Source organism: Faecalispora jeddahensis (genome assembly GCF_000577335.1).
GTDB classification, from domain to species: Bacteria; Bacillota; Clostridia; order Oscillospirales; family Acutalibacteraceae; genus Faecalispora; species Faecalispora jeddahensis.
On record NZ_CBYL010000024.1, the window covers coordinates 1 to 55,947 of the forward strand.

Below are 55,947 nucleotides of genomic sequence, written 5' to 3' on the forward strand. Positions count from 1 at the left end.
TAGCTGTAGTCTCAACTGTAGTGTTTTTAGTTGCTCCGTATTAGCAGCAGTCGGGAGAGGTATTACCACTTCTACCATTGTTTATGCAGTAGGTACTATGGTCATAATGTCAACAGGCGCAGCATTATATTCATTTGGACAGGTTGCCATCCGGTCAGCACCAAAAACTTTTGCCAAAGCGAAGGTGGAATCAAAAGATAAAGTATCTGTCATAACTCAATCCAAGTCAGATGATAAATCTCCGGGAGCTAAAGTTTATGAAGACCAGCCCTTAACTCCAGAAATGGCTAAGGATAAACTTACACTTGGTGCTGATATTTGGGCGGCAGACTCTGAATCAGCTAAAGTGCTTTGCACTGCTGCTGGGGGAGGCTATTTTGGTCCGATAAGAGATGGTATCCGTTAAATGCTATGCACTATTACCCAATTTCGTATATAAAACGAGGACACGTTTTCTTTGGAAACGATCCCAATTTACAATTTGTCCGCATTTTTGATTAGGAGGTGAGATCATCTGATGAGTTTACGATTAGGCATGATTTTATCATGTGATTGTACCGAGAACGTATTAGAATTACTAAGAACTGAATTGCATCTAGAATTTATTCGCATTCAAAATATTATATTTTCAAAACAATTGTCTGATGATGAGATGTTAATTGAAGCAACGGGATTATATGATGATTCTAAAACGGGTATTGGTTCATTTGATCTTTATAATAAGGATATTTCAGAAATAAAAGAGCGGTATAAAAATGATCCTTACGCTTATCATGTGGTAGTTGACGAATACTTAGATAGGAGAGACGCTTACAGAAAGGATGCTCTAAAATGGCTAGATATTATAAAATCAATGAGATGGAAATACAGCATTTCAAAAGTAGGACTCTTATATTTCGATGGCTATGATATAACAGCGAGAATAAAATTCCCTATATACATTCGTAAATATTATATTTTGGATGAAACGAATGAATATGATTTAATGAAAATAGGAAATTGTGAAATTGCTTTTTTCGAATAAATATTTCTGCTCATTCATCGCTTATAGATAACTCATGGATAGCAAGTAACAGCGAATTTTCGGCTAAAGGATTTCAGTAGTTCTCAGATTTTTTCTTATTTTTAATAAAGTTTTAGGTCGTAATCCTTGCCCCGTTTCATTTGAAGCGGGGTTTTCTTCATTACAAAATCAGAATTGAAGGTAATAAAATGCCCAGAGCAAGGCTTATTTTAAATATTCGATACTTTCATATTGCCCATGCCGGTGAGTAGGCAGATAGAAAACACGTTATGATAAAAGTGAAGAAATAGAAGTAGAGTTTACCAACAATGATACCGCCATCACATAAAGAACGCGCAGGACGATGTGACCGATATCGTTGACAGGAGCGCCAACGCCGTTATAGAATACAGCTATGATGTCTGCGGGCAAGCTGCTTTATCGGCAAGCTGAATCCTTTTCTGTACCGTGGGCACTACTTTGATGCGGAGACAGGGTTATATTATCTCAACAGCAAATATTATGATGCACAGACAGATAGATTCTTGAATGCGGATGATACAGATATTCTGTCTGAAGATCAGGAAAATTTCCTGCAACACAACTTGTTCGCTCACTGCCTAAACAATCCTGTCAGTATGGCAGATGAAGATGGTTATATAGTGGCTGATATAATTGGTGGTATCATTGGGGAGTTGCTGTGCGGCTTGCTTTAGGTATATTGTCCAAAAAACAACTCGGGTTAACTAATTGGAAAAAGTGGATGCTTATTTCAATGGCAGGCTTTACAGTCCAGATATTATCGAATCAAGTTAACTCTTTATCACATAGCCGCCAATTAGGCGGCTATGTGATACTATTTTACTCAGACCTATGTTTATGCGAGAAACATATAATAGAACTTATAGAAACTGGGGGATAGAATGTGAAAAAAATAATTCTGCTTGTAATAGGAATCGCTTTGCTAATATGTGGATGCAGTCAAAATGTAATGGGTTCCAATAACAGCTCAAGCTCCTCTTCTGTTGAAAGCGATATAGCGGCTGAATCCACTTCTGAATGGTTTGATGTCTACCAGATTACAAATGATTCCCCCGAATTTACTATGGCCATAAAAGAAAATCCGATTGATAAAGATTATAATACTGAATTATTCCAAAAGGCTACAACTACAGCCGAAATTGCCACCGCACAATGTAAATATCTGAATCTTTGGAAGGCCGAGTTAGAGAATTCCATTAAAAGTTTCAGTGAGAATCTATCTGATGTTGATAAAGATCGATTTGCTTTAGTACAAAATGAATGGGAAAAAAGCATGAACGACAATCTTGATTTTGAACATACAATATTAACGGATGATTCCTATTCAGTTGAATTGGGTTCAGCTTTTAACTTTCTCGCATTATCAGAAAAAAGGGAAATGTATCGGCAGAGAACAATTCGCATTAAATATTTACACTATCTTTTAGAAACTGCAAGTTCGAACTCAAAATCAGTAAGTGAACTGGAATCGTTAAGATTCCTATATAAGTAATCTTTTTATTCAAAGGTTCCCTATGATTATAAAAGTGGGGGTTAGTAAGAGAGGTCAATGAAGTAATACATTGAGTGCTCCTCTTCATTCGAAATGAGACATCTCTAAGTAATTGATCAATTTTTTGAAAAAACTTTACTTGCTATGACACAACCTGTTACTACACGAAGACCACCTCCTAAGGTGATGCAATCGGAATATGACGGCATCGCCGACACTTGGTTTTAGAACACAGCAATGCCGTATGTGACAGGCTGATTGACAGGCACTGATACCCTACCGTATCACAGAAAGGATTATGAGGGGAGACGTTGAAAATTTGTTTGGATCATAAAATGATTTTCAAAAACATTAAGCCTATCATTGACAATTGGGATCCGATCGATTTATTGCCGTATTCCCCGAATGATGAATACGACGATGAAACGAGTTGGATTGCGAACCAAGTCGAAGGAAAAAACGCCGACGAAATAGCTTAAATCATCTTTGATGTGTTTTCTAGTTCGTTTAATCATGGTGTTTTTCAAAAATCCTTGGAGGAGTGTAAAACGATCGCATTAAATATTTTGAGCGCATTATCCATGATATAAGTGTTCAAAGTACGAATGAGGCCCTTATATTTGTAAACAAAAAAGGAGCGGTATCGAAAAGATACCGCTCCTTTTTTACTTACATCTTTACCGATTCTTTCTCTTCGCTTTTCTGCCGATCGTTCCATTCCGTCTCTTTTAGTGGCGCGTCAGGGTTAGGGGAACGGTTAAATCCTGATTGATTTGCATCATTTTGCTGCGATCAGCGGGTATAGCTTTACATCCTCATTTTTAATTCTCTCTTCAATCAGTTGAAAAATCTTTTGATTTTCCGTGATAAAGTAAATTCTATTTTGGATGATTTTTGAAGGCGTGTTATATTTCTGCGCAAAGGAGCGGAATGATTCCGCAAGATTCCCCATTTCATGGTTGAATGTTTGGGCCGTGTTGCGGATGGTCCGGTTGCCGCTCTGCATCAGTGAGGGATAAAGGAATTGATCCTCCGACATCAGGTGCATTTTTAATTTGCCGGACAAAGCATTGATATTGAATGCAATCTCCTTCGATTTTTCTTCAGGGCTATCGGCAATCATACCGCGGATGGTTTTAATGAGTGTAAGTACTTCTTCATGCTGCTTTTTTAACATATCCAGATTACCCATTTACTTTTCCTCCTTGATGCGTGGTCATAACGACTCTTGCCTATGGAAAACTCTGGAATCATCATACTCCATTTTGAATTCCATTTCCGTTGTATTTACAACATAAAAAACGAATTCCTGTTTTATGACTAAAGATTGTTCAGTAAGGAGAAATCAACCGATCAAAAGAAAAAACCAGCGGCGATCTGTTTGGACATGATCGCCGCTGGTTTGATTCTGTTACCGGTAATCGTAAAAATGAAAAGCATCTGCCGAAGAATGATCAGCTTCTCGGGTAAGGGAACACCACTGTCAGCAGCATCTTAAAGGGCCTTTCCGCGGCAACCGCATGCGGAATTCCCGCGGGCATCACGATGGTCTGTCCCTGCGTTACGGAATGCACCTGCCCGCCGATGGTGATCTGCGCGCCGCCCTCCAGAACAGTCACCATGGCGTCGCCGTCGGAAGAATGTGTGCTGATCTCTTCCCCCTGATCAAAGGAGAAAAGAGTGATGCTGACCGCCGGATTCTGGGCCAGGGTACGGCTTACGACCTGACCCTCCTGATATTGCACCAAAGAGGAAAGCTCCAGTTCTTTTTCAAATTCGATGTTTTTCAAATATTGTGCGCTCATACGAATTCCCTCCTAATTTGTTTGTGCGGCATCCTCAACGAGCCGCTTTTCTCCGGAAATCTCTTGTATGGGCCGGATGTTCTGAGTGACTTCCAACACACCCAGGTATTCGCCGGCCTCACTTCGAACTGCAAAGTACCGGATCAAGATATATTTGTCGCCCATCTTGATCCAAAAGTCCTCCTGATCCTTCCGGCCGTCCCGGAAATCCTCTACCAGTTTTTCCACGATGTGCACGCTGGCCGGGGGATGGCAGTTGGAAACCTTTCGGCCGATGATGGCCTTTGTCCGCGGGAAGACCCGTTCCGCACCCTGCGAAAAGTATTTTACCGTATCGTCCTTATCGACAAAGGTAATGTCGATCGGCAAGGTGTCGAGCATCCGGACAAGCTCTTCTGTTTTTAAGATGCCGGTCGGCAGGGTGATAACGCCGGGGCCGGCTTCTTCCCGCAGTTCGGTCTGCGGTTTGTTTTCCGCTGTGGGCTTCCATACAGGAGCGCTGTCAATCAGGCAGTACCCCAGGTCGGCAACTTCATCAGCGATGATTTTCCACTCATCCTGCGTCAGGTTTTGAATCAGCATGGGGAAGAGGATGTTTTCCTCTTTAAAGATCATCTCGGTAATCCGATTGAACAGCGTTTCCAGCCGCGGCGCAAGCTGTGCTGCGGATTCCGACGGAAGTTTTTTCACAATCTCTTTGAGCTCGTCCCGGATTTCATCGTCCACGCCCCACATCACCTTGGGCGGAGCGGTAATCCCGTACTGCTCCAGATAGGGGAAAAGCAGGTTCTCTTTTTTGCTGTAATGCCGGTCAATTTCCATCAGTCTGGTCAGGCCGTCCTTCAGCTCACTCCGTGCGTCGGCCCCGGACGACAGCTTTGACTGCATGTCCTGAATCAGCGTTTCCAGCGCCCGGTTTTCCCGCCACAGCGTGTTGATCGGGTGCCCGGGGATTTTGGCCGGGTCGGACGGCCGGTGGATTTCCTCTATCGAACCCTTAAAAACCGCGGCGTGAACGTCGCAAAGACGCTGCACCTCACCGACGGGCAGTCCGCCCAAGATCAATGCCTGCTCTGCCTGTGCAATCTCTTCTGCGGAAACATTGCCGAACACAGCGGCAAATTGATCCTTGACCTCGTCTACACTTTTGCCGTCGTGCAGCTGAGAAATCAGTTCCTTTAACACTTGCTGGCGGTATTCTCTGTTGTTGATTTCAGCGCTCATATGGATCCTCCTTTATCTGTTGATTGCGGCCTGTGAAAGCCTGTATTCCTTTTCAAAGAGCGGCGGTAAATTGCCTGCCAAATTCCCGACAGCTTTCCAGCTCGGCTTCATCGGGAACCCACAGGGCCCTGTGCCCGCTGCTGACGATTTGAAAACCTGCCTTTTCCAGCTCTTCGGTCAGCTGCTTGACTGCTTCGCCGCTCCAGCCGTAGCTGCCGAAAGCAGCGGCGCGCTTCTCTTTGAATTTTAGCCCCTTGATCATCTCCAGCATGCCGCCGATGGAAAACAGATAACCGTTGTTGATGGTGGAGGACCCGACCAAAATAGCCTTGGAGCGGAATACCTCGGAAAGGATATCGTTTTTATCCTCTTTTGCAGAGTTCATCAGCTTTACGGTGATGGAGGGGTCTGTATCGCGGATGCCCGCCGCGATGGCCTCCGCCATTTTGCGGGTGGAGTTCCACATGGTGTCGTATACCAGGGTGATCTGGTTTTCCTGGTAGTTGTCCGCCCATTTCAGGTACTGCTCCACAATCGCGGTCGGGTTTGACCGCCAGATCACGCCGTGGCTGGGGCAGATCATGCTGACCGGCAGGTTCAGATCCAACACCTCGTGAATCTTTTTGGTGACGAATTTGCTGAACGGAGTGAGAATATTGGCATAATATTTTAGAGCCTCGGCGAGGAGCTCCGCCTGATCCACCACATCGTCATACAACGATTCGGTCGCGTAGTGCTGCCCGAAGGCGTCGTTGCTGAAAAGGATATTTTCCCCCGTCATATAGGTGAACATGGTGTCGGGCCAGTGGAGCATCTGCGCCTCCACAAAAATCAGCTTGCTGTCCCCGATATCGAGGGTATCTCCGGTTTTTACGGTCACAAAGTTCCAGTCCTGGTGGTAGTGTCCTTTCAGGATCTTTGCGCCGTTGGCCGTGCAGTAAATCGGTGTATTCGGAATTTCTCGCATCAGCTCCGGCAAAGCGCCGCTGTGGTCGATCTCGTTGTGGTTCATCACAATGTAATCGATGCTTTTCAGGTCGACCTCCTGCTTCAGGTGGGCAACAAATTCCTTATCAAAGGGCTGCCACACCGTGTCCATCAGCACGGTTTTCTGGTCGTGTATCAAATAAGAATTGTATGATGACCCTCTGTGCGTAGAATACTCATCACCGTGAAACCTGGTAAGCTCCCAGTCTACCTTGCCGACCCAGCTGACTTTATCCGTTAATTTCTTCCCCATAGGAGTACCTCCGTTCTTTTTGTCTTTCGTTAGTTTACCGAAAATTTTACAGGGTATGACTGTCTTGATTCTTTTCATAGTATATCATAGATAATTTTGGAAGTTGGTTGCAAGTGCAACAGATGGAATCAATTTTTTCTGTTACTATTTAATAGGAAAGACAGAGGCAGGCTTTCTGAAAAAGGAGAGAGTTGTCCCCGATGCGCGGCTATGATAGAATAGTTACCAAATCACAAGGAGCGCGTCTTTTGTATTCTGAATCGCATAGCGCCGACGGCGTGGCGAGGAAGCGGGTGGAGTATGATTTCAAAAATGAAAAAGAGTCCGCTGTTTTTTGAAATGTCGGACAGCGACATCGAAAACTGTCTGAAATGCAGCCGGTCAGAGATTGTGAGCTACGAAAAGGACGAGCTCATTTTCCGCCAGCACGATGTTCCTCGAAAGCTGCTGGTGCTCCTGGAGGGGGCGGTCGTTGTCGGCAATGATTCCAGCTCCGGAAAGCGCAGCATTGTGGCAACGCTGGATCAGCCCGGGGAATTGTTCGGGGAAGTGTTTCTGTTTTTGAACAAGCAGGAATACGACCACTATGCGCAGGCAGTCGTTCCCGCGCAGATCCTGCAGATTCCAAAGGATTTTCTGTATCATCCTTGTGGGGAAAACTGCGGCTATCACACAAAGCTGATTTCCAATATGCTGTCGATTCTCGCGCAGAAGGCGTATTATTTGAACCGCAAGCTTCAAATCGTATCGTGCGCCACCCTCCGGCAGAAGATCGCAAAGGTTCTGCTGCAGAATTCATCGCCCGATGGTCGGGTGACACTCTCGATGAACCGGGAAGAACTGGCCGATTTTATGAACACCGCGCGGCCGTCCTTATCCAGAGAGCTGATGAAGATGCAGGAAGACGGAATCATCAAAATTGAAAAACGAAAAATTCAAATTGTCGATTTTGATGCACTTCAAAATAATTGATATCGTCGTTTTATTTTTTTACGGGCGGCTCGTATTTTCTCTCGCCTATGGCAGGGGAAGATATTGTTGTTTTCATGCAAAATCACTTTTTCAAAAATTTGATTATCATTTTCAGAATCCGTAACCGGCGTTACGGATTTTTTTATCTTCGGCTGGTATGATGAGGACAACAAAAGGCCGCGAGGCCACCGAGCGAAAATGAAGGAGGATACTTTCATGGAAAATAAAATGTTTTGCTATCAGTGTCAGGAGACCGCCGGCTGCACCGGGTGCACGCAGATGGGTGTCTGCGGAAAAAATCCGGAGGTTTCTGCCATGCAGGATCTGCTGGTATATGTGACAAAGGGCTTGTCGTCTGTCACCACGCAGCTGCGTGCTGAGGGCAAGGAGGTTTCCGCCGAGATCAATCACCTGATTACGCTGAATCTGTTTGCCACAATCACCAACGCAAATTTTGATGAAGACGCGATTGTTGACCGCATTTTTGAGACGCTGTTCCGCAAGCAGGAACTGCTGAAACAGGTTGATCACCCGGAGGTTCTGCCCGAAGCTGCGCGCTGGACCTCTTCGAGCCGTGCGGACTTTCAGGCAAAAGCGGCAGAAGTCGGCGTACTGTCCACAAAGGATGAGGACGTCCGCAGCCTGCGTGAGCTGATCACCTACGGCCTGAAGGGCCTTTCCGCTTACAGCAAGCACGCAAACGTGCTGTTGAAGGACGACGGAGAAGTCGATGCGTTCCTGCAGAGCGCTCTGGCAAAAACACTCGACGATTCCCTGACGGTGAACGATCTGATCGCCCTGACGCTCGAAACCGGTGAGTACGGCGTGAAAGGCATGGCGCTTTTGGATGAGGCCAACACCTCCGCCTATGGCAACCCGGAGATTACCAAGGTCAATATCGGCGTTGGCACCCGTCCCGGTATTCTGGTTTCCGGTCACGATCTGCGCGACCTGGAAATGCTGCTCAAGCAGACCGAGGGCACCGGCGTGGATGTATATACCCATTCCGAAATGCTGCCCGCCCACTACTACCCAGCATTCAAGAAATATTCCCACTTTGTCGGCAACTACGGCAACGCGTGGTGGAAGCAGAAGGAAGAATTCCAGAGCTTTAACGGTCCGATCCTGATGACTACCAACTGCATCGTGCCGCCGAAGGACAGCTACAAGGACCGCCTTTATACCACCGGCGCTGCAGGCTTCCCCGGCTGCAAGCATATCCCGGGCGGGATCGGCGAGGAGAAGGACTTCTCTGAGATCATCGAGCACGCAAAGCGCTGCGCCTCCCCCGCGGAAATCGAGCGCGGCGAGATCATCGGCGGCTTCGCGCACAATCAGGTGCTGGCTCTGGCCGACGCTGTGGTCGATGCAGTCAAATCCGGCGCGATCAAAAAGTTTGTGGTAATGGCCGGTTGTGACGGCCGCGCAAAATCGAGAAACTACTACACCGATTTTGCCAGAGAGCTGCCGAAGGACACGGTTATTTTGACTGCGGGCTGCGCAAAATATAAATACAATAAGCTCGCCCTCGGCGATATCGGCGGCATCCCCCGCGTACTCGACGCCGGACAGTGCAACGACTCCTATTCGCTGGCCGTGATCGCGCTCAAGCTGAAAGAAGTGTTCGGCCTGGACGATATCAACGACCTGCCGATCGTATACAACATTGCCTGGTACGAGCAGAAAGCCGTCATCGTTCTGCTGGCGCTGCTGCACCTCGGCGTAAAGGACATTCACCTTGGCCCGACGCTGCCTGCTTTCCTTTCTCCCAATGTGGTAAAAGTTCTGGTTGAGAACTTCGGCATTGCCGGAATCGGCAGCGTAGAGGACGACCTGGAGCTGTTTTTCGGCAAAGGTGCGGCGAGCAAGCCTTCCATTACCGAGGATATGCTGATCGGCGAAATCCTCCGGCAGTATCCGGACGCCGCTCCTGTTCTGATGGAATGCGGCATGCATTGCCTGGGCTGCCCTTCATCCCAGATGGAGTCCCTCTCGGACGCCTGCATGGTGCACGGCCTTGACCCGAAAGCGGTGCTGGGACAGCTCAATCAGCGGGTTGAAAGATAACTGAAAATAAAACAAAGCAGAGGGGGCTGTGAAAGATCACATGTGTGAGTCGTTCACGGCCCCTTTTTCAGGAAAGGATATCGATATGAGCGCTTTTTTAGGCCCGATTCATCATTGGCTGTACCATAAGATTCAGTTTCAGGAGGAATGGATTCAAAGCATTCTGAATGCGGCGGAGCAAAACGGCTGGGGTTCCTTCGCCGAAAAGCTGGATGCCGACTGCGGCCCCGCCGATCTGCGCCCACTGGAGGAGAGCATCGATCAGGGAAATATCCACGGGTGGCTGCAGCAGAAAATCCACGTGGAGGAAGCGCGCTTCGCCGTGCTCGTCACAGAGCTTTTAAAGGTGGACGCCTCCCGCATTTCGGAACTGGAGGAGATTTCTTACCGCTTTGGGCAGAGCCATTCCGTGCCGGAAGGGACAGACGCCGCCGGGGCGTTCCAGCTCCTTGGCGATACTCTTCTGGACGGTATGCCGTGCGACCATGTCAATCAGATTCTGGAGCGGGAAGAGGACCATGTCGTGTGGCAGCAGACGCAGTGTCTGCACGGGGAATTTTGGGAGCAGGCCGGCGGCGACGCGGCCGTATACTATGCGCTTCGTGCGAGAATGATACAGGGGATGCTCTCCGGGAGCGGACTCACCTTTTCCGCCGGAGAAAACGGACGGTTTGAAGTCAGAAAGGGATGACGAAATGTACAGCATTGAATTGATGGTAGAGGAACACGATCATATTTTGGAGCTGCTGACTGTCATCAGGAAAGCCTGCTGCGGGATTCTGGAAGGGCAGGAAGTGGATGACGGAGATTTTCGCAAGATGATTGCTTTTGCCCGGAACTATGCTGATAAGCACCATCACGGCAAGGAAGAGCAGATCCTGTTTCAGGAGATGACAAAGCGTCTGGGGCAGATCGGCGTCAATCTGATTCAGCACGGCATGCTGGTAGAGCACGACCTGGGCCGGCTGCATCTTTCTAATCTGGAAACAGCGCTCAATCAGTATCGGGACGACCCGAAAACCATTTACAAGCTGAATATTTTGGCCGAGGCCGCAGGCTATGCCAATCTGCTGCAGCGCCATATCGAAAAGGAAAACCAGATCGTTTATACCTATGCGGAAAAGAATTTGACACAGGACATTCTGCAGTCGGTGGATGAGCGGGTACAGGAATTCGAGAAAAACGCACAGCAGGCCAAAACGCAGGAGACCTATTTGCAGATGCTGCGGGAGCTGAAGGAAAAATACTGCTGAACCGGCTGTTTCAAAGCAGAATTTCCTTTATATCAAAATAGAATCTGTTTTTGACCGTCCGACGCGCTTGCTGAAAACGCGCCGGGCGGTTGCTGTTTTCTGGACAAGAAGACATTTATTATATAAAATAATTTTTGAAAAAGCACTTGACTCCAACCTTAGGTCATAGCTTATCGTTGTGTTTGGGAGGTGAAATCGTATGTCATATACAGTGCACGAAGTCGCAAAGCTCTCTGGCGTAACGATCAAAACCCTGTATCATTACCAAAAGATCGGATTGCTGATGCCGGAACGGATTGCGGAAAACGGATACCGGTACTATGGGGACAAGGAGCTGGAGCGGCTCCAGCAAATCCTGTTTTACCGTGAACTCGATTTTCCGCTGGAAAAAATCAAAGCGGCCATGCAGAACGAACCCTCCCGCCTGCGGTGCTTGTGCGAGCAAAAGACTCTGTTGATGGCGCGCCAACAGAGAACCGGCAGCATTTTGCACACACTGGAAGAAGCGATCATCTATGCGGAGAAAGGAGCCATTATGAGTAAAGAAAAAATGTTTTCAGGCCTGAATCAAAAGGAATGGGAGACTGCATTGGAGCCGCAGAACGAGTATCTGCGGGAAAATTACGGCCATTCCATCGATACGGGTGCGATTGATGCGGACGCTATGAATGAGAGTGCAAACGAAGCTGTAGAATTTATGCGTTTTATGGCAAATGCGCTGAGAAACGGCGTCAGTGTCAATGCGGAGGAAGTTCGCTCCGCCGTCGAAGAGCATATTCGGTTTATGCAGCGCAGTATGAAGATCGACACACAGGGGTTCGTCGCTCAATCAAAATTTTTAATGACGGACGAGTTCCATCGTCAAATGCTCGAAGCACAGCAGACCGGTTTGAGTTATTATATCTGCTGTGCGGCGGAGAGCTACGCCGCAAACTGAGATATGCACGGAAAGAATTACTGCCGGTACTGCAAAAAATGATATTCTTCGTACCCGATTCCATGCGGGACGGCGGCTTTGAGAACACGATCAAAGCCGCCGTTTTTTTTCTCCATAACTTCTTCAAATTTGCACAGTATACTTTCTTTCAGAATCACTCGGGAGGAGGCTTCCCAATGGAATCCGCTGTGAAGAGCAAACGGCTGCACATTGGCGGTATGACGTGCATCAATTGTCAAAATAAAATTGAAACAAAGCTGCGCAATACCGCCGGCGTGAAAAGCGCGAAGGTGAGCTACAACGACGGAACCGCCGAAATCACCTACGATACGGACATCATTTCCCTGCGCGATATTTGCGCGGTGATTGAAAAGTTGGATTATCAGGTACTTACCGAACGCAAAAGCTCCACGCCGGGGATCAGCCGCATCATTGGGATGCTGGTCATCATTGTGTCGCTGTATGTGCTTTTGCAGCAGTTTGGGATTTTAAATCTGCTCGTACCAAGCCAGCTAGCAGATACACGGATGGGATATGGGATGCTGTTTGTGGTTGGCCTGATTACATCGCTCCACTGTGTTGCAATGTGCGGCGGCATCAATCTTTCCCAATGTATTCCGCGCGGGGAAACTCAGGGCCCGGGAGCATCGGAAGGCGAGAAGACCGGCCGGTTTTCCACCATCGCGCCGGCTGCTTTGTATAATCTGGGGCGGGTCATTTCGTACACTGTTATCGGTTTTATATTGGGAGCGGTCGGCCTGCTGTTCGGCGGCGGCTCCGGCGCGGGAGTGCCGGTGCTGGCGCAGGGGATTTTAAAGCTGCTTGCGGGCGTGTTCATGGTGGTCATGGGCATAAATATGCTCGGCCTGTTTCCGTGGCTTCGCAGATTGCAGCCAAGAGTTCCCAAATTCATTGCCCGTAAAGTGAATATGGAAAAGGCGAGAAACAAAAGCCCCCTGATCGTCGGGCTGCTCAATGGATTTATGCCGTGCGGCCCCCTGCAGTCCATGCAGATCGTAGCGCTGGCTTCCGGCAATCCGTTTGCGGGCGCCCTTTCCATGCTGCTGTTCAGCCTGGGTACCGTGCCGCTGATGCTGGGGCTTGGCTCGCTGGTTTCGGCTTTGGGCAAGAAGTTTGCGAACAAGGTCATGCGTGTCGGCGCGGTGCTGGTTGTCGTACTGGGGCTGGCAATGCTTTCTCAGGGTGGCAGCCTTTCCGGCTTTCTGCCGCCGGACCATCTGCTCGCCGTTATTTTAGGGCTCTGCACAATCGGGGTCGTGGCCAGTATTCCCTTTCACAGGCCTGACCAAAAAACAGCTTCCACCATCATTGCATCTATTGCCGTGGTGATCGCTATAGCTACGTGGAACATGCAGAGCGCCTCTGCTGCCGGCAGCGATACCGGCAGCGGAATTCAGATTGTCGACGGCAAGCAGGTCATCACCAGCACCCTTTCCTCAGGGCAATACCCCAATATCACTGTGCAGGCGGGAACGCCCGTCAAATGGGTGATCAACGCACCGCAGGGGAGCATCAACGGATGCAATTATCAAATCAATATTCCGGAATACGGAATTTCCAATTACTCCTTTCAAACAGGTGAGAACGTCATTGAATTCAATCCCACCACAACGGGCAAATTCCAATACAGCTGCTGGATGGGGATGATACACGGCTCGATTGCGGTAACGCAGGCGGGCGCTCCGGTGAGCGCTTCCTCGAGCTCGGACGGCAATAACGCGGCAGAGGCAGTTCCCGCCGGATATCAAATTCCAACCGACCAGCTGGCCATTGCAAAAGAAACGAAGTATGCGGGTACCTACCAGGTTCAGGAGGTTACCGTCAAGCTGACCGATCAGGGCTTCAGCCCCGCGGTTGTTGTGGTTCAGTCCGGGATGGATGTCAAGTGGAACATCGTAAACGCCGCTTCGGATCAACAGAGCACAACGCAGGTTCTGATTCCCGATTATGCCACCAAACTCATCGTGAACCAGGGGGAGAACCCGGTGTTCTTTTCTCCGGAAAAGAGCTTCGATTTTTCTACCGAAGACAACGCCTATTACGGGTATGTAAAAGTGGTAGACAGTCTGAAAAATGTGGATGCCGCCGCAATCAAAAAAGAGGTAGGAGCGTTCCAGACGATGATCTGGCCGCCGGAGACCTTTGAGGTTGGCGCAGGGGAAGCAGACACGGCACAGGCGGCTGAGTCCACCGTAAAGGACGGCGTGCAGTACGTTACCTCCACGGTGAGCAGCGGCGGGTACGGGGCGATCCGGGTTCAGCAGGGGGTTCCTGTCAAATGGACGCTGAAAGCGCCGGAGGGCTCCCTGAACGGCTGCAACCAATCCATTGTGATACCGGAATACGACCTGAAGATCGACCTGAAAACCGGGGAAAATCTGATTACATTTACGCCTGACCGGTCGGGTGCCTTTGTGTTCAGCTGCTGGATGGGTATGGTGCGTTCCAGCATTACGGTAGTGGGCAAAGACGGTACGGTAGCCGCCACACAGGACGACGGTTCGGATGAACTGCCCGCCGGCTGCTGCGGATAACGAGAAAGGTAGGAACAGCATGCAGTTTTTATTGCTTCATTGGCATTGCATATTACCGGCCGCGGCCATTCTGATCAGTATGGTTTTGATGGGCAGAGACAAAAAGACACAGGGCAAGGGCTCTGCGGATGAAATAAAAACCCAGGATTTCCTGGAAGATAAGGAGTTACGGAGATGACGAAACAAAATACAGCGAATCAGAAACCGGCGCGCCAAGCGGTATCGGCCATCGTTTTCACATTCGCGATGGTATTCGCGCTGACCGCCTGTTCCGCAGGCAGCGGAGCACCTTCCGAAAATCCGGCCGGTGCGGCCGGGCAGCAAAGCACGCAGCAGGCTTCCGATCAGGCGTCCGTGCAGGACAGCGATCTGGTGATCCCCACCTCGGAAGTAACGGAACAAGCAACCTTTTACCCGGTGGAGGTCGACGGTACCAAAATGGAAGTCATCGCCGTCAAGGCCCCGGATGGGACAATCCGCACGGCGTTTAATACCTGTCAGGTCTGCTACGATTCCGGCCGGGGGTATTACCAGCAGTCCGGCGACCTGCTCATCTGCCAAAACTGCGGGAACAAATTCTCTATGGATCGTGTTGAGGTAGAAGCGGGCGGCTGTAATCCGTGGCCGATTTTTGAAGAGGATAAGACGGTAACAGATGAATCGATCACCGTTTCGTATGATTTCCTGCAAAAATCAAAGGATATCTTTGCAAACTGGAAGCGGACGTATTAAAAGAAAAGGGACGCTGAAAATCCGGCGCCGGTTATATCGGAAATTCCCTTAAAAAGTAAATTGACAGGATAACAGCGATTCCCTTCTCCGTTTCGGCGGGGAAGGGAATCGGAGCTTTTTAAAAATGGGCATTACTATGGAAAGAAACAGGAAGACGACAGGCGAGAAGAAGCGGAAGTGTTTTTTGGGGGCCTTGCCGCTTCCTGAAAATAAAAGTTGCCGAATCGCGCTTGATCCGGTAAACTGAAGGTAACGTATCGCCGCATCAGAGCACGGGAACCACGCGATCGTGGTTCCCGTTTGGCGCATCCTTTACAGTTGAGGGGAAGAGAAATGTCACCGAAAAACAGGAATATCCTACTGGTAGATGACGAACCCAAAATTCTGGAAGTCCTGAAAGCCCTTTTCGAAAACAAGGGCTTTCAGGTCTTTTCTGCGGAAAGCGGCTCCGAAGCGCTGAAAATCTTTCATTCGCAGAATATTGCGCTCGTGATTCTCGATCTGATGCTGCCGGATATTTCAGGCGAAGAGGTCTGCAAATCGATCCGCAGGATTTCGCGCGTGCCGATTTTAATGCTCACGGCAAAGTCGGAAGAAGACGATCTGGTCGCGGGCCTCGGGATCGGCGCGGATGATTACATCACGAAGCCGTTCAGCCTGAAAGAGCTTTCCGCGCGGGCAGAAGCGGTGCTTCGCAGGGCACAGGATGATCTGGTGCCGCTCATGGCCCGCAATTCGTTTTGTGGGGGCGATCTGGTTGTCGACTTTGATAAAAATATCTTTCTGAAAGCGGGCCAGCCGGTGAACCTGACGCCGATCGAAACCCGGATGCTGGCCGCCATGATGAAATACCCGGGCAAGGTGTTTACCCGCGATGATCTGATCGCCGTGGCTCTGGACAGCGCATTTGACGGCTATGACCGCACAGTGGACAGCCACATCAAGAATTTGCGGCAGAAAATAGAGGATAACCCCAAAGACCCCGTGTATATTCTCACGGTTCACCGCCTGGGGTATAAGTTTGGGGGGGAATAAGCATGCTGCGCAGTCTTCGGGCACAGCTGTCGCTGTCTATTTTACTGATTTTGCTGGTGACGGTCACGCTGATCAGCGCCGCTTCCAACTGGTTTATCAACCGCGAGTTCGAAGAATACATGATACGGCAGGAGAACGAGCGAAGCGTGAGCATTGTCAATGATCTCGGCAATCAATATAACGATCTCACGGGCGGCTGGAATCAGGATTTTCTGCATACCATCGGCATGTATTCGCTGTACGACGGCTATCTCCTGAAAATCTACGGCGCGCGCGGAACGCTTTTGTGGGATGCTGAAAATCACGATATGTCCCTGTGCGGACAGATCATGGGCGAAATTTCAGGCCGGATGAAGGACGCGAAAAAATCCGGGGCTTTCGTCACCCGCACCTATCCGATCAGCCGCAATGGGAAACAGGCCGGTTCGGTTTCCATCACCTATTACGGGCCTTACTTTTTTACGGAGAATGATTACCGGTTCATCAAAACCCTGAACGGCATTCTGCTGGCGGTCGGGCTTCTGTCCGCCGCGTTTGCCGTTGTTGCAGGAACCCTGCTGGCGCGCCGCATCGCGCGGCCCATCTCTAAAACGGCCTATATTGCCACGCAGATTTCAGAGGGAAATTACGGGATTCGATTCGAAAGCACGCCCAATACCCGCGAGCTGGAGGAAATGGTAACCGCCATCAACCATCTGGCCCAGGCGCTGTCTGAGCAGGAAAGCCTTCGAAAACGCCTGACCTCCGATGTTGCGCATGAGCTGCGCACGCCGCTGTCGGCGGTCAGCTCTCATTTGGAGGCGATGATCGAAGGGATTTGGGAGGCGACTCCGGAAAGGCTGCAGAGCTGCCAGGAAGAAATCAAGCGGCTGGGGAGTTTGGTAGCCGATTTGCAGCGGCTGGCCAATATTGAGGACGGCAATTTAAAGCTCAGCAAGACCCGGGTGGATTTGCATGAGATCGCGCAGACAGCGGTCCGCAATCTGGAATCCGAAGGAATGAAAAAGCAGATATCCCTTTCTGTCAGCGGCAGTCCGGCCTATGCAGATGCAGACCGGGAGAGGATCATTCAGGTTGCAATGAATCTTCTGTCGAATGCACTTCGTTACACTCCCCAGAATGGGAAGATTGAAGTGGAGACACTCGAAACGGAAGCAGAAAGTATTCTTCGGGTAAAGGACGACGGGATCGGCATCCTGGAACAGGAGCTGCCGTACATTTTTGAACGCTTTTATCGGACGGATAAATCCCGGAATCGGAAAACCGGGGGAACGGGAATCGGACTGACGATCGCCAAATCCATCGTCGAGTCGCACGGCGGGAAGATCACCGTAGAAAGCACCGTGGGTGAAGGCAGCAGCTTTACGGTTCTGCTGCCCAAAAGGACGTAACGCTGGGTGGCCGCCGCTGGAACTTTTCAAATTTGATATTGAGCCGGTGATGTAGATGGAAAAATATGAGCGCATTCGTGAACTGCGGGAGGATTCAGACTTAACGCAGGAGAAAGTCGGCAGAGCAATCAATGTCCCTCAACGCAGCTACGCCTACTATGAAAGCGGACAGCGGATGGTTCCGCCGCACGTTTTGTGTGCCCTGGCGGATTTCTACGGCGTCAGCGTGGATTATATCCTTGGGCGTACCAACAGAAAAGAAACAAACCGATAACTCAAAAAAACAGCGGTAAGGTAATTTATGCCTTACCGCTGTTTTATTTTTAAATACCGATCAGATACGAACAGATGAAAAAAGCCTTTGTTCCGGCCTGATACAGGCGTATAATAAGATTACGGCTTGATCGAGGTTTCGTCGATCTCTGCCTGCGCTTCGCTGATGACTTCCTCCACGTCCTCTTTCAAATCCTCAGAAAGCCCCTTGTTGTGCTGGAGCCGGATTCCGGGGACAAATGCAACGACAGAGCCTGTTAAAATAAAGAGGATACCGACCACCATGGGGAATGTGATCGCTTCTTTCAAAATGAGAAAGGCGAAAAGCGGCGCAAGGATCGGCTTGATGTAAAATACAAGCGCGGCTGTCGCGGCCGATGTTTGTTCCATCGCCAAAAAGTAAAAGGTGTACCCAAGCCCGGTAACGAAAATACCGGCGTACAAAAGGCCGGGCAACGTGCCAAGGCCGATTCCGCTGACCAGCGGAACACGGGCAAACAGGCTGAGGCCGGCGGCGTTCAGTCCGTCCGCAACCGGGCCGATGTGCCCGATCCCAATGAGAAGGAGCATTTCGGCGCATCCGAACAAAAAGCTCAGGCAGGTCAGCGTGATTCCTCCGTACCGCCCGCTGCGCGTGCGGCCAATCACATTGTACAGCGCAAAGGTCAGGGCTGCGCCGATGGTGAATAGAATGCCGATAAAATTGGAAGGCGCCAGATGCAGCGGGTCAATAATGACGACCATTCCGATCACGCTGAGAAGAATCGAAATGATGGTGTGTTTATATACCTTTTCCGCCAGCATCAGATAAGCGAACAGAACGGTAAAGACAGAATTGCAGCTGAACAGAACCGCTACCACAGAAGCCTTCGAGTACAAAATACCAAGCTGGAACAGAATCATGCTGACAACGACGCAGATAAACCCGGTAAAAGCGAAGAAGGCAAAATCCGACCGTTCCAGCTTCAGCTTTTTCTCTTTTTTCTCCTTTGCGGTCAGCGGCAGAAGAATCAGCCCGCCGATGAGAAAACGAAGAAAGGTCAGCTGAATCGCGTTCAGCGAAGCGGCGGTCAGCTTCAGTGCAATTTCCATGGAGCTGAACAGAACGGTTGCCAAAAGAATGTAAAGATACCCCTTTTTCAAGCAGAAAAACCTCGAATCTAACTTTGTTCTTTTTTGGATAGTCAATATCCCCGCCTGCCCGGGATGGACAATCATGATTTTCATTTCGGCAGGAGTATTAGCCATAGAAAGTAATTTCAGTATAGCATGCTGCAAAAGCAGAGTAAAATATCGATTTCGTATGAATTGATATGTATTTCGTTTCAAAGGGGATGAGCCGGATGGATATCCGTCAAATGGAATATTTCCTCACGGTGTGCGAGGAAGGGCAGATCACAAAGGCGGCCCGCCGCCTGAATATGGCGCAGCCGCCGCTGAGCCAGCAGATTCAAAAGCTGGAGGAAGAGGCCGGTACCGCTCTGCTCGAGAGAAACGGCCACCGGATCTTCCCAACGGAAGCGGGGGCGCTTCTGTATGAGCGGGCAAAGCAGGTGCTGGCTCTGGTGCGCACCACAGAAAAGGACCTTTATAACATGGGGGAGGGGCGTCAGGGCACCCTGCGCCTTGGCATGGTGATGTCCTCTTCCGCGTTTGTCCTGCAAAGCTGCCTGCCGGTGTTCCACGGCCGCTACCCGCAGGCCCGGCTGCAATTATGGGAGGGGGACACAAACCGGGTTGCCGGTTTGGTGGATCAGGGCGCCGCGGAGATCGGAATCATCCGCACCCCTTTCTCCTTTGAAAATTACAGCTATGCGGATGACGGCTCCGGGAACCGCAGCCCAATGCTGGCCGTTTTTCGGCCGCAATGGATTCCGGATTTGGGGGCTGGGGATCTGCCGCTCAATCTGCTGAAAAATAAGCCGCTGATTATTCACCGCCGGCACGAACAGAATGTGATAGAAGCGTGTACGGCCCATGGATTTGTGCCGGACCTGTTCTGCCGGTGCGACGATGTGCGCTCTATGCTGACCTTGGCCGCAACCGGCATGGGAGTATGTCTCATCCCGCAGCCGCGTTTTCATTGGAAAGCGGAAAGCGGAGTGCGCACGGTGCGCGTGGAAGAGCCGCTTTTGATGACGGGCACGGCGGTTATCTGGAGAAAGGATGTTTCTCTTTCGCCGGTCGCAGAGAACTTTATCCGCATTTTCTGCGGCCCTGATGTAGACAAAGGAGAGCCTCCGGAAAACCAACCGGGTGAATAAAAGGAAAGAATAGAAGTCCACCGGCTATTCCGGTGGACTTCTATTGATTTAGGCCCAATTTGAAGATTGGCCCTTCTAAAACCGGACAGGAGGCTCCAGTTTAGTTGTATTATATTGCGTAATCCTCTACCGAATCCATCAGCCCGTGCTCCAGAAGGATTTCTTCCAGCCGGGCCTGTGTCATGGGTTTCGGAATCGTAAACATTGTATTTGCGTCAATTGCCTTGGCAAGGTTGCGATATTCCTGCGCCTGCCGGGATTCCGAGTTGAATTCGATCACGGTTTTGCGGCGGATTTCCGCCCGCTGCACCACGTTGTCGCGGGGAACAAAGTAGATCAGCTGTGTGCCAAGCTCTGCGGCAAAGGCCCGGAGCAAATCCAGCTCGCGATCCACGTTCCGGCTGTTGCAGATGATTCCCCCAAGCCGTACGCCGCCTGTTCTGGCATACCGTGCGATTCCCTTGGAAATATTGTTCGCGGCATACAGCGCCATCATTTCGCCGCTGGCGACGATATAGATTTCTTTTGCCTTTCCTTCCCGGATCGGCATGGCAAACCCGCCGCACACCACATCGCCCAGCACGTCGTAAAAAACGTAGTCAAGCTCTTCCGTATATGCTCCGAGCCGTTCCAGAAGATTGATCGAGGTGATGATTCCGCGTCCGGCACAGCCCACGCCGGGCTCCGGCCCGCCGGATTCCACACACTTGATTCCAAGGTAACCCTCGCGCAGGATATTGGGAAGCTCTATGGAATCCCCTGTTTCGCGCAGGGTATCGAGCACGGTCCTCTGGGCCAGTCCGCCCAAAAGCAGTCTGGTGGAATCGGCCTTGGGGTCGCAGCCTACGACCATCACCTTTTTGCCGCTTTCCGCCAGTCCCGCTGTTAAATTCTGTGTTGTAGTGGATTTGCCGATTCCGCCTTTGCCGTAAATGGCGATCTGTCTGAGTGGCTTTTTGTCTGACATGCTATAATCTCCTTAAATGGTATATTCCGGCTGCGGGGCAGCGCTGGCCAGGTGCAGTTTTTCCAGGATGCTGCCGCGCATTGCCGCAAAATCATGGCTGTTTCTCGGCCTTGGTCTGGGCAGGGGGACTTCCAGTATCTCGCTGATTTTTCCGGACCGGGGTGTCATGATGACAATCCGGTCGCTTAAATAGAGCGCTTCATCTACGTCGTGGGTCACCAGTATCATCGTTGTTTCGTTGTTTTTCCAGAGCTCAAGCAGCTTATCCTGTAAATCCGCTCTTGTAAAAGCGTCCAGCGCGCCCATGGGCTCGTCAAGCAGTAAAACAGTCGGGTGATTGATGAGGGCTCTGGCAATGGCTACCCGCTGGGCCATGCCGCCGGAAATCTGATGGGGATACGCCTTTTCAAAGCCGTTTAGCCCGATCAGATCAATAAACTGTGGAACCTCTTCCTTGTGGGCCTGATATGTGTTTCGGGCCTTTAATCCCGATGCGATGTTTTGTGTTATGGTCAGCCAGGGGAACAGACTCCCCTGCTGAAACACATATCCCCGGTCGGGGCTGGGGCCTGTTATGGGTTCCCCTTTCAATGTGATTTCCCCGGATTCCGGGAAGTCCAGACCGGCAATCAGCCGCAGCAGCGTCGTTTTGCCGCAGCCGGAGGGCCCGATGATGGAAATGAATTCCCCGTGTCGGACCGAAAGATGAATGTCCCGGAGGGCTTCCACCGAATTTTCGTCGGTATCCAGGTAAGTCCGGTTGACGGATTCGATCTCAAGCAAAATTTCGCCGCTCATCTCACCACTCCTTTCTGCCACCGCAGAGCACGGCCCTGAATTGCGCCAATCACCTTCATGATCGCCGAAAACAGGATCGCCATCACCAGAATGGCCGCAAAAACCTTATAGTAAGCGGACCATACCTTAGAGGCATTGATGTAATACCCAAGTCCTCCGGGCTGGCCCATCATTTCCGACATGACCAGCGTGGTAAAGGCAAATCCATTGGCGGTAGAGATGCCGGTGAAAATCTGCGGCATAGCGTGGGGAATCGCCACGTGAAAGACCAGATAGGGCGTTTTTGCGCCCAGAGTACGCGCAACCTCAAAGAGGGTTCTGGGGGTGCTGGCAATTCCCTGCGCCGTTAAAAAGGCCACGGGGAACCACGCGCAGATGACGATCAGAAAAGCGGCCGCTGAAAACGGGGTGGGGAAGAGCGTCAGAGCGAAGGGCATCCAGGCCACAGCCGGAATGACTCCCGTGATTTTCAGGACCGGGAACACCCAGTAATAGACCTTCGGGAACCAGCCGATCAAAATCCCCGTGCCGACCCCAAACGCAACGCCCGATGCGAAGCCTACGGTGAAAAGGCGCAGCGAATACAGCGTGTTCTGAAAAATGAATCCGCCTTCCAATAAGAACGCTTCTATGATCCTGGAGGGCCCGGGGAAAAAGGGCATTGGCAGCCATTGCAGCTTTGTGCCGAGAATATCCCACAGGGCCAGCGCCAATCCACTGGCAAAGCGGAAAGCGACACGGCTTAAAAATTTTTCTTTTCGAGCCGGGTCAAAGAAAGAAAAGACGGAAAGCCCGGCATACAGCAGCACAATCCCTGAAAGTACAATGCGGTAGGCCAGATTGGCCGTCAGTTCCAAGCCGCCGATCTGGTAAACCTTTGTTTCGATTTCGGCAACCTGAGGGAAGAGGACGTTGACCAGTATGGCGGCCACAAATCCGGTAACGGATACTGCGGATTCGAGCAGATATCTGGAATTGGATACAAAAAGGCTGGGGGACTGCCCCGGCTTTGGCCGGGGCAGCGCCGTACCCTTTGAGATCAAAGAAAGGATGCTCACAGAATAACCTCCCAACAGAAGTCCTTTTATGTCCCTGAGGTGACGTCTACCTCTTCAAAGATCTGGTTGGCGAAGGCATCCGGATCGTTTGTTTTCAGGTAGCCGATGTTTTTCAGCTGCTGCACAAAATACAGTACATTTTCTTTTACGCGTTCCGGGTTGGCCTTGCGGTTTTCAGTGGACGGATACTCATAGCTGGTGATCAGCTTTTCCGCCAGTTCCTTATCCTCAATAGCAGAATATTTCTTGTCGGAAATAATGTCGACCGCTTCTTTCGGATTTTTGGAAATCCAATCCTGCGCTTTCCGAATTGCACGAAGCAAAGCGGATACCTTTTCCGGATCCTCTTTCAGGACTTTGGAAGAGGCGTACAGGAAGCAGCAATATTTCCCGGCGAAGGTGGGGTCTTTGGACAAATCAAAAATCACGCGGTAATCGCCGCTTTCCTCCGCGATAGAACCCAGCGGGTCCCACAGCGCGGCCACATCGACGTCACCCTTCTTTACGGCTTCCAGCTCCAGGTTTCCGTCCGTATACGGGACAAAGGTGACCTCGCCGTCCTCCTGTTTGGCGGAAATCCCCGCCTTTTCCAGCCATACGCTCGCTACCTGATGCGGCGTACCGCCGATTTCATCAACGGCGATCTTTTTGCCCTTCAGGTCGTTGACGCCGGTGATTTTGGAGTCCTTGGGGACGACGAACTTGATGCACCCATTATGCAGGCCGTCTACCACTTTGACCTGAACGCCTTCTTCAATGGAAGGGAAGAACTGGAAATCACCGTTGACCAGCGGGATGGTTCCGTTGTTCAGGCCGATCTTGCGGGTTTCGGTATCTGCGGAAATCAGGGTCACGTCAAAGCCTTCTTCCGCGAAAAAGCCCTTGTCGTACGCAATGTAGATCGGGGCTCCGCAAAGCGCGCCGTCTTTGCCGAGAAGGTCGATTTTCCCGTATTTGTATTCGGTTTTTGCGGCAGGCGTGCCAGAGGCGGCCTGTGACCCCACGGTACTGGTGTTCGGCGAGCACGCCGACGAACTTACGGCGATGGCAAGCGCCAGCGCGGCTGCAGTCAGTCTGGTTTTGTTTTTCATCATTTCTCTTCCTTTCGTTCAATCAAATAGATGGCTAAAGCTAGATGGCTAAAGCTCTTTGAAATGCCTGTTCCAGGTCCGCAATCAGGTCGGCAGGGTCCTCAAGCCCGGCAGAAATCCGGATCAGATTTTCCGGAACATCGGCCGGCAATTTTTCGTGCGGTTCCAGTTCCCCATGCGTTGTCTGGGGAGAGTTCACGATCAGGGACCGTGCGTCCCCGATATTGACATGGTAGTTGAACAGCTTGACAGCGTCGAGAAACGCTTCGCGCTGCGCCTGCGTTCCCTTGAACCCAAAAGCCAGGATTCCGCCGGCGCCCCTGCCAAAATCACGTTCATACAGTGCGTGATAAGGGCTGGATTTCAATGCGGGATACCGTACCCACTCCACGGCCTCGTGCGATGATAAGTATTCGGCCAGCGTGTGCGCCGTATGAGATTGCTTCCCCAGCCGCTCCGACAGAGTTTCCAGCCCAATGACGGCCAGATAAGCGTCGAAGGGGGAGAGCGCAGCGCCAAAATAGTTGAGGTAATTCAGGCGGATGCGCGATGTAAAGGGAGAGGCCGGGAACACCTCCAGATAGCTGCGCGGGGTACCGCTTTGATCGCGCAGGGTATAGTATTTTTCTGAAAACTGAGGGAATTTTTCCGATGAAAAATCAAAATGACCGCTTTCCAAAACCAGTCCGGCGATCAGGTTGCCGTGGCCGCTTAGGCCCTTGGTGGCGGAGTAAATCACAATGTCCGCGCCGTGGGCAATGGGATTGTAAAGATAAGGCGTCGCCACCGTGTTGTCGACGACCAGCGGAATGCCGTGCTCGTGCGCAACCTTCGCGATTGCGTCCACATCCAGCAGCACCGCACTGGGGTTGCTGATGCTTTCAATGTAGATGGCTTTGGTATCGGGCGTGATTTCCTCTGCCAGCCGTTCGGGCTGCTCAATATTTTTGGCTTGGTCGAAATAAATCCCCAGTTTGGGATAAATCTTTTTAAAGCTGTCGGCGCTTCCGCCATATAAGAAAGGGGAGGTCAGAATCCTTCCGCCGCCCTCTGCCAGATTCAGCAGAGTATAGCTGATGGCTGCCATTCCCGAACCAACGCCTATGGCCGCGGCGGCCCCGTCAAGAATCCGCACCCGCTCTTCCAGAACCGTTACGGTCGGGTTGCCGATGCGGGTATACAGGTAGCCAGCCTCCTGAAAGCTGAACAGGCCTTTGGCGTTCTCCACATCCCGAAATTCATAGGCTGTGGTTTGGTAAATCGGGGGTGAAACGGCGTAATGATGCTCCTTGGGATCATATCCCGCCCGAACTTTCAGGGTATCGAATAAGTGCGTTTTGGGCGCTGTGTCATTTGACATGTCAAGTCTCCTTTCGGTTTTAAAAAACGGCTACAATCCGGAAGCTCACAGTCACACATCATATAACACCACCCCCTTTTGATTCGAATTTCCCCCGGTTTCCCGCAAGAGTCTTACCCGTGAGAAAAAGTGTTTTGCTGTACCACCGGACGAATGTAGATTTGCCGGGCAAAATCTTCTCCTCCGGGGATTCCGACCGCGTCGGCCCGGCAGCGCTGGCAGTGCCGGAACACATCGATATATGCTTCCGCCTCGCAGCGCGCCTGGTTCAGCACGGCGCACCCCGGAACCGAGCACCACGAAAGCTCGTGCTGCGGGATCAGCGGAATGATGTTGTAAATCCTCGCGCCCGCCTCGGCGACCGTTTGAGCAACGGCTTCGATGTGATCGGCGTTGATTTCCGGAATCAGCACCGTGTTGACCTTTACGGTAATACCGGCCTCCGAAACGATTTCGATCCCTTTGAGCTGATTTTCGATCAGGATTTCCGCTGCCTCAACCCCCTCGTAGCGCTTGCCGTGGTAAACGATCCCACTGCAGATCTGCGCCTGTATTTCCGGATCCAGCGCGTTGACGGTGACAGTGAGGGTGTCGATCCCCACATCGATGACCTCCTGCGCGTACTCCGGCAGAAGCAGGCCGTTCGTACTCATACATTTGATGATGTCGGGGAATTCCTGCTTGATGAGCCGGAAGGTTTCCAGCGCGTACGGTGTGGCCAGCGTGTCGCCCGGCCCCGCAATCCCGGCCACTGTAATGTCCGGGCAAAGCTCCACGGCCCGGCGAACCACCTCCACCGCTTCCTGCGGTGTGATGATCATCGACGCCACTCCCGGTCGGATATCCACGTCGTTGATTTTCCGGTCGCAGAAGCGGCAGCAGATATTGCACCCGGGCGATACCGGCAGATGAACGCGGCCTTTATTGACCTTATCGCCAACGGAAAAGCAGGGATGCGTCAGCGTCAGCTCCCGAAATGTTTTTGCCAAAATGTTTCACCCTTTCTGAAACAGGTTTTCTTCGATCACCTTTTCCATAATCGCATCCACAGAACCGTAGGCTTCAAATACCCGCTTCCCGTGGCTGATCATATACGCGCTGGCCCCCTGGCCGATTTTCAGCACAAAGACCGCGTCGCAGTCCGAAAGCGCTTGAAACAGGTGATCAAAGCCGCCTTCGCAGCTTCCCTGGCACAGAGCGTCCGTTTTTCGGGTTTCCACCCGCTGATAATCCGAACCGTCCGTTTCGTAAATCTGGAAGATGCGCGCGCTGCCGAAATGCTGGTCGACCTCAAAGCCGTCGGTGCTTGCAAAGGCAATTCGTGTATTCATTCGCGTTCTCCTTACCGATAGGTCGCAAGAACCGCGCCGTAAATGTCTTCAATTACCCGCAGCCCGCCGGAAAAACCGACATAATTGGTCGTCATCACCAGCCGGTACGGGGTGGGAACAGAGGCCGAGAGAAAATCGTAATCCTTTTCCCGCGCCAGCTCCTTATCCCAGCCGCTGCCGATGATCAGGCCCCGGCCGCCATGATGGAGCGAGCGGATGGTATCCTGAACCTTGCCGGCATCCGGCTCGAAGGTAAGCGGAATCACCTTTTTGTCGGAGGCGCTCTGCAGCTCTGCCGCGATCTGTTCCTGAAATCTCTTCGGGGTATTGTCTACCGCGAACTGCTCCTTGGGAACGATGCCGACCTCGTGCAGCAGGAATTTGGAAAGCCCCAGGACATAACCGGCGTCGTGCACAATATGCACATGGTTGGGCAGGCCGTAGCGGAATTCCAGCAGGAAGGTCGCCAGATTGTCTATTTCCTCGTAGTAGGCTTCGCGTTCCTGCCGGATGAACTTTTCCGCGGCGTCTAAATCCAGCTCCGCGCCCTGTTCGTTCGCAAAGGCCAGCACCTGGCGCAGAAAGCGCTCCGTTTCATTGGCCCCGATCGGGATGTTGGGGTATTGGGTGAACGGCTGGCCGTACACTTCTTCCAGATGCTCTGCGATCGGCAGACCGTACCAGGGGGAAACCAGAATATTGAAATTCGCTTTCGGAATCTGCTGCCATTCGCGAACGCCCCCCGATTCCGGGCCGAACAGCACGTGAACCGAAAGTCCGATCCCCTCCAGCAGGCGCTTGTATTCCCGCAGGTTCCCCTTCCAGAACGGGTCCTGATAGGGGAGGGAGGCGAACAGGTTTACGGTGTTCTTTTCGCTGCGAAATGGGTTTTCTTCTTCAAAACGGCTGACATATTGGTCGATGACCGCGTTGACCACCAGGCTGTGGGCTTCAAAGTTGCTGCACTTGAACCCGGCTGTTTCCACAGAGACGATCGGCTTTCCATCCTCGCGGAATTCCTCTACCACAGGCTCTATATCGTCGCCCACGATTCCGGCGGTGCAGCCGGTCAGGACGACCTGAAGATCGGTGTCCAGAATCTTGTAGGTGTTGGCGATGTTTTCGCGCAGGCGGTCGGTTCCGCCGAACACTACTTCCTTTTCCGTGAAATTGGTGCAGGGGGAGGTGCTGCCCCCGGCGTACCCGGTAGAGCGCTCGAAGAAGCCTTGAATCATGTTGCCGCAGCCGGGGCCGGAGTGCAGGATCGGCACGGCCCGGGGAATCGCGACCACGCTCTGCAGCGCGCCAATGGCGCAGGTGTAGCGCTCCTGTTCGATGATGCCGCTCATTTTGCCGCACCCCCTTTCAAAAAGGTATAGGGCTCCTGATCCAGCCACCATTTGGTGTAGGGATTGATCGCGTGCTGTTTCAGGTTTTTCACGAACTCATCGTTCTCGATCGTTTCGAGAATGCGTTCGCCATAGCGAACGATTCCCTCGTAGCCCATGCTGAAATGCTCGTCGCCGATCAAAAGGGAGGGGATGCCGAGCTTCGCGCCCCACAGGGTCATGCCGCCGTGGCGGGCGAGCAGAACATCCGGCTGAAGGCGGTTGAGCATATTCACCAGTTCAAATTCCTGCTTGTTGCAGATATTGAAGTTCGGGACGTCCCCGTATTCCTTCACGCGGTTCACCAGCAGATCGCTTTCTTCATTCTCGTTGTCGTATATCGGGTCATGGTGGAAGATGGCCGCGCCCTTTGCTTTCATTCCAAGCTCGCCGAGAAGGTTGAGCAGCGCGTGGCCGTGGGCCGCACCGGCCGTGACATAAGCGGTTTTTCCGCGCAGCTTTTCCCGCAGCGCTTCGATTTTCGGCAGATATTCCGCCCGTTTTGACGCGATCAGGCGTTCGGCCTCATCCTCTTTGTGCAGCAGCTTTCCCAGCGCGCGGAACCAGCGGTCCGTCTGCGCGATGCCGTAGGGCGGCGCGGCGTTGATTTCGGGAACGCCGAATTCCTGCTCTAAAGCGGCGCCAAGGTAAGAGCCAAGGGTGGGGCAGATCTGAACGCTGGCGGCGGCCTCCGAAGAGCGGCGCAGATTTTCAATGGTGGAGTAAGGGGTAATGTAATTGGGCTTTGCCCCGAATGCCTCGAACCAGTCGCCAAACACATCCGAGCCCCAGAAGTTGATCACGTTGATCATATCGCTCCGGCGCTCGCGGGCCGGCTGAATCAGCTTTCTCGCGATGGCGTGGTAGCTGGCGTCAAAGCCCGTCGTCCAGACCTTGGAGCGAAAGCCCTCGCAGAAAATGGCGATGACGGGAACCCCCAGCTCCTCTTCTGCTTCGCCGCACACGCTTTCCACATCGTCGCCGATGATCCCGGCCGCGCAGGTGGTCAGCACGAATACGGCGTTCGGGTGCGTGCGTTCATACACCTCGTGGATTCCCTTGGCCAGCTTCTGCGCGCCGCCGTATACGGTGTCGGTCTCCTGTAAATTGGTGGAGAATATCTTCCGCTGTGTCGGGTGCTCCACACCCCGCAGGGGGGAGTTGACCCGGTAGGTAAACGCGAATTCATGGAAGCAGGAGGAGCAGCCGACCGGCCCGTGGCTGATCACGGCGGCGTCCTGCACCAAAATTACCATACACGCTGCCTGTGAGGTAGAGCAGCCAAGGCACTGGGAGAAGGAACGGCTTTTGTCCTTTAGTCCGCAGCGCGAACAGTTTACCAGTTCTTCTGCGCCGCCCTGAAAGCCCGTGATGGAGCCAAGGCGTATTTCCCGGATGGAAACCTCCGGTATTTGCAAATTAATTTTACTCATGGTATTCCTCCTGATGAAGTGGTGGGTCATTCCGATGCGGCAAAGGCGGCCAGCCGCTCGCCGCTGAGCCGGAATACCCGGCGGTCATCCAGTACCTGTGCGCCGAGCCCTTTGTAAAAACCCGCCGCCGCAAGATTCCAGTCCAGGCACAGCCAGTCGAGACGCTCGCAGCTATTTTTGACCGCGATTTGAGACAGGTATTGAAGCATGGCCCTGCCGATGCCCTGCCCGCGAAATTCTTCTTTGACATATAGATCATCCAAAAACAGATTTGCTTTCCCAAGAAAGGTGGAATAGTTGTAGAAATACAGCGCGAATGCGGCGGGCTGATGATCGATCCACCCGATGATGACCTCTGCCTGCTGCCTCTCAAAGATGGAACGGCGAAGATCCTCTGCGGTCGCTGTGATCTGGTCCTCCATAGTTTCATAAACAGCCAGCTCCCGGATGAACGAGAGAATGAGCTCCGCATCTTTTTCCTGTGCGGGCCGGATCAAAAGTCGATTTGTGCTGCTGCCCATGGAATCAGTCCTGAAAGACGCTGTCGAACGCCTGCTGCAGGTCTTCGATCAAATCCTTCGGGCTTTCCAGCCCAAGGGACAGGCGGATGGTGGAAACCTCAAGCCCGACGAGTAACCGTTGTTCCTCGGTCAGCTCCACGTGGGTGGTCTGTGCGGGATTGATGATCAGCGAGCGGGCGTCACCGATATTGGCCTGGTAGCCGAACACCTTCACAGAGGCCAGAAAGGCTCTTTTCTGTTCTTCCGTGCCGCGAAAACCGAAGGATAAAATAGAACCCGCACCCTTTGGGAAATAACGGTCGGCCAAAGCACGGTATTTGCTGCCCTGGGCGTACGGGTAGCGCACCCACAGGACATGCTCGTTCTGTTCCAGATATTCCAGAACCGCAAGCGTGTTTGAAACCTGCTTTGCCACCCGTTCCGAGAGGGTCTCCAGACCGATCAGCACCAGATACGCGTCAAAGGGGCTCAAGGCCGCGCCGAGATAATTCAGGTGGATCGCCCGAAGCCTGCCGGTAAAGGGATTTTGCGGGAAAACCTGCAGAATGCTGCGCGGCTCGTCGTGCTCATCGCGTAAAAACCACAGCGGCTTTTCAAAGTGCGGGTAATTTCCGTTGCCGTAATCGAATGTTCCGCTTTCCAGCACCAGGCCGGCAATGACATTCCCGTGGCCGGAGAGCGCCTTGGTGGCCGAGTAAACCACAACATCCGCGCCGTGTTCAAACGGGTTAAAAAGGTACGGAGTCGCCACGGTGTTGTCGACGATCAGCAGAATTCCGTAGGCATGGGCAATGCGGGCAATCGCCTCAAAATCCGGGATGGTCGCGAAGGGATTCGTCAGGCTCTCAATAAAGATCGCCTTGGTGTCGGGGGCCAGCTTTTCCTCAAATTCCTCTATGCGGTCCGGGTTCTCCACAAAATCGATCTTGACGCCGAGTTCTGGGAACAGGTGCCCCAAACTGTCCACAGTTCCCCCGTACAGGCGGGCGGTGGTCAGAATCCTTCCGCCCTTCCCGGCGGCGCTGAGCAGTGCGTAAGAAACTGCGGCCATTCCTGATGCAAGCGCGATCGCGTCCGATACGCCGTGCAGCGCGGCGGCGCGTTTTTCCAGAACGTCGACAGTCGGATTGGAAAGCCTTGTGTAAATGGGGTCGCTTTCCGAAAAAGAAAACAGACGATCGGCGCGGTAGCTGTCCCCCAGCGCAAACGCCGTGGTCTGGTAGATCGGTACGGATACGGCATAGTTGTGTTCGGACGCACGGTACCCCGCCTGCACTTTCAAAGTATCGAAATCATAGCTCATTTTTGCTCCCCCTTCTTCGGGTGTTCAGTTCATTTCCTGTTTGTTCGGACAATTCCCCGGGGATCATGACGAGTATCCGGTGATTTTATCGTTAGCGGTGAATGGCGGGTGCCGAAACGAAAGGAGCGTCTATTCGCCGAAAATATGCTTGCTGAAATATCGTTCGCCCCTGTCGGGGAGGATGACGACGACCGTTCCGGAAGAAACGGTTTTTGTCAGCTTGTTCACAGCGGCCAGCGCGGCCCCGGACGATGAGCCTGCAAAGATGCCTTCTTTCTTCGCGGCGATTCTCACCTGTTCAAAGGCTTCCGCATCGCTGACCTTGATGACCTGATCAACAAGGCTCATATCCATTGTGTCGGCGATAAAGTCGTTCCCGATGCCCTCAATTTCATAGTCAGAGTGCTCCCCGCCCCCGATGGTGGAGCCGATCGGGTCGGCCAGAACGCCCTTGATTGCCGGATTTTGCTCTTTTAAATACCGCAGAACACCGGTGTAGGTGCCGCCGCTTCCGGCGCCGGCCACCACATAATCGATTTTGCCGTCAAGGTCGCGGTAAATCTCCGGCCCGGTCGTTTCGTAGTGGGCCTGCGGGTTGCTTTGGTTCTTGAACTGCTCCAGAGAGACGGAGTTGGCGATCTCTGTGCGCAGCTCCTCTGCTTTTCTGGCTGCGCCCAGCATTCCTTCCTCCGTTGAGGTGTGAATGATTTCGGCGCCCAGCGCTTTCATCAGCGTCTGTTTTTCCTGAGAGAATTTCTGCGGCACCACAAAGATCAGCCGGTAGCCGCGGTTTAAGGCTGCAAAGGCAATTCCAAGCCCGGTGTTGCCTGCGGTGGCTTCAATAATGGTGCTGCCGGGCTTTAAAATGCCGCGGCTTTCGGCGTCCGCAATCATCGATCTGCCGATTCTGTCTTTGACGCTGCCCGCCGGGTTATACAGCTCCAGCTTGGCATAGACGTTCAGCTGCTCCGGGAATCCAAGCTGCGAAAGCCGTATGAGCGGCGTGTTCCCGATCAGCTCCTGCATGGAGGGGTACAAACTCATACTTTTGCCCCCTCCATCGACATTCGCAGGTCTTGTATCAAATCGCGCAGATTCTCAATGCCCACCGAAAGGCGGATCAGCCCGTCGGTGATCCCGACCTTCTGGCGAATCTCTTTGGGGATGGAGGCGTGGGTCATGCTGGCCGGGTGACACACCAGCGATTCCACTCCGCCAAGGCTTTCCGCCAGGGCAATCAGGCGCAGATTCTGAAAAAACCTGCGAATATCATAGCCCTCGTTCAGCTCAAAAGAGATCATGGCGCCGCCGTTTTTGGCCTGCTGCCGGTTGATTTCAAAGCCCTGCGCGTCGGGCAGGCCGGGGTAGTACACGGTCTTTACCGCCTCGTGATCACGCAGCAGATTGGCAAGCGCTTCGGCATTCTCCACGTGCCGGTCCATCCGCACACCGAGGGTCTTGATGCTGCGGATCAGCAGATAAGAATCAAACGGCTGTAAAATTCCGCCGGTGGCATTCTGAATAAAATGAAGCCGCTCGGCCAGCTCCTTTGTTTTTACGACCGCCAGCCCGGCGATCACATCGCTGTGGCCGCCCAGATATTTGGTGGCCGAGTGCAGAACAATGTCTGCACCCAGCTCCAGGGGCCGCTGAAGATAAGGGGTCATGAAGGTGTTATCCACAATCAGAAGAGCGTCGTGTTGGTGCGCAATCTCGGCGGCCGCCGCAAGGTCGGTCACGGTCAGCAGCGGGTTCGCCGGGCTTTCGACCAGCACAGCCTTTACATCCGGCGTGATGGCGGCTTCCAATGCCTTTAGATCGGTGGTGTCCGCGATGGTATATGCAAAACCGAAGTGCCGGAAGATCTGATCCAGAACACGGAAGGTTCCGCCGTATACGTTGCTGGAAATCACGATCCTGTCTCCGCTCTGGAACAGGCTGAGTGCGGCGGTGATCGCCGCCATGCCGGACGCAAAGGCAAAACCGGCTTCACCGCCCTCTAACTCGGCGATCAGCGCCTCCAGGGCCTCGCGGGTCGGGTTCCCGGTTCGGGAATACTCGTACCCGCGGTGCTTTCCCAGCTCATCCTGCATGAAGGTTGAGGTCTGGTAGATCGGCGTGCTGACCGCGCCGGTGCGTTCATCACCGTAAATGCCGCCATGAATCAGTGCGGACTCGATAAATTCATAATGTTTCAAGTGACAATCCCTCCCAATGTGAAAATGGTTCGACGGTAAGCTTGCATAAAATGGCGGAACAGATTTTCTGTTTTGGACTGACCGGCAGCAGGGGATCAGGAACCCAGTTTGGCCGGAATGACAGCGCCCTTGTAGGTGTCTTCAATAAACTTTCTGGTATCCTCCGACTGCAGCTCTTTCACCAGAGCAGCAATCGCGGGATTGTCTTTATCCTCTTCCCGTACGGCAATGATGTTGGCGTAGGGGCTGTCTCCGCTTTCACTGAACAGCTTGGTGGAGGTGATCTTCGCTTCCAGCGCCTTGTTGGTATTTGTAATGAAGAAATCGTAGTCGGCTTTGGTGGGGATGATCTGCGCCGAATCCAGCTCTACAATTTTGATCGGGCGCACATAGCTTTGAATGTCCGTTACCGATGCGCTCAGAGAGGTGGCGGTTTTTTCGTTCAGCTTGATAAAGCCGTTTTGCTCTAAAATGAGCAGGGCTCTGTATTCGTTGGTGCCGTCATTCGGGATGGCGACGGTCGCGTTTTCCGGAATTTTATCCGTGGAGCTGTATTTGTCGGAATAGGCCGTGATGGGCTCCACGTGAATATCCCCGGCGTTGACCAGATTGAAGCCGTTCGTGTTGTTCCATTCCTCCAGGTACGGTTCATGCTGAAAGTAGTTAAAGTCGATTTCGCCCTTCGCAAGCTTTTCGTTTGTGGTGTTGTCGGCTGCCGTTGCCACCAGATCGATGATGATTCCCTGCTTTGCCAGCTTGGGGGTAACGTACTTGATGATTTCCGAGTGGGGGACAAGGTCGACAATTCCTTTGAGGGTAACGGTTTGCTGCGAGCTGTCGCCGGACGCGGCGGGTGTGGACTGCGCCTGAGAGGAAGAGCCGCCGGCAGTGCCGGCGCACCCGGCCAGCAGGCTGAGGGAGAGGGCCGCCGCGAAAAGGACAGATGCTGCTTTGATCGATTTCATAATGAATGCTCCTTCTATGTTTTTTACAGAGGTTTCAATAAACGCAGATGAATTTTTTCGGTTCTTTTTCCGCCGCAGGAGGGGAAAAGAAACCACATAATTAAATCAAATTTCGCTTTTTCAGGATTTGCTTCGAGGTAAGGTCCCCAACCCATTGAACCAGCTGAACCAGAATGATCAGAATATAAACGGCTGCAAACAGCACATCATGCTGAAAGCGCTGGTAGCCGAACCGTACCGCAATGTCCCCGATGCCGCCCGCGCCGAACATTCCGGCCAAGGCAGTCATAGAGATGACGGCGATCACAGCGACGGTAAAGCCGCGGATGAGGGAGGGGATGGTTTCCGGCAGAAGAATGCGAAAGATGATCTGCGCATTGGTACTGCCGATGGACTTTGCCGCTTCTACCTTGCCTTTGGCGATTTCCAGCAGGCTGCTTTCCACAATGCGGGCGTACATGGGGATGCAGCTGGCGGCAATGGCGATGATACAGGCATTGGTTCCGTAGGATTTTCCAAAGAACAGGCGGGCCACCGGGATCATCAGGATGATCATGATCATCTGGGGCAGAGAGCGGAGGCAGTTGATCAGCCACCCCGAGCTGGCATACAGCGGCTTTAACGGCACCAGGCCGTCGGGGTTTGTCACGGTCAGCAGAATCCCGAGCAGCAGGCCGCAAAACAGCATGATGGCGGAGGAAAGGGCCACCATGTACAAGGTTTCCAGTACGGAGGAGCCCATGCGCTGCCAGATGTCGGGCGCGAAGGAGGCGATGATGACCTCCCATATCGAATGATCCAATAAACTCAAAGAACCACTCCTTTCACTTTAAAATCGGGGCGATCTGTTTTTTAAATCCCCTCGCCGTTTACCAGTTCGCCCGAATGCTGCAGTTCAAAAAATACTTTGGCAAAAAGCTCGCCGGTGCGGCTGTGCGGGTTGCTGAAGATTTCGCTTACCGGGCCGGATTCAATAATCAGTCCATCCTCCAGCACCGCCATGCGTTCGCAGGTGTATTTGATGGCGTCCAGCTCGTGCGTGATCATCAGGATGGTGATGCCGGTGGTCTGATTGATCTTTTTCAGCAAATCCAGAATCTGAAGCGTGGTCTGCGGGTCGAGGGCAGAGGTCGCTTCGTCGCTGAGCAGAAGATCGGGATTGTTGACCAGAGCCCGCGCGATTCCCACCCGCTGCTTCTGCCCGCCGGAAAGCCCGCCCGGGTAAGCCTCGAGCTTATCCGTCAGCCCGACGAGCTCGGCTGTCCGCAGCACCCTGTCTTTGATTTCCTCTTTCGGCACGCCGCTGATTTCCAGTGGGTAAGAGATGTTGCGGTACACCGTTTTGGCTTCAAACAGGTTGAAGGTCTGAAAAATCATCCCGATTTTTCTCCGCTCTTTGAGCAGGGCCTTTTTGGGCAGGCGCAGAATGTCGACTCCGCCGACCTGAATCCTGCCGCTGTCGGGTGTTTCCAGCCGGTTGATGCATCGCGCCAGCGTGGATTTTCCCGCGCCGCTGAAACCGATGATCCCGAAAATCTCTCTCTTGTTGACAGAAAGATTGATTCCCCTGAGCACCTGCAGCGATGCCCCGTGCGTGATATAGGTTTTGTGCAGATCAGAGATCTGAATATATTCATCCAACATACTGGCATCTTGCAGCTTCGCTGTTCCGGAAGAACATACTGCATTTCTCCTTTTTACTAGAATGATCGGGGCCTCAGTCCGCCTGAATCAGCCGGCTGTGGTCAAAGGGGTCTGTGCTGATTCCCTGAGAAAGCACCTGCCGGGCGTATTCCTTTGCGGAAAACAGCGAATGATCCTTGTAATTGCCGCATTCCTTCGCGGTGGCCGCAGGCACCTCCGTCTGCTCCAGCACTCTTTGCAGAGCGTGATGCAGGGCGAGGGCGATTTCCGAAACCGGGTGTTCCTCCCACACCACCAGATAAAATCCTGTCCGGCAGCCCATGGGGGAAATGTCGATCAGCCCGTCGATCTCTTCCCGCAGAAAGATGGAGAGATAATGCTCCAGCGTGTGCAGCGCCCCCGTGGGGATGGAGTCGGTATTTGGCTGCAAAAAGCGCAGGTCGAATTTCTGAACGGTGGCCCCCTTTCCGTTGTGTTCCACACCGGCCACGCGCACATAAGGCGCCTGTACGATGGTGTGGTCTAATGTAAAGCTTTCTACCTTAGGCATCCGAATCACTCTTTTCATTCAAGTTAAAATAGTGGAGGACAAAAGCCGTATACAGCGCCGCCGAAATGGAGAGAACCCGCTCGTCGATGTCGAACCGCTCATGGTGGTGCGGGTATTCGCCGCCGGAACCCACAAATGTGAAGAAGGCCGGGGCAATCTGCCCGTATGCGCTAAAATCCTCTGTCCCCAGCTGGGGGAGAACCCCCTGTGCCGCCTCCGGCGACAGAACCTCCTGTACAGCGGAGAGCGCCGTATGGTACAGCTCGGCGGAATTGATCAAAACCGGGGTGGCAAACTCGCATTCTACCTGTGAGGTGACCCGGTGCGCCGCGCTGATTCCGCTTACCACGCGGTGAATGGCTTCTGTGATCTGTGCCCGCGTCTGCTCGCTCGTCACGCGCACGGTACCCGAAATTCTGGCGTGATTCGCGATGATATTGTCCCGGGTTCCCGCGCGGAACTGGCAAACCGAGATCGTCGCGGCTTCCGTCGGCGGGATTTCACGGGATACAATGTGCTGCAGCGCTTCCACGATCTCCGCGCCCGCGGCAATCACGTCTATGGCGTTGTCCGGGTGGCCGGCGTGCCCGCTTTTCCCGAATACGTCAATTTTCAGGGAGTTGGCGCCCGCCATGATGGGCCCTGCCTGCAAGGCAGCCTTACCGACCGGGAGTCCCGCCCGCACGTGAAGCCCGAAAAAAGCCTGCACATCGTCCAGCGCACCCGATGAAATAACCGAGTTCGCGCCCCGGCCCACTTCCTCCGCGGGCTGAAAAATCAGTTTGACCGTGCCGGGCAGCTCCTCCCTGCGTCGGAGCAGAAGCTTTGCCGCAGTCAGCAGGGAAGAAGCGTGCGCGTCATGCCCGCAGGCGTGCATCAGCCCCGAGTTTTGGGAGCGGTAGGGAACCTCGTTTTTTTCTTCGATCTCGAGGGCGTCAATGTCCGCGCGAAGAGCGATCACCGGTTTTTCGGATTTCCCGCGGAGGATGCCGACGGTGCCGGTTTCGCCCGCCGTGACAAATGGAATGCCGAGCCGGTCCAGCTCTTCCCGAACGCGGGCGGCGGTTTCGTATTCCCCAAAGCTTGGTTCCGGGTGGCTGTGAAACCATCTTCGCAGCTCGGTTGTTTCGGCTTGGTGTTCGAGCGCTTCCTCATAAAGTGTTTTAGACATGGAATCCGCCTCCTTTGGATTATTTGACCTCAAAGGCGGGAACCGCCGCGTTGGAATACACCTCGGCGATTGCGTCGGCCACCCTCTGGGTATGGTAGGCCTCTACGATTTTCAGGTAGGCCGAGTTATCCTTGTCTGCCGTTCTGGCCGCGATCAGGTTGATAAACGGCTGCTGCTCCGGGTTTTTCAGGTCGATGTCGTCCTTGTAGATCGGGTCCTTCACCGGGTCCAGGCCGGAATCCACGGCGTAGCCGCAGTTGATGATGGCCGCGTCTACGTCTTGCAGCGAGCGGGGAAGCTGAGCGCCGGTGATCTCTACAAATTTGATGTTCTTGGGATTCTCTGTCACGTCCTTGATCAGCGCGTTGTTTCCGGCTTTTTCATCCAGCTTGATCAGGCCGGCGTTTTTCAGAACGTTCAGCGCACGCCCCTGATTGGTGGGATCATCAGGGATCGCGATCTGCGCGCCATTCGGCAGCTCCTCCAGCGATTTGTGTTTTTTCGAGAAGAGGTTCAGCGGTACGATCAGGGTATCGCCGATCGCGGTCAGGTCAAGCTTCAGCTCCTCTTTGTTTTTGTTGAAATACGCGTAATGCTGGAACGCGTTCAAATCGACCTCTCCTTCGGCCAGGGCCTTATTCGGCTCGCCGCCCGTCAAATTGATCGTCTCAATTTTGATGTTTGCGCCTTCGGAATCAAGCTCGGCCTGCACCGCATTCCAGACGCGCGGTTCGTCAGACGTAGTGCCGATTTTCACCGTCACCGGTTTGGACTGAGAGGAAGAAGCCGGGGCGTTGGAGGCCGCGGACGCGCCGGAGTTTGCGGCGGTGCCGCTGCACGCGGAAAGGAATACGCTGGCGGCCAGCAGTACGGATAATACGGAGCCGATTCGAGAGAGTTGATTTTGTTTTTTCATGGTAGTTCATCCTCCTGATATGAATTTGATCTGTTGATTTTAAAACAGGGAATACCGGGGAGCATTCAGTGTGTCAGCCGTTGTGCCGCACGGTTGCCGACGCTCTGCACGATGTTGACGATCAGCAAAAGCAGCAGCACGGTCACAACGGTGATGTCGTTCATATACCGTGAGTAACCGTATCGGATGGCAAAGTTGCCGATCCCGCCGCCGCCCACACTGCCTGCCATGGCGGAAAGGCCGATCAGGCTGATAAAGCTGGTAACGAGTGACCGCAGAAGCCCCGGCAGACTTTCCTGCAACAGAATGTGAACGATAATATAGGGCCGCGAAATCCCCATGGAACGGGCGGCCTCCATCACTCCCGGGTCTACCTCCAGCAGGGCCTGCTCGGTCATTCGCGTCACAAGGGGAATGATTCCGGCAACCATGGGGACGATCGCTCCCCGAACTCCAATAGAGGTTCCAACGAGGAAGCGGGTAAAGGAAACCATCAGCGCAATCAAAATCACGAACGGAATCGAACGGATGGTGTTCACGATTTTTCCCAGAATGTTGTTGAACAGGTCGTTTTCGTACAGGCCGCCCTTGGCGGAAACGACCAGCGAAATTCCAAGCAGCGTCCCGATGGTGATCCCGAAAATCCCCGCAATGCCGACCATTACAAAGGTCTGCCAGATGGAATCGAGTAAATCGCCGAACATTTCGTACACGTTTGGGAAGAGTTCAATCAGAAATTCCTTCAAACCACAACCTCCTCCTGGTCATCAGAGGGGAGCTCCTGCAAAATATGGACGCTGACTCCTTCTGTTTTTAAGTACTCCATTGCCGCAAGAATCTTGATTTCATCGCCGCTTATGGCGACAAACAGGCTGCCGATGGGCCGGGACTGCACCAGCTCGATGGAACCGTAAAGAATGCTGACCTCCACCTCAAACCGCTTGATCACGTGAGAGATATACGCGTTATTCGCTTTGGACCCTACGAACAGCAGGTGCAGCAGCTTCCTATTCGGGAGAGTTCCCAGATTCTGATCGATCTGCTCGATCAGCTTTTCAACATTCCCCTCCCGGAATAACGAGGCCGTGAAACACCTGGTTGTTTTGGTCTGCGGATGAGAGAACACCTCAAAGGTATCGCCCTGCTCCACGATCAGTCCGTTTTCCATCACGGCGACCTTGTTGCAGATTTCCTGAACCACATGCATTTCGTGGGTGACGATCACAATCGTCAAACCCAGTCGGCGGTTCAGCTCCAGCAGAAGCTGCAAAATCGAATCCGTGGTCTGTGGGTCCAGAGCGGAGGTTGCCTCGTCGCTGAGCAGGATCTGCGGGTCGTTGGCCAGCGCTCTGGCGATCGCGACCCGCTGTTTTTGCCCGCCGCTTAGTTGGGAGGGGTAACAGTCCGCCTTGTCGCTCAGGTCGACCAGCTGCAAAAGCTCTTTCACTTTTTGCTGAATCTCTTGCTTGCTCTTTCGCAGATACCGGAGCGGAAATGCGATGTTCTCAAATACCGTTTTGGAACGAAGCAGATTAAAGTGCTGAAAAATCATTCCGATCTGCTGGCGTGTTTTCTCGAGCTGAGCCTGAGAAGATCCGGTGATGTCGTTTCCGGAGAGCAGCACCTGCCCGCTGTCCGGGTGCTCCAAAAGGTTGATGCAGCGGATCAGCGTGCTTTTTCCCGCCCCGCTGTAACCGATCACCCCGTAAATGTCGGAGCGCTCAACCTTCAAAGAAACTCCTTTCAGGGCCTCAATCTGCCCGGTGGCGTTCTGGTAGCTTTTCTTTACGTTTACGAGTTCAATCAAAAGCATCCTATCCTTTCCGTGCGCTTCTGAAAATAAAAAAGCAGCCGGGATTTTCTAATCCCGACTGCCCGAAAGCATGCGCAAGAATAGACCTATCCACTGGGGGTATCATATTGACACATGGCACAACAGGGTATACAGAAACTCTGCATCCCCATCAAGGTACAATTCGTTGCGGCGGCTGTGCTTTTTCTGTTTGCCATTGTGTTCACTCCATTCTGCGATCGATATAATACATATTAAGCTTATAAGCATTATATGTATTCGGATTTTTGTTGTCAATGAAAATACGAAGCGGTTCGGCATATTTGGGACAACGACCAAATCGACTTTCGATAAAACTTGTCAGCTTAGACAATATTTCATATTTTACATATATGTTAAATGTAAAATATAGATGGATTTTATTTTGTAAAATAAAAAAAGAGGAGAGCACCTGAAAGGTGCTTTCCTCTTAAAAGTAGCTTGGATTGAGAATAAATTGATTGAATGCTCAGATATTTCTGATAGGATAAAGCCCGTATTCATTGAATCGGTGGATGCCAAAAGATGCCGCCGCTGCGCCTTCGGGCAGACAGACCTTTATTTGATTCATCTAAATATAGAACATGATGGTATGTTCTCCCTCATTCTTTTCCACCTCTGCGGCAAGGTCAGAGAGCGTGATTTCACTCAGGGTGCCCCGCACCACCTGATCCAACAGATCAAAGGCAGATGCCCTCAGAGCCTTTTCAATATCAGGAGCTCGCTGGGCAACGGTTTCCTGTGTATTCTTGAATAAAGAAAGCTCTACGCAGGCCAGAATATCCAGTGCGGTGATTTGAACGGGCGCCCGCGCAAGCTGATAGCCTCCCTGGGCTCCTTTCACAGAAAAAATGATCCCGGCCTGCTTGAGCATGGAAAAGACCTGCTCCAAATAAATCTTAGAGATCCCCAGGTTTTCCGCAATGCTGGAGACCGTAATATATTCACCACATCGATAATACCGCGCCATGTGAATCGCAGCAGCCAAAGCGTAACGGCCCTTTGTGGATATCTTCATAGAATCACCTGTTTCATATAAAAATGATATGTATTATATGTAATAAATGATAAGAGAAAAAACCACATTTGTCAATAGCCAATGCAAGCTGGGTCGTGCAGACTTCTATTTTACAATCGCAGATAATCCGAATAAAAGCTGAAAATACCTCATTTTTAGGACTGATCAAATGAATAAAAATAATATGGGTTTAATGGTTGACATTTTCCAAAAATCGCTGTATTATAATAGCAACAAAACATATATAGCATATATGATTAAATGATTTTAGGAGGTCGTCTTATGGCAAAGGTTTTTAAGAATCTGACGGATCTGATCGGAAAAACCCCTCTTTTGGAACTTTCCAATTATGAAAAGAAACACGAGCTGCAGGCAACTGTGATTGGTAAGCTGGAATATTTTAATCCAGCCGGAAGTGTAAAGGACAGAATTGCCAAGGCGATGATCGAAGACGCTGAGGAAAAGGGGCTGCTGAATCCCGAGTCTGTCATCATTGAGCCTACTAGCGGAAACACCGGTATCGGCCTGGCTTCTGTGGCGGCTGCGCACGGCTATCGCATTATTCTGACGATGCCGGAAACCATGAGCGTTGAACGCAGAAATCTGCTGAAAGCATACGGTGCAGAGCTTGTTCTGACCGAAGGCGCAAAGGGAATGTCCGGCGCAATCGCAAGAGCCGAGGAGCTGGCCCAGGAAATTCCCCATTCCTTCATTCCCGGCCAGTTTGTAAACCCCGCGAACCCGGATGTTCACAGAAAAACAACCGGCCCTGAAATTTGGGAAGACACCGACGGCAAGGTAGACATTCTTGTAGCCGGCGTTGGTACGGGCGGAACGCTCACCGGTGCGGGTGAGTTCCTCAAATCAAAGAACCCGAATGTGAAAGTGATCGCCGTAGAGCCCGATGCTTCTCCGGTATTGTCGGAAGGCAAGTCCGGCCCCCACAAGATTCAGGGAATCGGGGCAGGGTTTGTGCCGAAGGTGCTCAACACCTCCATTTATGATGAAATCATCCGCGTGAAGAACGAGGATGCGTTTGCTACCGGTAAAGAGCTTTCCAAAGAAGAGGGCCTCTTGGTGGGTATTTCTTCCGGCGCAGCCATTTGGGCGGCGACGGAGCTGGCCAAACGCCCGGAAAACGCAGGCAAGGTGATCGTTGCCATTTTGCCGGATACCGGAGAGCGGTATCTCTCTACTCCGCTGTTTTCTGAGTAATCCTTTCAAGAGCCGAAAAGGCGTCGCTTACGGCGGCGCCTTTTTTCTGCTGAAAAAATGTTTTTTGAAGGGTTGTGTACCGGACGAAAAAATTGTAATCTTATAGATATCAAAAGATAGAAATGTGGGTTCTTATGAAAATACTAATTACAGCAGGGGGTACCTCCGAGAAAATTGATGAGGTACGGTGCATTACCAATCATTCAACCGGTTCTATGGGAAAGGCCATTGCGCAGGCTTTTTTGTCGATTCCCTCTACGGAAGAGATCATTTATGTCTGCGGGCAAACAGCCGCCGCGCCGGAGGAGGAATCTAAAGTACGGATTGTGCGCATTGCGGGGGTGGCTGACCTGCAGGATACACTGACCAAAATCCTGACGCGCGAAAAAATCGATGCAGTGGTACACTGTATGGCGGTCAGCGACTATACAGTTTCCAATGTGACCTCGACCAGTCTGGCGGCAGATCGGGCGGTGCAGGCACTTTCCGGGGCAGATTTATCGGCGGAAGCTGTGCGGGAAATTTTGCGGCAGGCCCTCAATGAGCAAAATCAGATGGCGGGAAGCGGAAAAATCAGCTCGGATGAGGATGACTTGGTCCTTGTTCTGAAAAGAACTCCGAAGATCATTGATCTCATTAAAAAAGTGCAGCCGCAGACACTTCTTGTTGGGTTTAAGCTTCTCAACCATGTTCCGGTTCAGGAGCTGATTGCGGCGGGGCTTCACCTGATCGAGCGCAGCGGATGTGACTTTGTGCTGGCCAATGACAAGACAGAGGTAACGCAAACCCGGCACCATGGGTACCTGATTTGCCCGGATGGTTCGTACCGGGAATTGGATGGCCGCAGCAACATTGCAAAAACAATTGCGTCCAGCGTCCGCGAAAAGCTTTCAGAACAGGAGGGAATCCGTTGAAGCACGTTTTACTGGGTGTTACAGGGAGCATTGCCGCGTATAAGGCGGCGGAAATCGCCAATATCCTTACAAAGCAGGGATGCGAGGTCGATGTGATCCTGACGAAGAGCGCACAGGAATTCATCACGCCGCTTACCTTTCAGACTCTGACCAAACGAAAAGTATACACGAAGATGTTTGATGAGATTCTTGTGAACGAGGTGGAGCATATTTCTCTTGCAAAGCGCGCGGATGTGTGTGTGGTCGCTCCCGCGACCGCGAATCTGATCGGAAAGCTCGCCTCCGGTATTGCGGACGATATGCTGACGACGGTTCTCACAGCGGTGCGGGGAACACCGGTGATTCTATGCCCCGCAATGAATACCGCAATGTATGAAAATGAGATCGTTCAGGAAAATATCAGCCGGCTGAAAAAGCACGGTACTCTTTTCATCGAACCGAAGGAAGGGCTTCTCGCCTGCGGCGACCTGGGGCGGGGCGCTCTTGCAGAGGTAGAAACCATTACGGAAACGGTTTTGCGGTATCTGAAAGAAAAGGAAGACTAAGGCTGTTATGGAAAAAATCAGTGTTACACAAATACCGGGATTTCAGATAGGACATGCTCAGAACCTGGAGGCAGCGACCGGCTGTACGGTGGTTATTTGTGAAAAGGGCGCCGTGGCCGGTGTGGATGTGCGCGGCGGTTCCCCCGGTACGCGCGAAACCGACGCACTCGACCCGGTCAATAACAGAAAAGAGGTTCATGCAGTTCTGCTCGCAGGCGGAAGTGCCTTCGGGCTGGACGCGGCCGGAGGTGTGATGCGTTACCTGGAAGAACACCGTATTGGCCGCGATGTAGAGGTAACGTGTGTCCCGAACGTCAGCGGCGCGATTCTGTTTGATCTCAAATGCGGCAATGCCATGGTGCGCCCGGACGCTGAAATGGGGTATCTGGCCTGCCGGAATGCCGGTGTGCTTCCCTTGGAAGAGGGCAGCGTCGGTGCCGGTACAGGCTGCACCGTCGGGAAAACCCTGGGGAAGACCCATGCTATGAAGGGAGGAATAGGAACCTGTGCCTTTCGTCAGGGAGACCTGATGGTCGGCGCAGTGATCGCCGTGAATTGCGTGGGGGATATCTGTGACCGCGAATCCGGGAAGCTCCTGGCGGGTGTTTTACAGGACGGACATCCCTTTCCCGGTGGTTCTGAGGAGATCATTGTATCGTCCTATCAGAGTACGGCAGATTTTTTTAGCGGAAACACGGTGATCGGCTGTGTGATTACCAACGCAAAGCTGGAAAAGGCACAGGCTAAAAAACTGGCGTCCGTCAGCCACAATGGAATTGCAAGAGCCGTTCGTCCCGCTCACTCCGTTTTTGACGGCGATACCCTGTTTACCCTGTGTTCAGGTGAAGTAGCAGCCAATTTTGATGCAGTCGGAATTCTGTCCGCCTATGCCGTAGAGCAGGCAATTCTGCAGGCCGTGAAGAAGGCAGCGTCTCTCGGCGGGTATCCATCCTATCAGGATGTTTTCGTAAAATCTTACTAACAAAAATGCAAAGCACCCCAACACAAGCTGTTGGGGTGCTTTGCTATGCTCATGCAGCCTCGCCTGCATTTTGGGTGCAGCATCTTGCGTCTTTTAACGGGCAATCTCCTTTCCAGCTAAAACAATCTCTTTCTCAATGCAAAATAATCCTCGTGGAACGATCCTCAACAAATTTTTCATCTAACTAAAATGACCCCCAATCACCATTTTGTCTGCGATTGGGGGCATGTTAGTATGTTGTTTTTCAGGTTTGCCGTCAGCATGGGGCCATGCAGGGGCTAAAATGCTTTTGCGAGCGCGTAGCCGCATACATACCCGATGATGCCGATAAGCAGGGAACTGAAAATGTAAAGAAAAGCGTTTCGTTCTCTTTTATCAAATAGCTGGAAGCCTTCATACATAAAGGTAGAGAAGGTGGTGTATGCGCCAAGAAAACCGTCTCCCAGCAGAACATAGGTCTGTGCCGGGAGCTCGGAGCCCGTCAGCACACCAAGCAGGAACGCACCGGTTATGTTGATGATAAAGGTTCCAAGCGGGAATCGAGTGTCGGCCTTCTGCAGAATAAACCGTCCCAATTCGAATCTACAGAGTCCGCCCAAAAGTCCGCCGATCGCGATCAGAGCAATCTCCAACTAATCCACCTCATTTTCGTTGTAATGGAAAGCAGATTCTTCGTCACTTTCCTTGTTTTGCAGCAGCCTCACTCCCAGCGCCCGGGCGGCTGTAACTCCTAAATAAACAGCTCCCAGTCCGAGTGCGGCGCTTACGATCAGGTAAGAAACCGCAGAGGTATATTCTTCCTGAAACAGCAGTGTGGAGGCTTCCTTGCACATGGTGGAAAAGGTGGTATACGCTCCCATCAGACCGGTCGTCAGGCCAAGGCGAACGTCGGGATCAAATTTCCGGATTTCAAGGCCGATGGTCAGGATGAAGGCGATCAAAAAAGAGCCTGTAATGTTGATAAACAGTGTGTTGAGCGGAAGAGTTTCGTGATAGCCGGGGATTTGAATCTTTTCGATCAGGTATCTTGCAATAGCGCCGACGATCGACCCGCAGGAAAGGAAAATATATTTTCTCATTCATTGATTCCTTTGTGAAAGACTTTGTTATACCGGGAGATGCTGTCTTCGATCACCGCAATGGCATTTTTCACATCATCGATTTCTTTGATTACGGTTTTCTTTCCCTCGAGCTCTTTGTAAACGGAAAAGAAATGCGACATCTCACTGAAAATGTGCTGCGGCAGTTCCTGAATTGACTGAAATGTATTGTAGTTCGGGTCGCCGCTTGGAACAGCAATGATCTTTTCGTCACGCTCGTTGCTGTCGACCATATGAATTACGCCAATGGGATGGCACGGGATCAGAGACAGCGGTTCAAAGGATTCGTCGCTCAGGATCAGAACATCCAGCGGATCTCCGTCTTCCGCCAGAGTGCGGGGGATAAATCCGTAATTCGCCGGGTAATGTGTGGAAGTATACAGAACGCGATCCAAAATAATCAGTCCAGTTTCTTTGTCGAGTTCATATTTGAGCTTTGAGCCCTTCGGAATCTCAACTACGGCGTGAAACCGTGTGCTTGTAATTCTTTCCGGATGAATGTCATGCCAAATATTCATTAGTATCCTCCTTTTGATAAACAAAAAAAGCCGATGCTTCTGCCAGCGCAGAAGTCATCAGCTAAATAAGCAGTTTCGGCAATGCCGCGGGAGAACTTCATTCCCAGAAAAATTGATAATGTGACAAAATGTATTATAGCATGCTCCAAACAGATTTTCAATAGCGATTTGAAAAAAGTGATTCCTCCCAAATCGGCGCTTTTGGATTGCACGGAAAATCTGTTCAGGATTCGGCTGTAAGGTCACTGATAAAGGCCTGCAGGCTCTTTAAAAGCGGGCCGAGCTTTTCGGGCGTAAGGCCGGCCGTGCAGATCATCTGCTCCGGAATCAAGGCGGCCTTGGCTTTTAAGGCACGCCCGGCTTCTGTCAGGCGAATGCGCACGCTCCGCTCATCGTCGTCGCTGCGGATTCGTTCAATATACGAAAGCGACTCCAGCTTTTTGAGCAGCGGTGTCAAGGTGCCTGAATCAAGTGTCAGGCGATTTCCCAAATCCTTTACGGAAATGTCGTCCTTCTCCCACAGCGCCATCATGGTAATATAACCGGTGTAGGTCAAATGGAGCGGTTCCAAAAGCGGTTTGTATCTGCGAATGATCTCTTTGGAGCTGACATAAAGGGCAAAACAAAGCTGGTTATCCAGCTTTAAAATCTCATCGGTGTTGTTCATAGAGCTTCCCCTCTCTTATCTATTGTACAATTAAATAGTATCAAATTTATTTGAGAAGGTCAAGAAAAACACTTGACGTTTTTAAATTGATTGTGTAAAATTAAATAGCAAACAACTGATAGAAAGGAGCTCATCAAAATGAGTATCTATGATTTTAGTATGCTGGACATGAAAAAACAGCCGGTGCCGCTTTCTCAATATCAAGACAAGGTGCTTCTGATTGTGAATACCGCAACCGGGTGCGGATTTACCCCGCAGTATGAGGGACTGGAAAACTTATATCAAAAGTACCGTGACCGCGGATTCGAGATTCTCGATTTTCCGTGCAATCAGTTCGGCCATCAGGCGCCGGGCAGCGAAGAGGAGATTCAGAGCTTCTGTCAGCTCACTTATCATGTTACCTTTCCTCAGTTCGCGAAAATTGAGGTCAACGGCCCGAACGAGTCCCCGCTGTATACGTATTTAAAATCTCAGCAAAAGGGTGTTCTGGGTTCCAATATCAAATGGAATTTTACAAAGTTTCTGGTAGACAGAAACGGCAATGTGATTTCCCGCTACGCGCCGTCGGACAAACCGGAAAATCTGGAGGCAGATATTCTCGCCCTGCTCTGAAACCGCCTGCGGACGGATATCATGACTCCTGTTTCACAGATCAAATAGGGTACCGGGCGGCTTCTAGAAACCGCCCGGTATCCTTTGTTTGTGTTGATGCAGCCGTTATTCTCTTTGCAGCACAATGGCGATCATATTCAGGTATTTTCCACCCCCGGCTTCCCATGTTCTGCGGTCGCCCCGCGCATATTCGTTGTCGCAGCGGAGCCAGTCGGCCCAAACTTCCTCGTTGCTTTCCATTTCATGAATAGAGAGCACCGTTACGCCTTTGGTCTTGCCGATCCGCTCCGTCCAATACGCAATGTCATGAATGGTGTCGAGCTGCTCCGGCGTCCAGGAGAGCAACAGTTCCGGCGGAAGCTGATCGTGGCAGTCCCGCTTCATACCGGGAATGGCAATATAGACATAGCCGCCGCGTTTTACATATGGGAGCAGGCATTTTCCCAGATATTCCGGATCGTGCCCAAAGTAGTGGTAGGAGTCTATACTGACGATGGCGTCAAAGAATTCTTCCGCAAAGGGAAGGGTGTTGGCGTCGGCGTGTAGCGGGATGATCTGCTGTGCCGTGAGCCCCATCTGATCAAAAAAGCGTTTGTTATTGGTCGGATTACTCCATAAGTCCGCCGCAAACACACGGAATCCATACTCCTTTACCAGAAATACGGAGGTAAGGCCCTGCCCGCAGCCCAAATCCATTACCAGATCACCCGGAGCAAGCGAGTGCTGCAGCAGCAATTCTTCCAGCAGCTTAATGGGATTTGGCCCCATTATTTTTTCACGCACAAGCTGTGGGTGATACCGGTTGATTTTTCTGTATTCCATTTTAGAATCCTCCCTTGCGCTTATCGTTTTGCCGAATAAATTTGCGGCCATTTTTCATTCCGCCGACCGTCTCAAACATGGCATTAAGCTTCTGGGTTTCGATCTGTCGAGAAGAAAGGCCGTCATACCCGGCCTCCCGCCTCAGCTTTCGGTAGTTTTCCAGCCGCCGGAGGGTCAGCTCGCCGGTTTCCAGTGCCTTTAAAACCGCGCAGCCGGGTTCGTTGGTGTGCGTGCAGTCTCGAAAACGGCAGTGCTCCGCCAGCGCATCAATTTCCGCAAAGGACCGGGAAAGATCGGCGGATTCCACACCCAGTTCGCGCAGGCCGGGCGTGTCGATGACGATGCCGCCCTGCGGCAGAAGGATCATTTCCCTGCGGGTAGTGGTGTGGCGGCCTTTGTCGTCGCTGCGGGTCTGCGATGTTACCAGTAAATTCTCCCCGGCAAGGCAGTTGATCAGCGTGGTTTTCCCCACGCCGGAGGATCCGATGAAAGCCGCAGTTCTGTTGGGGCGCAGATAGGGCAGAAGCTTTTCAAAGGAATCCGGGTCGCTGCGGGAGGTTGCGATCACGTCGGTTCCCGGTGCTATTTTCATGATTTCGGACAGAACGCCGGGCAGATTCTCACAAAGATCGGCCTTTGTCAGTACTGCTACCGGGGTGGCCCCGCTGCTCCAGGCGACGGAAAGATAGCGCTCCAGGCGGCTGAGATTGTAATTGTTGTTTAAGGACATGCAAATAAAAACAATATCGATGTTGGCGGCAATGATCTGGGACTGATGCTCATTGGCCGCTGCGGTGCGTTCAAACACGCTTTTTCGCGGCAGCACCCGATGAATCATGGCGTTCCCGGTGCTGCTTTCAGCGCGGTCCGCCATCACAAAATCGCCAACCGCGGGGAATTGCGACGGATCGGCGGCCTCATACCGGAATTTACCGGAGACTTCGGCAAGGCACTCTCCGCTTTCCGTGGCAATTTTATACTGACCTTTGTATTGAGAGATCACTCTGCAAAGAAAAAGGTTTGGAGAAAGAGCGGCTTCGGCCAGAACGGAATCGTCCGCGCCATAGCGTATGATCAAATTCAATTTGTTCCACCTCTTCATAAGTTATCGTTATCAGCGATTCGATGATCAGCGGGGCGGAACACAAATTGCGCAAAAAAAGGGCATAGCTGCTACACTATGCTCCAACAGTTTCAAAAATGTCTGTCAGGACACAGTTCTGCAGAAACGTGATTGCACAGCAAACAAAGCGACCGGTCGTCGCTTATTTTCCCACATGCAATTTGTGTTCCTTACAGAACAATCTCCAAAAAAGACACCTCGTTTTCTATTTTCTTTACTTTAGCACGACAGAGCCGCAATTGTCAACCGGTCGCCCCACGCTGAGGGCCGGCAGCCGGAGATGTTTTTTTCTGTCTGCCGACTCCTTTTCGTCCAAAGGATTTCTTTACTTTTGCAATGGATTGTGCTATTCTCACGTTAGCAAAAACTAACTATTGGAATTAAATCAGCATATTGGAGGCTCAATGATGAAATTGCTTGTTTATGGTGCGGGCGTCATTGGAAGCTACCTGGCCCACGTGCTGTGCGCGGCCGGGCACGATGTATCCATTCTTGCACGCGGACGGAGAAAAGAAGAGCTGGAGAAAAACGGCCTTGTGATCCGCCATTATACTCAAAGAAAGACGACACACGATCACCCTCGAGTCATCGAGGGACTGGATTCTTCCGAGCATTACGACGCCGTTTTTGCCGTAATGCAGTACCAGCAGATGCGGGGGATACTGGATGATCTCGCGCGGGCGGACAGTCCGGTGGTGGTTCTGGTCGGCAACAATCTCTCCGCTACGGAAATGGAGGAATACATAAAAACGCATACCGCGGTGCCGAAAACAGTTGTATTCGGGTTTCAGGGGACCGGAGGAAGACGCGAAAACGGCGAATCAGTGTGTGTACGGGCCGGCGCCGGGGGACTGGAATGCGGGCTTTTAAATTCTCTGCCCGACCCAAAAACGAAAGAGGTGCTCGATCACATTTTTCAAAACAGCAAATACAAGCTCTTGTACCAGCCGGGGATGCAGGCGTGGTACCAGTGCCACTTGGCGCTGATTTTACCCGTGTGCTACCTGTGCTACGCGCTGGACTGCGATCTGACCAAGGCCTCCCGTGCCCAGCTGCGGCAGACGATGGACGCCGCAAGGGAGGGGTACCGGCTGCTTCGGGGGCAGGGGGTTCCCATCCTGCCGCAGGGGGATGATCGGTATTTTGAACCCGGGCCAAAACGGGCGGTGATGTCCGCCCTGCTTTGGATTATGGCGAAAACGGCTTTGGGGCGTCTTGCCGCCAGCGATCACTGCCGGAATGCGGTAACAGAAATGCACGCGCTGGACGATGGATTTGCGCAGGTGCGCAACCGCACTCCCGATTTCCCGATGCCGCAGTGGGACTCCCTGCGCGCGCAGATACCTGACTGGGATACGCTGTAAAAAACCAGCCGCCGAAATACCCGGCGGCTGGTTTTTATATGATGTATTTACTGTTTTGGTTTGCTGTTGCCTGCACCAGCTTATTCTTCCAGCGTGAGTCCGTATCCGCCAATCACGCCGCGCAGTTCTTCCACATACGAAAGAGCCTGCTTGCTCAGCTGAATCTGACGGTTGGAAATCCAACCCACCTGAATCTTATCGTCAACAATCAGCGGAACCGAGGTGATGTTGTCGCCGTTCAGGTCGGCGCTGACAATTCCGGTGGAAATGGTGTAGCCGTCCAGGCCGATCATCAGGTTAAAGATCGTTGCGCGGTCGCTGACGTGAATGCTTTTTTTATGAAAAACGGTGCTCAGGATTTCTTCTGAAAAATAAAAGGAGTTGTAGTCACCCTGTTCAAATGAAAGATAGGGATATTCCTCCAAATCCTCCAGCGTAACGGATTTTCGCTTTGCCAAAGGGTTGCTGGAGCTGATAAAAATATGCGGCTCTGCCGTAAACAGCGGGTGAAATTCCAGATGATTTTCTTTGAGCAGCTTGTCGATCACCTTTTGATTAAACGGGTTGCGGTACAGAATTCCGAGCTCACTGCGCAGTGTTTTTACATCCTCAATGATCTCGTAGGTTCTGGTTTCGCGCAGCGTGAATTCATACTCATCGGCTCCGCTTTTCCGGATCATGTTGACGAACGCGTTGACCGCAAAGGCGTAGTGCTGGGTAGAAATCGAGCACAGCTGACGCGAAGGTTTTTTGTTCAGATACCGCTGCTCAAGCAGGCTGGCCTGCTCGACGACCTGACGCGCATAGCCGAGGAACTCCGCGCCGTCGGAGGTAAGCGTGATTCCCTTGGGCGTGCGCAGAAAAAGCTCGATCCCCATTTCAGATTCCAGCTCCTTTACGGCGCTGGAAAGGCTTGGCTGGGTGATATACAGCTTTTTTGCCGCTTCGTTGATGGAACCGCTGTTTACAATTTCAATAATGTATTTCAGCTGCTGCAGCGTCATAATACATTCCTCCACACGACGTGATTTCTGTGTAAGCCCCAGGCGTTTTGTTTGCAGACAATCTGCCTGGAAGCGGGTATTTCATCCCTGACGAAAACAGGGACGAAATGAATGGTATTTTTATTATACCCCATGATGGGGAAGAGGGCAACGCCGGAATCCGGGGAACGCAAAAAATCCCCTCAGGCAGCGTAAGCCGCCAAAGGGGATCAAGCGATTCATTATTTCTGCTTCTGCATGCTCTCTGCAATGTTGCGCGCAACCACTACGCCGGTCACGGAGGCCTGCATCAGGCCACGGGTAATGCCCGCGCCGTCGCCGATGGCGTACAGATTTTCCACAGACGTTTCGAATGTGTTTTTGACCTTGACCTTCGAGGAGTAGAATTTCACCTCAACGCCATACAGCAGCGTGTTTTTGGAATACAGGCCGGGGGCGATTTTGTCAAATGCGCGCAGGCCTTCCACCACGCTGGTCAGGTGGCGGTGGGGAAGAACGAACGACAGGTCGCCCGGCACCGCGTTTTTCAGGGTGGGCACTGTCGTCGAGCGCTTCAGGCGGGAAACGTCGGTGCGGCGGCCCATCAGAAGATCGCCCAAACGCTGTACCATAATGCCGCCGCCGGTCAGCATGTTGCCAAGCTGTGCAATATAGCGGCCGTATTCAATGGGCTGGTGGAACGGCTCGGTAAAGTTGGTCGAAACCAGCAGCGCAAAGTTGGTGTTGTCCGTGCGGCGTCCTTCGTCTGCGTAGCTGTGGCCGTTGACCACTGCGATTCCGTTTCCGCCGACGCCGCCCTCGTAATGCTCCTCGCTTACGATTCCGCCCGGGTTCATGCAGAAGGTGCGCACCTTGCTCTCAAAGGTATCGGAGTAATATACGAGCTTTGCTTCGTACAGGTGAGTGGTCAGCGGGTCCATCACCGCGTTCGGCACCTCGACGCGCACACCGATGTCTACCGCGTTGTTTGTGGTGGAGATCCCATTCTCCGCCGCAACACGGGTCAGCCAGTCCGCACCGCCGCGGCCGGGGGCCAGAACAATGTACGGCGCCGTCAGACACTTGCGCTCGCCCTGCTTATTGATTGTCCACACGCCGGTGGCTTTGCCGTTTTCATTCTGAATCGTTTCGGCGGTCGTGTATTCCAGAAACGTGAAATTCTCTTTCGCGTTCAGGTAATCATACATGCGGCTGAGTACCTCGTAGGAATACTCGGTTCCCATATGGCGAACGGGACAAGGCACCAGCTGAACGTTATGCTTTTTCGCGTCATATGCGATCTTATCCGCGAATTTGTCGCTCAGGCCGTATACGGTTTCCGGCGCGCCGAAGCCCAGGTAGATTCCGTCTGCGTAATGGATCAGGTCGGTTACTTCCTCGCGCGGCAGGTAATCGGTCACATTGCCGCCCACCTCGTAAGAAAGCGAAAGCTTGCCGTCGGAAAAGGCGCCGGCGCCGGCCCATCCGTTCATAATATGGCAGGGGTTGCAGTGGGCGCAGATTCCTCTGGTTCTGGCAGGACAGGCCCGGCGCGCAATGGTGCTGCCGCTGTCGATCATCAGAACTTTTGCCTGCGGAGCGGTTTTTTCCAGCTCCAATGCCGCAAAAATGCCTGCAGGGCCGGCCCCCACGATAATTACGTCGTACTCAAACATGAATTGACCTCCTGAAATTTAAATAAACACAGCAAAACAAACCTGCAGGAAAGCTCCGGCAGGCTTACATGGGGCGCTGATACCCAAGGTGTTTTTACTGGGTTTACAGATAAAATACGATGGAAAGAACAGAGCCGGCGATCAGTACCGCGCAGATCAGTGCAACGATTCGCACCCAAAGAGTCTGACTGCTTGCGCTTGTCTTTTTGTGCTTCAACTGCGGCATACGTTCTCCCTCCATTCATAACCTTTTGTATTATACCTAAAAAAAGGGAGATATATGTTACCGAGCTGTAAACAAACGATAAAAAATCGCATAGTGCAGTATGAGGCTCTCATGCTTGACAAGCGATTGTATTTGCAATAGAATGGTTTCTGTCAACATGGAAGTTGTAGAACAGGAGAAGGATATGGCAAAAAAAGAGGATAATCGCAGCAGCCGCGGTGGAAACCGCAGGCCAAGCGGAGAGATAGACCGCTATAATTATGTAGACCGCGACATCTACAGCAACAGTGACCGCGACGGATACAGCTCTGCCGGTTCGGCGAGAAAATCATCCCCCAGGCGGCGCCCGCCCAAGAAAAAAAGGGGCAGAAAAGTTGGGGTTATTGTTTTGGCGGTTGTTCTTCTGCTGTGTGCAGGTATCTACGCATACGCGTCATCCCTGCTGTCGCAGGTGCACCGCGATAACACAGACGCCAACAGCTACGTGCAGCAGCCTTCCGACGCGCCGCAGTGGGATGTGATGTCGAACAAGCAGGTGACGAACATTCTTCTGATCGGTACCGACCGCGAGCAGGACGGCTTGCGGCGTTCAGATACCATGATGCTGGTCTCGATCGATAATCATAATAAAAAAGTTAAGCTGACTTCCTTTTTACGCGATTTGTATGTGGAGATTCCCACGATCGGCAAAAATAAGCTCAACGCTTCTTTCAGCAATGGCGGCGCCGCACTGACGATGCAGACGATTGAAAATAACTTCCGTATCAATATCGATAAATTCGTTTCCATCGATGTCGACAGCTTTGCCGAGATCATCGATAAGATGGGCGGAATTGAGGTCAATATCAGCCAGGCTGAGGCCGACGAGATGAACCGCGTGATGGATGCCCAAATGAGCGCGGGTACAAATCATATGCGCGGTACGCTGGCGCTGTATTATTCCAGAATCCGGCGCATCGACAGCGACTTTGGGCGTACAGGCCGCCAGCGCCAGGTGATCAGCTGCATGGTGGACAAGCTCAAATCAAAAAATCCCATCGAGCTTTCGTCTTTGCTGCACGATTATATGGGGTATGTGACGACGAATCTGTCCGACGGCGAAATGCTCAGTCTGGCCGCGAGTGCGATGGGCATTATGAGCTACCCGATGGAAACGCTGCACATACCCGAAACCGGCATGTATGAGGACAAACGGGTTTCCGGCATCGGTGATGTGCTGAATCCCGATCTGGAGGCGAACAGCAAAGCGCTGCGCGAGTTTATTTACGGCACAGACGCACAGCAATAAAAGTTGAAAATCCCGTTCCGCTTTTGACGGAACGGGATTTTTTAGATAGATGTGAAAATGCGGCGGGATATCCCGCCGCATTTG

At 52.2% G+C, this 55,947-nt stretch carries 58 protein-coding genes and 1 riboswitch; of the genes, 22 read left to right on the forward strand and 36 right to left on the reverse strand.

The genetic code is table 11. The features are described from left to right. The 4 genes from TY09_RS10290 to TY09_RS10300 all read left to right on the forward strand — a co-directional run. Positions 1-406: hypothetical protein (locus tag TY09_RS10290; RefSeq protein WP_207640408.1), on the forward strand; the 406-nt coding region annotated here is incomplete at its 5' end. 111 nt (positions 407-517) lie between these two features. Beyond that, entirely contained in the window at positions 518-1,024 is a 507-nt protein-coding gene (locus tag TY09_RS10295; protein WP_042433918.1) for a hypothetical protein, read from the forward strand. A 440-nt stretch (positions 1,025-1,464) separates the two neighbouring features. Continuing rightward, complete coding sequence (locus TY09_RS19025) at positions 1,465-1,719, forward strand: RHS repeat-associated core domain-containing protein (RefSeq protein ID WP_411918522.1); 255 nt, start codon at positions 1,465-1,467, stop codon at positions 1,717-1,719. A gap of 209 nt (positions 1,720-1,928) precedes the next feature. After that, entirely contained in the window at positions 1,929-2,537 is a 609-nt protein-coding gene (locus TY09_RS10300; protein ID WP_042433920.1) for a lysozyme inhibitor LprI family protein, read from the forward strand. Between the two features lie 778 nt (positions 2,538-3,315). Here the strand turns inward: TY09_RS10300 and TY09_RS10310 are convergent. From TY09_RS10310 to TY09_RS10325, 4 genes are all read right to left on the reverse strand, one after another. Next, positions 3,316-3,729: a hemerythrin domain-containing protein gene (locus TY09_RS10310; RefSeq protein ID WP_042433922.1), complete on the reverse strand. Its 414-nt coding sequence runs from the start codon at positions 3,727-3,729 to the stop codon at positions 3,316-3,318. Between the two features lie 262 nt (positions 3,730-3,991). Next, positions 3,992-4,342, reverse strand: a complete 351-nt coding sequence (locus tag TY09_RS10315) for a cupin domain-containing protein (RefSeq protein WP_042433923.1) — start codon at positions 4,340-4,342, stop codon at positions 3,992-3,994. Between the two features lie 12 nt (positions 4,343-4,354). Then, complete coding sequence (locus TY09_RS10320) at positions 4,355-5,566, reverse strand: DUF438 domain-containing protein (protein WP_042433926.1); 1,212 nt, start codon at positions 5,564-5,566, stop codon at positions 4,355-4,357. 52 nt (positions 5,567-5,618) lie between these two features. Further along, a complete protein-coding gene (locus tag TY09_RS10325) occupies positions 5,619-6,806 on the reverse strand; it encodes an anaerobic nitric oxide reductase flavorubredoxin (protein ID WP_042433929.1) in 1,188 nt (395 codons plus the stop codon). Between the two features lie 300 nt (positions 6,807-7,106). On the opposite strand from TY09_RS10325, the gene TY09_RS10330 reads away from it, so the two are divergent. The 10 genes from TY09_RS10330 to TY09_RS10375 all read left to right on the forward strand — a co-directional run bounded on the left by TY09_RS10330 (position 7,107) and on the right by TY09_RS10375 (position 18,022). Further along, positions 7,107-7,778 carry a Crp/Fnr family transcriptional regulator gene (locus TY09_RS10330; RefSeq protein WP_042433933.1) on the forward strand — a complete coding sequence of 224 codons (672 nt, stop codon included), beginning with the start codon at positions 7,107-7,109 and terminating at the stop codon, positions 7,776-7,778. Between the two features lie 216 nt (positions 7,779-7,994). Next, complete coding sequence (hcp, locus tag TY09_RS10335; protein ID WP_042433935.1) at positions 7,995-9,845, forward strand: hydroxylamine reductase; 1,851 nt, start codon at positions 7,995-7,997, stop codon at positions 9,843-9,845. An 85-nt stretch (positions 9,846-9,930) separates the two neighbouring features. Further along, positions 9,931-10,536 carry a hypothetical protein gene (locus TY09_RS10340; protein WP_042434037.1) on the forward strand — a complete coding sequence of 202 codons (606 nt, stop codon included), beginning with the start codon at positions 9,931-9,933 and terminating at the stop codon, positions 10,534-10,536. Continuing rightward, positions 10,517-11,098 (forward strand): hemerythrin domain-containing protein, encoded by a 582-nt coding sequence (locus TY09_RS10345; RefSeq protein ID WP_242841479.1) that lies wholly within the window; start codon positions 10,517-10,519, stop codon positions 11,096-11,098. Before TY09_RS10340 ends, TY09_RS10345 begins: the two co-directional genes overlap by 20 nt. Before the next feature lie 199 nt (positions 11,099-11,297). Then, positions 11,298-12,035: a MerR family transcriptional regulator gene (locus TY09_RS10350; protein ID WP_042433941.1), complete on the forward strand. Its 738-nt coding sequence runs from the start codon at positions 11,298-11,300 to the stop codon at positions 12,033-12,035. A 176-nt stretch (positions 12,036-12,211) separates the two neighbouring features. Further along, on the forward strand, positions 12,212-14,590 hold the full coding sequence (locus TY09_RS10355; RefSeq protein ID WP_042433944.1) for an urease accessory protein UreH domain-containing protein: 2,379 nt from the start codon (positions 12,212-12,214) through the stop codon (positions 14,588-14,590). 174 nt (positions 14,591-14,764) lie between these two features. Beyond that, positions 14,765-15,322: a DUF2318 domain-containing protein gene (locus TY09_RS10360; RefSeq protein ID WP_042433945.1), complete on the forward strand. Its 558-nt coding sequence runs from the start codon at positions 14,765-14,767 to the stop codon at positions 15,320-15,322. Between the two features lie 333 nt (positions 15,323-15,655). After that, a complete protein-coding gene (locus TY09_RS10365) occupies positions 15,656-16,357 on the forward strand; it encodes a response regulator transcription factor (RefSeq protein ID WP_042433946.1) in 702 nt (233 codons plus the stop codon). Positions 16,358-16,359: 2 nt separating this feature from the next. Further along, positions 16,360-17,748, forward strand: a complete 1,389-nt coding sequence (locus TY09_RS10370) for a sensor histidine kinase (RefSeq protein ID WP_042433948.1) — start codon at positions 16,360-16,362, stop codon at positions 17,746-17,748. A gap of 55 nt (positions 17,749-17,803) precedes the next feature. Next, positions 17,804-18,022: a helix-turn-helix domain-containing protein gene (locus tag TY09_RS10375; protein WP_042433951.1), complete on the forward strand. Its 219-nt coding sequence runs from the start codon at positions 17,804-17,806 to the stop codon at positions 18,020-18,022. Between the two features lie 119 nt (positions 18,023-18,141). On the opposite strand, the gene TY09_RS10380 is transcribed toward TY09_RS10375, so the two are convergent. Continuing rightward, positions 18,142-19,164: a DMT family transporter gene (locus tag TY09_RS10380; protein WP_042434040.1), complete on the reverse strand. Its 1,023-nt coding sequence runs from the start codon at positions 19,162-19,164 to the stop codon at positions 18,142-18,144. Between the two features lie 200 nt (positions 19,165-19,364). On the opposite strand from TY09_RS10380, the gene TY09_RS10385 reads away from it, so the two are divergent. Beyond that, positions 19,365-20,285 carry a LysR family transcriptional regulator gene (locus TY09_RS10385; RefSeq protein ID WP_042433955.1) on the forward strand — a complete coding sequence of 307 codons (921 nt, stop codon included), beginning with the start codon at positions 19,365-19,367 and terminating at the stop codon, positions 20,283-20,285. A 109-nt stretch (positions 20,286-20,394) separates the two neighbouring features. On the opposite strand, the gene nifH is transcribed toward TY09_RS10385, so the two are convergent. The 22 genes from nifH to TY09_RS10495 all read right to left on the reverse strand — a co-directional run bounded on the left by nifH (position 20,395) and on the right by TY09_RS10495 (position 41,828). Further along, positions 20,395-21,252 carry a nitrogenase iron protein gene (gene nifH / locus TY09_RS10390; RefSeq protein ID WP_009065146.1) on the reverse strand — a complete coding sequence of 286 codons (858 nt, stop codon included), beginning with the start codon at positions 21,250-21,252 and terminating at the stop codon, positions 20,395-20,397. A 12-nt stretch (positions 21,253-21,264) separates the two neighbouring features. Further along, a complete protein-coding gene (locus tag TY09_RS10395; protein WP_042433958.1) occupies positions 21,265-22,050 on the reverse strand; it encodes an ABC transporter ATP-binding protein in 786 nt (261 codons plus the stop codon). Then, complete coding sequence (locus TY09_RS10400) at positions 22,047-23,108, reverse strand: ABC transporter permease (protein ID WP_042433960.1); 1,062 nt, start codon at positions 23,106-23,108, stop codon at positions 22,047-22,049. Before TY09_RS10400 ends, TY09_RS10395 begins: the two co-directional genes overlap by 4 nt. Positions 23,109-23,134: 26 nt before the next feature. Next, positions 23,135-24,202: an ABC transporter substrate-binding protein gene (locus TY09_RS10405; RefSeq protein WP_009065148.1), complete on the reverse strand. Its 1,068-nt coding sequence runs from the start codon at positions 24,200-24,202 to the stop codon at positions 23,135-23,137. 37 nt (positions 24,203-24,239) lie between these two features. Beyond that, on the reverse strand, positions 24,240-25,559 hold the full coding sequence (locus tag TY09_RS10410; protein ID WP_042433963.1) for an O-acetylhomoserine aminocarboxypropyltransferase/cysteine synthase family protein: 1,320 nt from the start codon (positions 25,557-25,559) through the stop codon (positions 24,240-24,242). A 113-nt stretch (positions 25,560-25,672) separates the two neighbouring features. Beyond that, entirely contained in the window at positions 25,673-26,548 is an 876-nt protein-coding gene (locus tag TY09_RS10415) for a radical SAM protein (RefSeq protein WP_042433966.1), read from the reverse strand. 6 nt (positions 26,549-26,554) lie between these two features. Beyond that, complete coding sequence (locus TY09_RS10420; protein ID WP_009065167.1) at positions 26,555-26,890, reverse strand: NifB/NifX family molybdenum-iron cluster-binding protein; 336 nt, start codon at positions 26,888-26,890, stop codon at positions 26,555-26,557. Positions 26,891-26,901: 11 nt separating this feature from the next. Further along, positions 26,902-28,239, reverse strand: coding sequence for a nitrogenase component 1 (locus TY09_RS10425; RefSeq protein ID WP_042433970.1), 1,338 nt, complete (start codon positions 28,237-28,239; stop codon positions 26,902-26,904). Continuing rightward, on the reverse strand, positions 28,236-29,711 hold the full coding sequence (locus TY09_RS10430) for a nitrogenase component 1 (protein WP_042433973.1): 1,476 nt from the start codon (positions 29,709-29,711) through the stop codon (positions 28,236-28,238). Before TY09_RS10430 ends, TY09_RS10425 begins: the two co-directional genes overlap by 4 nt. Before the next feature lie 26 nt (positions 29,712-29,737). Next, on the reverse strand, positions 29,738-30,232 hold the full coding sequence (locus TY09_RS10435) for a GNAT family N-acetyltransferase (RefSeq protein ID WP_042433976.1): 495 nt from the start codon (positions 30,230-30,232) through the stop codon (positions 29,738-29,740). Positions 30,233-30,236: 4 nt separating this feature from the next. Beyond that, the gene (locus TY09_RS10440) at positions 30,237-31,535 is read right to left on the reverse strand and encodes an O-acetylhomoserine aminocarboxypropyltransferase/cysteine synthase family protein (RefSeq protein ID WP_042433979.1); all 1,299 of its coding nucleotides are present in this window, start codon (positions 31,533-31,535) and stop codon (positions 30,237-30,239) included. Positions 31,536-31,664: 129 nt separating this feature from the next. Beyond that, entirely contained in the window at positions 31,665-32,579 is a 915-nt protein-coding gene (locus TY09_RS10445; RefSeq protein WP_042433984.1) for a PLP-dependent cysteine synthase family protein, read from the reverse strand. Then, entirely contained in the window at positions 32,576-33,733 is a 1,158-nt protein-coding gene (locus tag TY09_RS10450; RefSeq protein WP_042433988.1) for a trans-sulfuration enzyme family protein, read from the reverse strand. The genes TY09_RS10445 and TY09_RS10450 overlap by 4 nt, the downstream gene beginning before the upstream one ends. A gap of 95 nt (positions 33,734-33,828) precedes the next feature. Then, complete coding sequence (locus tag TY09_RS10455) at positions 33,829-34,698, reverse strand: MetQ/NlpA family ABC transporter substrate-binding protein (protein ID WP_042433991.1); 870 nt, start codon at positions 34,696-34,698, stop codon at positions 33,829-33,831. Between the two features lie 100 nt (positions 34,699-34,798). Next, the gene (locus tag TY09_RS10460; protein ID WP_009060955.1) at positions 34,799-35,509 is read right to left on the reverse strand and encodes a methionine ABC transporter permease; all 711 of its coding nucleotides are present in this window, start codon (positions 35,507-35,509) and stop codon (positions 34,799-34,801) included. A gap of 41 nt (positions 35,510-35,550) precedes the next feature. After that, complete coding sequence (locus tag TY09_RS10465) at positions 35,551-36,342, reverse strand: methionine ABC transporter ATP-binding protein (RefSeq protein ID WP_042433994.1); 792 nt, start codon at positions 36,340-36,342, stop codon at positions 35,551-35,553. Positions 36,343-36,415: 73 nt separating this feature from the next. Continuing rightward, complete coding sequence (locus TY09_RS10470) at positions 36,416-36,892, reverse strand: S-ribosylhomocysteine lyase (protein WP_042433997.1); 477 nt, start codon at positions 36,890-36,892, stop codon at positions 36,416-36,418. Beyond that, a complete protein-coding gene (locus TY09_RS10475; RefSeq protein ID WP_042433998.1) occupies positions 36,885-38,063 on the reverse strand; it encodes a M20 metallopeptidase family protein in 1,179 nt (392 codons plus the stop codon). The genes TY09_RS10470 and TY09_RS10475 overlap by 8 nt, the downstream gene beginning before the upstream one ends. A 19-nt stretch (positions 38,064-38,082) precedes the next feature. Then, the gene (locus tag TY09_RS10480; RefSeq protein ID WP_042434001.1) at positions 38,083-38,979 is read right to left on the reverse strand and encodes a MetQ/NlpA family ABC transporter substrate-binding protein; all 897 of its coding nucleotides are present in this window, start codon (positions 38,977-38,979) and stop codon (positions 38,083-38,085) included. Positions 38,980-39,044: 65 nt separating this feature from the next. After that, entirely contained in the window at positions 39,045-39,725 is a 681-nt protein-coding gene (locus TY09_RS10485) for a methionine ABC transporter permease (RefSeq protein WP_042434004.1), read from the reverse strand. Continuing rightward, positions 39,722-40,792, reverse strand: a complete 1,071-nt coding sequence (locus TY09_RS10490; RefSeq protein WP_042434007.1) for a methionine ABC transporter ATP-binding protein — start codon at positions 40,790-40,792, stop codon at positions 39,722-39,724. Before TY09_RS10490 ends, TY09_RS10485 begins: the two co-directional genes overlap by 4 nt. Positions 40,793-41,381: 589 nt before the next feature. Continuing rightward, the gene (locus tag TY09_RS10495) at positions 41,382-41,828 is read right to left on the reverse strand and encodes an RrF2 family transcriptional regulator (protein WP_009060957.1); all 447 of its coding nucleotides are present in this window, start codon (positions 41,826-41,828) and stop codon (positions 41,382-41,384) included. Between the two features lie 282 nt (positions 41,829-42,110). Between TY09_RS10495 and cysK the strand changes: the two genes are divergently transcribed. The 4 genes from cysK to TY09_RS10515 all read left to right on the forward strand — a co-directional run bounded on the left by cysK (position 42,111) and on the right by TY09_RS10515 (position 45,484). Further along, positions 42,111-43,043 (forward strand): cysteine synthase A, encoded by a 933-nt coding sequence (gene cysK, locus TY09_RS10500; RefSeq protein ID WP_009060974.1) that lies wholly within the window; start codon positions 42,111-42,113, stop codon positions 43,041-43,043. 134 nt (positions 43,044-43,177) lie between these two features. Then, positions 43,178-43,957, forward strand: a complete 780-nt coding sequence (locus TY09_RS10505) for a phosphopantothenoylcysteine decarboxylase domain-containing protein (RefSeq protein ID WP_042434008.1) — start codon at positions 43,178-43,180, stop codon at positions 43,955-43,957. Next, positions 43,954-44,502: a bifunctional phosphopantothenoylcysteine decarboxylase/phosphopantothenate--cysteine ligase CoaBC gene (coaBC, locus tag TY09_RS10510; protein ID WP_009060960.1), complete on the forward strand. Its 549-nt coding sequence runs from the start codon at positions 43,954-43,956 to the stop codon at positions 44,500-44,502. Before TY09_RS10505 ends, coaBC begins: the two co-directional genes overlap by 4 nt. A 7-nt stretch (positions 44,503-44,509) precedes the next feature. Next, positions 44,510-45,484, forward strand: coding sequence for a P1 family peptidase (locus TY09_RS10515; RefSeq protein WP_042434011.1), 975 nt, complete (start codon positions 44,510-44,512; stop codon positions 45,482-45,484). Between the two features lie 278 nt (positions 45,485-45,762). On the opposite strand, the gene crcB (TY09_RS10520) is transcribed toward TY09_RS10515, so the two are convergent. The 4 genes from crcB (TY09_RS10520) to TY09_RS10535 all read right to left on the reverse strand — a co-directional run bounded on the left by crcB (TY09_RS10520) (position 45,763) and on the right by TY09_RS10535 (position 47,769). Continuing rightward, positions 45,763-46,116 (reverse strand): fluoride efflux transporter CrcB, encoded by a 354-nt coding sequence (gene crcB / locus TY09_RS10520; RefSeq protein ID WP_009060982.1) that lies wholly within the window; start codon positions 46,114-46,116, stop codon positions 45,763-45,765. Further along, positions 46,117-46,563: a fluoride efflux transporter CrcB gene (gene crcB / locus TY09_RS10525; protein ID WP_042434013.1), complete on the reverse strand. Its 447-nt coding sequence runs from the start codon at positions 46,561-46,563 to the stop codon at positions 46,117-46,119. It lies immediately after the preceding gene. Continuing rightward, a complete protein-coding gene (locus TY09_RS10530; protein ID WP_042434016.1) occupies positions 46,560-47,102 on the reverse strand; it encodes an inorganic diphosphatase in 543 nt (180 codons plus the stop codon). The genes crcB (TY09_RS10525) and TY09_RS10530 overlap by 4 nt, the downstream gene beginning before the upstream one ends. Before the next feature lie 41 nt (positions 47,103-47,143). Further along, positions 47,144-47,216: riboswitch (Fluoride riboswitch) on the reverse strand. Positions 47,217-47,325: 109 nt separating this feature from the next. Next, positions 47,326-47,769, reverse strand: coding sequence for a MarR family winged helix-turn-helix transcriptional regulator (locus TY09_RS10535; RefSeq protein WP_042434019.1), 444 nt, complete (start codon positions 47,767-47,769; stop codon positions 47,326-47,328). 138 nt (positions 47,770-47,907) lie between these two features. Here TY09_RS10535 and TY09_RS10540 point away from each other — a divergent pair, with 138 nt between their 5' ends. Next, positions 47,908-48,381 carry a glutathione peroxidase gene (locus TY09_RS10540; RefSeq protein WP_009060987.1) on the forward strand — a complete coding sequence of 158 codons (474 nt, stop codon included), beginning with the start codon at positions 47,908-47,910 and terminating at the stop codon, positions 48,379-48,381. 105 nt (positions 48,382-48,486) lie between these two features. On the opposite strand, the gene TY09_RS10545 is transcribed toward TY09_RS10540, so the two are convergent. Together TY09_RS10545 and rsgA are read right to left on the reverse strand one after the other, a co-directional pair. Next, on the reverse strand, positions 48,487-49,203 hold the full coding sequence (locus TY09_RS10545) for an SAM-dependent methyltransferase (protein ID WP_042434023.1): 717 nt from the start codon (positions 49,201-49,203) through the stop codon (positions 48,487-48,489). 1 nt (position 49,204) lies between these two features. Then, positions 49,205-50,287 (reverse strand): ribosome small subunit-dependent GTPase A, encoded by a 1,083-nt coding sequence (gene rsgA, locus TY09_RS10550; RefSeq protein WP_081759648.1) that lies wholly within the window; start codon positions 50,285-50,287, stop codon positions 49,205-49,207. Positions 50,288-50,730: 443 nt separating this feature from the next. Between rsgA and TY09_RS10555 the strand changes: the two genes are divergently transcribed. After that, positions 50,731-51,690: a ketopantoate reductase family protein gene (locus TY09_RS10555; protein ID WP_081759649.1), complete on the forward strand. Its 960-nt coding sequence runs from the start codon at positions 50,731-50,733 to the stop codon at positions 51,688-51,690. Between the two features lie 80 nt (positions 51,691-51,770). Here the strand turns inward: TY09_RS10555 and TY09_RS10560 are convergent, their stop codons facing one another. From TY09_RS10560 to TY09_RS18940, 3 genes are all read right to left on the reverse strand, one after another. Next, positions 51,771-52,694 carry a LysR family transcriptional regulator gene (locus tag TY09_RS10560; protein WP_042434031.1) on the reverse strand — a complete coding sequence of 308 codons (924 nt, stop codon included), beginning with the start codon at positions 52,692-52,694 and terminating at the stop codon, positions 51,771-51,773. A 221-nt stretch (positions 52,695-52,915) separates the two neighbouring features. Beyond that, positions 52,916-54,349 (reverse strand): NAD(P)/FAD-dependent oxidoreductase, encoded by a 1,434-nt coding sequence (locus tag TY09_RS10565; RefSeq protein ID WP_042434034.1) that lies wholly within the window; start codon positions 54,347-54,349, stop codon positions 52,916-52,918. Positions 54,350-54,452: 103 nt separating this feature from the next. Beyond that, positions 54,453-54,575, reverse strand: coding sequence for a hypothetical protein (locus tag TY09_RS18940; protein WP_276325297.1), 123 nt, complete (start codon positions 54,573-54,575; stop codon positions 54,453-54,455). Positions 54,576-54,759: 184 nt separating this feature from the next. Here TY09_RS18940 and TY09_RS10570 point away from each other — a divergent pair, with 184 nt between their 5' ends. Then, a complete protein-coding gene (locus TY09_RS10570; protein WP_242841481.1) occupies positions 54,760-55,863 on the forward strand; it encodes an LCP family protein in 1,104 nt (367 codons plus the stop codon). Positions 55,864-55,947: the final 84 nt, after the last annotated feature.

Coding starts and splice junctions, on each gene's coding strand:
- TY09_RS10295 (WP_042433918.1), top strand. CDS start 518: ATGAGTTTACGATTAGGCATGATTTTATCATGTGATTGTACCGAGAAC.
- TY09_RS10310 (WP_042433922.1), bottom strand. CDS start 3,729: ATGGGTAATCTGGATATGTTAAAAAAGCAGCATGAAGAAGTACTTACA.
- TY09_RS10315 (WP_042433923.1), bottom strand. CDS start 4,342: ATGAGCGCACAATATTTGAAAAACATCGAATTTGAAAAAGAACTGGAG.
- TY09_RS10320 (WP_042433926.1), bottom strand. CDS start 5,566: ATGAGCGCTGAAATCAACAACAGAGAATACCGCCAGCAAGTGTTAAAG.
- TY09_RS10325 (WP_042433929.1), bottom strand. CDS start 6,806: ATGGGGAAGAAATTAACGGATAAAGTCAGCTGGGTCGGCAAGGTAGAC.
- TY09_RS10330 (WP_042433933.1), top strand. CDS start 7,107: ATGATTTCAAAAATGAAAAAGAGTCCGCTGTTTTTTGAAATGTCGGAC.
- hcp (WP_042433935.1), top strand. CDS start 7,995: ATGGAAAATAAAATGTTTTGCTATCAGTGTCAGGAGACCGCCGGCTGC.
- TY09_RS10340 (WP_042434037.1), top strand. CDS start 9,931: ATGAGCGCTTTTTTAGGCCCGATTCATCATTGGCTGTACCATAAGATT.
- TY09_RS10350 (WP_042433941.1), top strand. CDS start 11,298: ATGTCATATACAGTGCACGAAGTCGCAAAGCTCTCTGGCGTAACGATC.
- TY09_RS10355 (WP_042433944.1), top strand. CDS start 12,212: ATGGAATCCGCTGTGAAGAGCAAACGGCTGCACATTGGCGGTATGACG.
- TY09_RS10360 (WP_042433945.1), top strand. CDS start 14,765: ATGACGAAACAAAATACAGCGAATCAGAAACCGGCGCGCCAAGCGGTA.
- TY09_RS10365 (WP_042433946.1), top strand. CDS start 15,656: ATGTCACCGAAAAACAGGAATATCCTACTGGTAGATGACGAACCCAAA.
- TY09_RS10370 (WP_042433948.1), top strand. CDS start 16,360: ATGCTGCGCAGTCTTCGGGCACAGCTGTCGCTGTCTATTTTACTGATT.
- TY09_RS10375 (WP_042433951.1), top strand. CDS start 17,804: ATGGAAAAATATGAGCGCATTCGTGAACTGCGGGAGGATTCAGACTTA.
- TY09_RS10385 (WP_042433955.1), top strand. CDS start 19,365: ATGGATATCCGTCAAATGGAATATTTCCTCACGGTGTGCGAGGAAGGG.
- nifH (WP_009065146.1), bottom strand. CDS start 21,252: ATGTCAGACAAAAAGCCACTCAGACAGATCGCCATTTACGGCAAAGGC.
- TY09_RS10395 (WP_042433958.1), bottom strand. CDS start 22,050: ATGAGCGGCGAAATTTTGCTTGAGATCGAATCCGTCAACCGGACTTAC.
- TY09_RS10405 (WP_009065148.1), bottom strand. CDS start 24,202: ATGATGAAAAACAAAACCAGACTGACTGCAGCCGCGCTGGCGCTTGCC.
- TY09_RS10410 (WP_042433963.1), bottom strand. CDS start 25,559: ATGTCAAATGACACAGCGCCCAAAACGCACTTATTCGATACCCTGAAA.
- TY09_RS10420 (WP_009065167.1), bottom strand. CDS start 26,890: ATGAATACACGAATTGCCTTTGCAAGCACCGACGGCTTTGAGGTCGAC.
- TY09_RS10425 (WP_042433970.1), bottom strand. CDS start 28,239: ATGAGCGGCATCATCGAACAGGAGCGCTACACCTGCGCCATTGGCGCG.
- TY09_RS10430 (WP_042433973.1), bottom strand. CDS start 29,711: ATGAGTAAAATTAATTTGCAAATACCGGAGGTTTCCATCCGGGAAATA.
- TY09_RS10435 (WP_042433976.1), bottom strand. CDS start 30,232: ATGGGCAGCAGCACAAATCGACTTTTGATCCGGCCCGCACAGGAAAAA.
- TY09_RS10440 (WP_042433979.1), bottom strand. CDS start 31,535: ATGAGCTATGATTTCGATACTTTGAAAGTGCAGGCGGGGTACCGTGCG.
- TY09_RS10445 (WP_042433984.1), bottom strand. CDS start 32,579: ATGAGTTTGTACCCCTCCATGCAGGAGCTGATCGGGAACACGCCGCTC.
- TY09_RS10455 (WP_042433991.1), bottom strand. CDS start 34,698: ATGAAATCGATCAAAGCAGCATCTGTCCTTTTCGCGGCGGCCCTCTCC.
- TY09_RS10465 (WP_042433994.1), bottom strand. CDS start 36,342: ATGTTGGATGAATATATTCAGATCTCTGATCTGCACAAAACCTATATC.
- TY09_RS10470 (WP_042433997.1), bottom strand. CDS start 36,892: ATGCCTAAGGTAGAAAGCTTTACATTAGACCACACCATCGTACAGGCG.
- TY09_RS10475 (WP_042433998.1), bottom strand. CDS start 38,063: ATGTCTAAAACACTTTATGAGGAAGCGCTCGAACACCAAGCCGAAACA.
- TY09_RS10480 (WP_042434001.1), bottom strand. CDS start 38,979: ATGAAAAAACAAAATCAACTCTCTCGAATCGGCTCCGTATTATCCGTA.
- TY09_RS10490 (WP_042434007.1), bottom strand. CDS start 40,792: ATGCTTTTGATTGAACTCGTAAACGTAAAGAAAAGCTACCAGAACGCC.
- TY09_RS10495 (WP_009060957.1), bottom strand. CDS start 41,828: ATGAAGATATCCACAAAGGGCCGTTACGCTTTGGCTGCTGCGATTCAC.
- cysK (WP_009060974.1), top strand. CDS start 42,111: ATGGCAAAGGTTTTTAAGAATCTGACGGATCTGATCGGAAAAACCCCT.
- TY09_RS10505 (WP_042434008.1), top strand. CDS start 43,178: ATGAAAATACTAATTACAGCAGGGGGTACCTCCGAGAAAATTGATGAG.
- TY09_RS10515 (WP_042434011.1), top strand. CDS start 44,510: ATGGAAAAAATCAGTGTTACACAAATACCGGGATTTCAGATAGGACAT.
- crcB (WP_042434013.1), bottom strand. CDS start 46,563: ATGAGAAAATATATTTTCCTTTCCTGCGGGTCGATCGTCGGCGCTATT.
- TY09_RS10530 (WP_042434016.1), bottom strand. CDS start 47,102: ATGAATATTTGGCATGACATTCATCCGGAAAGAATTACAAGCACACGG.
- TY09_RS10535 (WP_042434019.1), bottom strand. CDS start 47,769: ATGAACAACACCGATGAGATTTTAAAGCTGGATAACCAGCTTTGTTTT.
- TY09_RS10540 (WP_009060987.1), top strand. CDS start 47,908: ATGAGTATCTATGATTTTAGTATGCTGGACATGAAAAAACAGCCGGTG.
- TY09_RS10545 (WP_042434023.1), bottom strand. CDS start 49,203: ATGGAATACAGAAAAATCAACCGGTATCACCCACAGCTTGTGCGTGAA.
- TY09_RS10555 (WP_081759649.1), top strand. CDS start 50,731: ATGATGAAATTGCTTGTTTATGGTGCGGGCGTCATTGGAAGCTACCTG.
- TY09_RS10560 (WP_042434031.1), bottom strand. CDS start 52,694: ATGACGCTGCAGCAGCTGAAATACATTATTGAAATTGTAAACAGCGGT.
- TY09_RS10565 (WP_042434034.1), bottom strand. CDS start 54,349: ATGTTTGAGTACGACGTAATTATCGTGGGGGCCGGCCCTGCAGGCATT.
- TY09_RS18940 (WP_276325297.1), bottom strand. CDS start 54,575: ATGCCGCAGTTGAAGCACAAAAAGACAAGCGCAAGCAGTCAGACTCTT.
- TY09_RS10570 (WP_242841481.1), top strand. CDS start 54,760: ATGGCAAAAAAAGAGGATAATCGCAGCAGCCGCGGTGGAAACCGCAGG.